We start from the raw sequence: 46,281 nt of genomic DNA on the forward strand, positions 1-46,281 counted from the left end.
GCGGTTCGTACGTCTCCTCGCCGCCGCCCCGCAGCGTGTACGTGTCGGTGGCGCGCGCCGTACGCAGGTTGGCGGTGTAGAGCGAACCGTCCGGGTTCAGCACCTCGGCGTGCCGCAGCGTCACCTTCGTGCCCGCCGGGCCGGTCACCCGCAGCCGCACCGAACCGACCATGTTCTGGCCGAGGTCGAAGACGAACACCCCCGGGGCGACGCGGGTGACCTTCCGGGCGGGCAGCTCCTTCATGATCCGCACCGGGCCGTCTACCTGCGCGACGATCTCCGTCTCGACGCCGTCGACCGCCTCGGCCGGGAGCCAGCCCGCGTCGTCGAACCCCGGCGCCGTCCAGCCCTTCGTCTCCAGCCGGGCGTCGTAGTCCTCGCCCGCCTGCATGTCGGACGACACCAGCGGCCCGGCGGCGGCCCGCCAGTCGTCACCGGACACCACCCGCTCACGCGTCCCGTCCTGGTACGTGACCTCCAACTGGGCCAGCAGCGCGGGCCGTTCGCCGTAGTGGTGCGGCCCGAACATGCCGAGGTTCCCGCCGTACCAGCCGAGCGCGAGATGCGCGCCGAGCACGTTCGCGCCCCGCCGTACCAGCGTGGTGACGTCGTACGTCTGGTACTGCACCCGCTGTCGGTAGTCGGTCCAGCCCGGCGCGAACAGGTCCTTGCCGACCCGCTGTCCGTTGAGATGCGGCTCGTAGTGGCCGAGCGCCGTCGCGTACAGCCGCGCGCTCGCGACGGGCTTGTCGGCCAGCCGGAAGGAGTGCCGCAGCTGGGTGGCGGGGAAGTACGCGGGCGCCACCGCGCCCCACGGACCGGAGCCCCACGCCGGGCCCTTCGTGGCGGCGGGCCAGGCGCTGTCGTCGTAACCGGTCTGCCGCCACTCGGCGCCGGGCTCCTCGTCCGTGCTCTTCCAGGTGCCGTCCGTGTGGACGGCGTCGTCGCCGTCGGCGGAAGTCAGCTCCAGTGCGGCGATGAGCCCGGCCGGGCTCTCGGTGGCGTTGACCGCCGCCACCGCCAGCACGTTGGCGCCCGGGCGCAGTTGGGCCGTGACATCGACGACGGCCGGCCGGCGCCAGTTCTCGGCGGGCCCGTCGGGCTCGGTGCGGCTCACCTCGGTGCCGTTCACATACACGGTGTACGCGTCGTCGGCGCCCACCACGAGCCGGGCGCCCGTGGCACCCGCCGGGGCGTCGAAGGCGCGGCGGAACCAACGGGTCCCGGCGGGCAGATTGCTCGTCGGTTCGCCCTCGGGGAACCAGATCCAGGACGAGCCCCGCAGGGTCGGCGCGCCGCTCAGCGCGGCGGGTGCGGCGATCCACCGCGCGGACCAGGCCGCCGTGCTCATCAGCCCGGTCTCCCACCAGGCGCTCTCGCTCCAGCCGGAGACCTCACCGGCCGCGTTCCAGACGCGGACCGACCAGTGATAGCGCGTCAGGGGCCTCAGGGCGGGGCCGGCGTACGGCACGAGGACCGACCGGTCCGACTCGACCTTGCCGCTGTCCCACACATCGGGCTCGGCCAGCTTGCGGGCACTCGACGCGACCCGGATCTGGTACGCGCTCTGCGTCTGACCGGGCGCGTCGGACAGCAGGGGCCAACTCAGCCTGGGCTCCGGGGAGTCGAGGCCCAGCGGATTGCGTACGTACTCGACCGTCGGGGCGTCGACCCGGAGCGCGGCCCGCCCCGGGCCCGCGGCGCCGGCCCCGGACTGCTCGGCGGCCCCTGCCGACGGCGCGCCGGCCGTGGCGAGGGAGGTGCCCAGCGCGGCTGCGGTGGTGGTGGTGAGCATGCGGCGTCTACTGATCACGTCAACCCCAGAACAATTCGACAGTGAATCGATTCATCGCGTGAAAGTAGGGGCGGGCTCTTGGCGCGTCAAGGTGTCGCGCTCACATTGCCTTACCAGGCAGGCGATTTGGGCTGAGTTGCTGAACCCTTTCAGTCCCACGGCCGGACTCCCGTCGCGATTCTTTGGAAGCCGGTGACCGGACCGCCGGCCGGATCGGGATGCGACGGCCGTCCGTATGTCTGGCCGTGCTCCGGGGCGGGTATTTCCCGTTCAGCGCATCCGCGGCTCCGCCCCGCGCACGGGTGGGGGAGAGCGGACGCGCCGCACGTCGTACATCCGTGCGCCCTTGTCACGAGCGCCGTACGGACGTCACGTTGGCTGGAGCGAGTCGTCGAAGTGGCGTCCTACGGCCCACCGGACCGAAACGGACTCTCCGGGCGCGACCCAGGGGCGGGAACGAGGCAGCGGTGTCCTCTCGGCAACCCAACACACGACTCGCTCGGCTGCTTGAGGAGGCGGGATGGAGTGCGGCCGGACTCGCCTATGCCGTCTCGTCGGTCGCGGCCGAACACGGCCACGACCTCACGGTGAGCCGCTCGACGGTGACCCGCTGGCTCGCTGGCACCCACCCTCGTCCCCCCGCGCCCGCCTACCTTCTGGAGGCGCTCGCCCGGCGCGTGGGCAGACCGCTGGCCGCCGTCGACGCCGGGCTCACCCAAGCCCCCGCGCGAATACCGGACTGGACCTGGGAGGCACATCCCGTGCGCCGACTGGCCAAGCTCACCAACAGCCAACTGGACCCCAACCGGGGCAAGCTCCTGGGCGTGGACGTCTACAGCCTCGCCGCCCTGACGGTCCCGAGCTGGGAGGACCTCCTGGCGCGGGCCACCGCGCGCCGGGCCGGAGCCGTGGTCGGACGCCGTGTCGGACGCGCGGAGGTGGAGGCACTCCAGGGCATGACCGTCTTCTTCGCGTCCTTGACGGGGGCGTTCGGCGGCGGCCACGCCCGTACCGCGCTCACCACGTATCTCGCCGACGACGTCACCCCCTGGCTCCTCGCCGACGCCAGTGAGGAGGTGCACCGGCAACTCCTCACGCAGGCGGCCCAACTCACCGTCCTCCTGGGCAACATGTGCGCCGACGACGGCGCCGACGCGCTGGCCCAGCACTACCACCGCACGGCCGCCCATCTGGCCGCCGAGGCCGACGACCCCCACACGTACACCATCGCCCTCAGGGCTCTCGCCTCCCACGCACTGGAACTGGGGCACGGGCAACCCGCGCTCACCCTGACCGAGCAGGCCGCGACCACCGCCACCCGCCACTCGTCGCCGCTGACCCAGTCCTTCACCCAGTCCCACCTCGCCCTGGCCCACGCGCGGGCGCACGACCGCCCCCGGGCGCTCCTGGCCCTGCACACCGCGGAGGTCCTCCACGACCGCGCGGACCAGGACCCGTCCGACCCCTTCGGCAGCTACCCGGCCGCGGCGCTGTACTACCAGCGGGCCCGGACCCTGACGGCGCTCCGGGACCACCAGGCGGCCGACCGGGCCTTCAACGCCTCGCTGCGCGCCCGCGCCCCGCAGGCACGCAGGGCCAGGGCGCTCACGACGGCCCTTCTGGCCGAATCACAGCTCCTTCAGGGGAATCTCGAACAGTCCGTCACCACCTGGAAGAGATTCCTCGTCGACTACCCGGGTCTCCGCTCGGCCCGTGCCACCGCCTCCCTCACCACCATGCGCCAGTCACTGCGCCCCTACAGCGCCCACCCCGATGTCGCCCTCCTTGCCGAGGAGGCCGCTTCCCTGTGAGCCGCGTCTCTGTGAGCCGCGTCCCAGTGGGAGCGCGGACTCAACGACGCGCGCGCCTGGAGCCTTTGGTGTGCGCCGGCCACCAGGGAGCCCACCCGGCCGGCCACCAACGACGGACGGCGCTTCCCGGCGCCTTCCGTCCTGTCTGTTGTTCTGCGTGCGGAGCCCCTGATTCCCTGGGCCGGTTCACGGGACTGAGAGCGAACGGATCATCCATGACTGGTGTTTAGTCCCGGCCGGGCCGCCCTCCGGCGCACCGGCGACGACAGCGGGATGTGTTCACCCGAAGAATCGTTTTCGGAATCACCCGTATGCGGCCCGCCGTCACGGGCCGAGTCCCTTCGCGGGCGACCCGGAGGTCAGTTTGCGACCGATTCGCGTGTACGGTCCTCGTCTCTGTCAGGATCACCTCCTCGGCGGGCGCGCGGGCCGTGGGGCGGGTGCCCACCGGCCTGCCGAGGGTGATCCGAGAAAATGTTGTCATGCGGTAACTGATCGCTTTAGTCTCAACCCGGACGCACCCGGCGGTCCCACGGGCCGCGGTGCCCGTGGCGAGAGGAGAACAACTGCCATGGGCACCCGCCCGAACACAGCGGTCAAATCCGCCTCAGGCAGACCCGGCACCCCTGTGTCGCCCGCCGCACGGGGACGTGTCCCCGCGAGCCGGGACACGATGCGCGGGGACGAAGCGGCCGAGGCCCTGTGGAGCGGCCGGCCGCCCACGGTGCTGCTGATCGAGGACGACCCCGGCGACGCGCTCCTGGTCGAGGAACTGGTGGCCGACAGCGAGGTCCCGCTGCGGCTGAGCCTCGCCAGGACACTGGCGGAGGCGGTCACCGCGCTGGAGGCGGAGGTGCCGCAGTGCATCCTGCTCGACCTGCATCTGCCGGACGCCCAGGGACTGGAAGCCCTGGAGCGGGTCCTCGTCCACGCCGGTGGAGCGGCCGTGGTCGTACTGACCGGGCTCGCCGAGGAGCAGGCCGGCCTCGCGGCCGTCGCCGCCGGGGCGCAGGACTATCTGATCAAGGGGCGGGTGGAGCCCGACCTGTTCGTCCGCGCGATCCGCTACGCGATCCAGCGCAAGCACACCGAACAGGCGGCGTCCGCCCTCCAGACCAGCCGGCTCCGCGCCCAGGAGAACGCCCGCCTGGAGCGCGGCCTGCTGCCCACCCCGCTGCTTCTGGACTCGACGGTCGCCGTCTGTGCCCGCTACCAGCCCGGCCGCTCCCAGGCGCTGCTCGGCGGTGACTTCTACGACGTCGTCCAGACACCCGACGGCATGACCCACGCGGTCGTGGGCGACGTCTCCGGGCACGGGCCCGACGAGGCGGCGCTCGGCGTGTGCCTGCGGGTGGCATGGCGCTCGTTCGTCCTCGCGGGCGCCCGCGGCCAGCAACTCCTCGCCCTGCTCGAACAGATCCTGGTCGCCGAACGGTCCGGGCCTGAGATCTTCGCCACCCTCACCTGTCTGACCCGGCTGCCGGCCGAGGACCATATGAACGTGCAGCGCGCCGGTCACCCCGGGCTGCTGATCCGGTCGCCCGAGGGCGGCGTACGCCTGGAGGAGGTGCCCGGCGGGCCGGTGCTCGGCCTGCTGCCCGGCCGGGTGTCCTGGCCGGTGACCGCCGTCCCCGTGCACCGGCACGGCGCGGTGATGATGTTCACCGACGGGCTCATCGAGGGACGTACCGGCACCGGCTTCGAACGGCTGGGGGAGCACGGGCTCCTGGAACTCGCCCGGCGCCACGCGCACGAGGCGGCGGAGACGTTCGTCGACACCCTGATCCACTCCGCGCAGACTCTCGCGGCGAGCTTCGGCGGCCTGGCCGACGACGTCGCCGTGCTCCACCTCGAATGGAACGGTGCCCACTGATGTCCGACTCCCCACGACGCCCCGACGGGACGGCGCGCCCGCCGTCCGGCCACCGGGTGCGGATACTCCGGCGGCTCACCGTCCAGGGCTGGTTCCTGCTGGCCGTCTCCGCCCTCTGCGTGATGACCCTGGCCGCCGGGGCGGTGGCCGCGGCCACGCTCGCGCGCACCAGCGAGACCGCCGACCATCTGATCGACGAGGTGTCCCCGGCCCGTACCCAGGCCTTCCGGCTCCAGGCCGCCCTCCTCGACCAGGAGACGGGTGTCCGCGGCTATCAGCTGACCAAGGACGAAAGCCTGCTGGAGCCGTACCGGCGGGGCCTCACCGCCGAGACGGCGGCGCGCGAACGGCTCGGCGAGCTGATCGACGGACTCGACCGGCCGGTCGCCGACCTGCGGGCGGTCGAACGGGCGGCGCGCGAGTGGCGCACCGAGTTCGCCGACCCGGCACTGGCGGGTGCGTCGGGCGCCGACGCCGCATCGGTGACCGAGGCGAAGCGGGCGTTCGACCGGGTCCGCGCGGCGCTCGACGCCCAGCAGGAGCACCTCGGGCAGGAGCAGAGCGACGCGCGGGCCGCGTTCGCCGACGCCCGCGCGGACCGCGACCGGGCACTGGTGGCCGCCCTGGTGGCGTTCCTGCTGACCGGGGTGGCGATCACCGTCCTCGTGCACTTCACGGTGGTACGGCCGCTGGACACGGTGCGCACCGCCTCCCGGCGCGTCGCCGACGGGGACTTCGACCACGCGATCCCCGCGCACGGGCCGGCCGATCTGCGGACCCTCGCGGCGGCCGTGGAGGGCATGCGGCTGCGGGTGGTCAGCGAACTCGCCACCTCGCGGGACAGCGAGGCGGAGCTCGCCCGCCAGGCCGCCGAGCTGGACGCGAGCGGGGTCGAGCTGCGGCGTTCCAACGCCGAGCTGGAACAGTTCGCGTACGTCGCCTCGCACGACCTCCAGGAGCCGCTGCGCAAGGTCGCCTCCTTCTGTCAGCTGCTGGAGAAGCGTTACGGGGACCAGCTCGACGACCGCGCCACGCAGTACATCGGCTTCGCCGTCGACGGCGCCAAGCGCATGCAGGTCCTGATCAACGACCTGCTCACCTTCTCCCGCGTCGGCCGGGTCCAGGACGCGGAAGAACCGGTCGCCCTGGACGCCGCCCTGGACCGCGCCGTACGCAACCTCTCGGCGACGATCGAGGAGAGCGGCGCCGTCATCGAGCGCCCGGCCGAGCTGCCCGAGGTCATCGGTGATCCGACGCTGCTCACGATGCTCTGGCAGAACCTCGTCGGGAACGCGGTCAAGTTCCGCCGCCCCGACCGGGACCCGCGTATCAGTATCGCCGTCGACCGTGTGGAGGGCGCCGACTCCTGGACGTTCACCGTCACCGACAACGGCATCGGCATCGCCGAGGAGTTCGCCGAGAAGGTCTTCGTCATCTTCCAGCGCCTGCACGCGAGGGACGCGTACGCGGGCACCGGCATCGGCCTGTCGCTGTGCAAGAAGGTCGTCGAGCACAGCGGCGGGCACATCTGGATCGACACGGCCCACACCGACGGCGCGCGTATCGCCTTCACCCTCCCCGCCGAACCCCCGGCGTCCGCGGCCGTGGAGCCGTCCTCACCGGCCGACACCGGCGCCACGCCGGTCGCCGATGACACGCCGACCGCCGCCACGCCGAGCACCGATGACACGCCGACCACCGGCACCACACCTGTCACCACCACCGAAGGAAGCACTGTATGAGCACATCTCCCCAGCCGCGGCCCGTCGAAGTCCTGCTCGTCGAGGACGACGCCGGCGACGAACTCATGACCCGCGAGGCGTTCGAGGACAACAAGATCGGCAACAGCCTCCATGTCGTACGGGACGGTCTGGAGGCCCTGGACTTCCTCTACCAGCGCGGGGAGTACACCGAGGCGCCGCGCCCCGATCTCATCCTGCTCGATCTGAATCTGCCCAAGTACGACGGCCGGCAGGTGCTGGAGAAGGTCAAGTCCGATCCGGACCTCAGCCCCATCCCGGTGGTGGTCCTCACCACGTCGGCGGCCGAGGAGGACATCCTCCGGAGCTACAAACTGCACGCCAACGCGTATGTGACCAAACCGGTCGATCTCGAACAGTTCATCAAGGCGGTCCAGCAGATCGACGACTTCTTCGTGACCGTGGTCAAGCTGCCGCGCGCGTTCTGAGACGGGCTCGGCGCGCTGATAAACTTCACAACAGAGACTGTTGCCTTACGTAAACATTCTCGGCGGGCCGACTCCGGACCCGCGTGTCCACCACTCGTACGCTGAAAAGAGGCGCGATGCCGTCAGGCACTGTCCGCCGCGGAACCCCGGTCATCCGTGGGGCGGGCCTGTGCCGCCGCGTCGAGCCGGGCGGACGCCGCCGCGTGGAACGCGGTCAGCCCCTCCGTGAGCGCGGCCACGGCCGCCGCGTCCATGCCGTCCAGTACGGCGCTGACCTCCCGTGCCCGGATCGCCCGGTGCTCGTCCAGCACCTTGCGCCCACGGGGGCTCAGCCGCAGCTCCACCTCACGGCGGCTGGTCGTGCTGGTGCGCCGCTCCACCAGGCCCAGGGCCTCCATCCGGTCGCACAGCCGGCTGACGGACGGGGGGCGGGAGCCGAGCGCCCTGCCGAGCGAACGCAGGTTCGTGCCGTCGTACCTCTCCAGCACGAGAAGAGCCCGGAGCTGCGAGGGGGAGACCGTTCCCGACGGCGCCGCCTCCTGTCCGCGTCCCCACAACACCTCAAGCAGCTCCGAGGCGGCACGAGCGGCCTCGGACATCTTCTCGCGCGGACGCGGCTGACCGGTGAGGGGGGACATCCGTCCACTGTGTCACCCGACGGCGACCTCTGTCAGCTCCGCCCCGCCTCCGAAGCCGCCCACCGGGCGTCCCGCGAGGCCACCCCCGTCCCCCTAGCAAGATTGTCTGAGAGACTGTGACGCAAAGCGACGACGTACTCGGAAGATCGGTGCGGGCAGCCGCGCCGCACGCGCTCGTGGACAGAGTCCGCGACGCGCTCGCCGCCTCGCACGGCGCGACGCGCGTGCAACTGTTCCTCGCCGACTACGGCGCCACGGTCCTCACCCCGTACGACCCGCTGCCGGGCAAGGAACAGCCGCTCTCCCTGTACAACAGCCCCGAGGGCCGGGCGTTCGGCAGCCAGGAACCGCGCGAGCAGCAGATCAGACACGGTGACGCCGTGGACCACCACCTTCCGGTGACTGTCCGGGGCGAGCGGACCGGGATCCTCTCGGTGCGGCTGCCCAACGAGCGGTCCACCCCGGAGGCCGTGGCGGAACTGGCCCATGTGGCCGATCTGCTGGGGCACGAGATCCTGGTGGCGGAACGGGACACCGACGCCTACCAGCGCGCCCGCCGGATCAGCCGCCTCACCCTCGCGGCCGAGATGCAGTGGCAACTGCTGCCCGCGCGCGCCTGCGCCGCGGAGGAGTTCGCCATCGGCGCCCAGCTGGAGCCGGCGTACGCGATTCACGGGGACAACTTCGACTGGGCGGCCGACGCGGAGGAGCTGACCGTCGCCGTCACCAACGGCATGGGCGAGGGCATCCAGGCGTCCCTGCTCAGCAATCTCGCCGTCAACGCCCTGCGCAACGCGCGCCGCTCGGGCCTCGACATCGCCGGCCAGGCGGCCCTCGCCGACCAGGCGCTGTACGAGCAGCACCGGGGTGCGTCGCACGTGGCGACACTGCTGATGCGTTTCGAGCTGGCGACCGGCCGGGTGGAGGTCGTGGACGCGGGCTCACCGCAGCTGTGGCGCAGACGGGGCCGGACGGTCGAGCGCATCCCGCTCGAAGCGCAGCTGCCGCTCGGCATGTTCGAGGAGTCCCACTACGAGGCCCAGGAGTTCCATCTGCTCCCGGGCGACCGGCTGCTCATGGTGAGCGACGGGGTGTACGACGCGCTCTCGCCGGAGGGTGAGGCGTACGGGGAGCGGGCGCTGGCCCGCGCGATCAACTCGACGAGCCTGCTGCCGGCGGCGACGGCGCCGCGCGCACTGCTGCGCGCGCTGGCCGAGTTCCGCAAGGCGGACACGACGGACGACGCACTCGTGCTCTGCCTCGACTGGTCGGGCAGAGCGGACACCGAGCCGTCGGCGCGCGGCTGAGACCGGACTTGAGCGGTACCGGGCCTGGGCGGCTCCGGATCTGAGCGGTACCGGGCCCAGCGGCATCGGAACCCGAACAGAGCCGGACGGGGGTGCGTGCGCCGGACCGGCGTTCGCACCCCCGTTGACCGGGTCCACTGTTCAGGCAGGGCTGTGGCTCACTCCTCGGTGAGCATTCCCGTACGCAAGGTCGTCAGGATCCGGGCGAGCAGCCGGGACACATGCATCTGCGACACGCCCAGCTCGGCGCCGATCTCGGACTGGGTCATCTCACGCCCGAATCGCATCTCGACGATTCCGCGCTCACGCTCGTCGAGCTCCTCCAGCAGCGGAGCCAGCACGTGGAAGTTCTCGACGAGTTCCATGGCGGGATCGCACTCACCGAGCGTGTCGGCGAAGGCGCGGCCCCCGGTGCCGGCGGGTCCGTCGTCCCCGCCGTCGGTCGGCAGGTCGATCGAGCCGGCGGTGTAGCCGTTGGAGGCGATCCGCCCGTCGATGACCTCGGCCTCGGTCAGCTCCAGATGTTCCGCCAGCTCCGCCACAGTGGGTGTGCGGCCGAGCGTGTCGGTCAGGGCGTCCTGGGCCTTCGCCAGTTCCGTACGCAGCTCCTGGAGCCTGCGCGGCACATGGACGGCCCAGGTGGTGTCCCGGAAGAACCGCTTGATCTCACCGTGGATGTACGGCACGGCGAAGGAGCTGAACTCCACCTCGCGCGACAGGTCGAAGCGGTCGATCGCCTTGATCAGACCGATCGTGCCGACCTGGAGGATGTCCTCCAGGTCGCCGCTGCCGAGATTTCGGAAGCGGCGTGCCGCGAATCTGACCAGGGACTGGTTCATCTCGATCAGTGTGTTGCGGGCGTACTGGTACTCGTGTGTGCCTTCTTCCAGGACCTGGAGCCTGTCGAAGAAGAGCTTCGACAGCTTCCGCGCGTCCTGGGGGGAAACCTTCCCCGTGTCCTCGATCCAGGGAAGCTCGCCGGAGGGCGAGTCCGTACGAGTGGTGGCCGCCACGGTGCCCGGATGGGCCGAAGCGGCGGAGGTATGCGTACTCATCGTCACGTCATCGCCTTTGTTGGTGTAGGCACTCTGCTGTGATGCCACTGCCTGAGAACCCGTCCGGTCCTACCGTGGCCTAATAGTTGCTGTCTGGCAAGTGTTGCCCCGAAGTGGCCTGGCGGACGGGATGCGTGGCCGAAGATCGCCTAGCATGTCCGCGGAAGGCTGGTGAGTCGTGGTACTGAAAACATTCGGCTGGGCATTCGGGGTCACCGTGCTCGGTCTCGCGCTGGCGGTGTTCTACGACGGCTGGACCGCGCTCGGTGTCGTGGCGATCCTGACCGTGCTGGAGGTCTCGCTCTCCTTCGACAACGCGGTGATCAACGCCGGGATCCTGAAGAAGATGAGCGCCTTCTGGCAGAAGATCTTCCTCACCATCGGTGTCCTCATCGCCGTGTTCGGCATGAGGCTCGCCTTTCCCGTACTCATCGTCGCGGTCACCGCCAAGCTCAGCCCGGTCAAGGCGGTGCAGCTGGCGGTCAACGACAAGGACCGGTATCAGCAGCTGGTCACCGACGCGCACCCGTCGATCGCGGCCTTCGGCGGCATGTTCCTGCTGATGATCTTCCTCAACTTCATCTTCGAGGACCGCGAGATCAAGTGGCTGGGCTGGATCGAACGCCCGCTGGCCAAGCTCGGACAGGTCGAGATGCTGTCCGTCTGCCTCTCGTTGATCGTGCTGCTGATCGCCTCCATGACGGTCGCCACCCACGCCCACCAGCACGGCGGCGGGCACGCCGACAAGGCGCAGACGGTCCTCACCTCAGGACTCGCCGGGCTCGTCACGTATCTGATCGTCGGCGGACTCTCCAGCTTCTTCGAGAAGAGACTCGCCGACGAGGCGGACGCCCAGGCCGACGAGGAGGTCATCGAGCCGGGTGCGCCGGGTGCGCCGGGTGAGCCGGCCGAGAAGGAGGGGACCGGGGCCGCGTCCGGCCGGAGTGAGAAGAACGACAACGGCGACAAGGGCGGCAGGAGCGGTCCCTCGCTCGTGGCCGTCACCGGCAAGGCCGCGTTCTTCATGTTCCTCTACCTCGAAGTCATCGACGCGTCCTTCTCCTTCGACGGCGTGATCGGCGCCTTCGCCATCACCAACGACATCGTGCTGATGGCGCTCGGCCTCGGTATCGGTGCGATGTACGTCAGGTCGCTCACCGTCTACCTGGTCCGCCAGGGAACACTGGACGACTACGTCTATCTGGAACACGGCGCGCACTACGCCATCGGCGCCCTGGCTGTGATCCTTCTCATCACCATCCAGTACCAGATCAGTGAGATCGTCACCGGTCTCATCGGCGTCGTCCTGATCGGCCTGTCCTTCTGGTCGTCGGTCCTGCGTAACCGGCGGATCGCGGCGGGCCAGGCGCGCCCGTCGGACATGGCGTGAGCCGTACATGACCAGCGGGACCGCCGGGGCCACCGGAACCGCCCCTTCCGGCACCCGGACGGCCCGCCGTCTCACCGACGTGCTCCAGCCCCGCAACACCCTGCTGGCCGGCATGACCGGCATCGGCGCCGCGGCGGCCGGCGACTGGACCGGCGTCCCCTGGGGGCTGTGGGGCGCGGTGTGCGCCGGGCTCGTGCCCGCCGCGTACATCGAGTGGGAGCGCGGGCGCGGCCGTTGGGGCGACCGGCACGTCGTGGACCGCACACAGCGGGCGCCGATCTTCCTGGTGATCCTCGGCTCGATCGGGCTCGGCGCGCTCGCCATGGTCGCCGGAGGGGCGCCCACGGGCATCCTGGTCGCCATGACCGCGCTGTGGGCGATGACCGTCGTCCTTCTGGCCGTCAACACCGTATGGAAGATCAGCGTCGACTCCGCCGTGGCCTCCGCCGTCGTCGCGCTGCTCGCCGCCGTCCACGACCCGTGGTGGCTCGCGGCGTACGTCCTGGTGGTCGCCGTGTGCTGGTCCCGGGTACGCCTCGGCTACCACTCGCTCGCCCAGACGGCCGCGGGCGCCACACTGGGCGCGGCCACGGCGGCGGCGTTCCTGCCGCTCTAGCGCGTGCCCGGCCGGGCGGAACTCCTTTTGCCGGGGGAGGGTGGAGCCGACGCACAACCGGCGACGGAGGGCCTCATGACGAACGGTGACACGGCGGCCGACACGGACGGGGCGCCCGCCTTCCACTGTCTGGTGACCGGTGCCAGCGGCTACATCGGCGGCCGGCTCGTACCGGAGCTGCTGGACGCCGGGCACCGGGTGCGCTGTCTCGCGCGTACGCCCGAGAAGCTGCGCGACCACGCGTGGGCGGGCCGGGCGGAGGTCGTACGCGGCGATGTCACCGACGCCGAGTCGGTCGGCGACGCCATGCGGGGGATCGACGTGGCCTACTACCTCGTCCACTCGCTCGGCACCGGCCCCGGCTTCGAGCGGACCGACGCCGACGCCGCCCGCGTCTTCGCCGAACAGGCGCACGCGGCGGGCGTCCGGCGCATCGTCTACCTCGGCGGCCTCACCCCGGCCGGCGTACCCGAACGGAGCCTCTCGCCCCATCTGCGCTCCCGCGCCGAAGTCGGGCACATCCTGCTGGACTCGCCCGTCCCCACCACCGTGCTGCGCGCCGCCGTCATCATCGGCTCCGGCTCCGCGTCCTTCGAGATGCTGCGCTACCTCACCGAACGGCTGCCGGTGATGGTCACACCGAGCTGGGTCCGGAGCCGGATCCAGCCCATCGCCGTACGCGACGTCCTGCGCTACCTCGTGGGCAGCGCGCGGATGCCCGCCGAGGTCAGCCGCGCCTTCGACATCGGCGGCCCCGACGTCCTGACCTACCTCGACATGATGCACGCGTACGCATCGGTCGCCGGGCTGCGGCGCCGGCTGATCATGCCCGTGCCCGTCCTCACCCCGACCCTGTCCAGCCACTGGATCGGACTGGTCACCCCCGTACCCCGCTCGATCGCCCGCCCGCTCGCCGAGTCCCTGCGGCACGAAGTCGTGTGCCACGAGCACGACATCGCGCGGTACGTCCCCGACGGCCCCGGCCGGCCCATCGGGTTCGAGGACGCGCTGACCCTGGCCCTCAAACGGATCCAGGACGCCCAGGTGACCACGCGCTGGTCCGCCGCCGCCGTCCCGGGCGCGCCGAGCGACCCGCTGCCGACGGACCCCGACTGGGCGGGCGGCAGCCTCTACACCGACCGGCGTGAACTGACCGTCGACGTCGGCCCCGAGGCGCTGTGGCGGGTCGTCGAAGGGATCGGCGGCGACCACGGCTGGTACTCCTTCCCGCTCGCCTGGGCCGTACGGGGCTGGCTGGACCGGCTCGTCGGCGGTGTCGGGCTGCGCCGGGGGCGCCGTGACGCCGCCCGGCTGCGGGTCGGCGACTCCCTGGACTTCTGGCGCGTCGAGGAGATCGAACCGGGCCGACTGCTGCGGCTGCGCGCGGAGATGCGGCTGCCGGGCCTCGCCTGGCTGGAGATGCGCGTCGAGCGGGACGAGCGGGGCCGTACGCGCTACCGGCAGCGCGCCGTGTTCTATCCGCACGGGCTGCTGGGGCACGCGTACTGGTGGAGCATCGCGCCGTTCCACGCCGTCGTCTTCGGCGGGATGGCGCGCAACATCGCGAAGGCGGCGGGCAAGGACGCGGCGGCGCCCCCCGTCCACGCGTAACGCGCCCGATCTCCAACTCGCCCGTCCCGGCGCCGTACGGGGAGGTGGACGCCGCGCGTCCAGGATGCGGCCGGTCATTGACCTCGTTCGGCCGCCGCGGTTACGGTCCCAGACATGCAGCGATCCGCGCACCTGACGACTCGGGGTCATATCGACCTCAAGCGTGTGTGCTCCGCGGCGTGTCACCGGGCCTGACGTCACAGCGCCCACGCGGTTCGGCCGGCCTCCGACGGGATGTTCCCCCGAGGTCCCCACCGCCGCCATCCAGGATCTGGAAGACACCCGTGAAGAAGCCGCCGGTGCCCGTCCGTCGCCGACCCACCCCCGTACGCCGCGCGGACATCGCGCCGCCCGCCGCGCCGCCACGCCGTGCCCCGGGGACCGGGACCGTACTGAACGCCGTCCTCGACCACGGCCCGGTCGCCCGCAGCACCGTCGCACGTCTCACCGGACTGTCCCCGGCGTCCGTCACCGGGCACAGCGCACGGCTGCTCGCCCGGGGGCTGATCCGGGAGAGCCCCGAGACCACGGGGCCACGCGGGCTCGGCCGGCCGCACGTCCCCGTGGACATCGACACCAGCCGCCATCTGGTGGCCGGCGCGCACATCGCGGTCACCAACTCGACGCTGTCCCTGATGGATCTGCGCGGCCGGATCGTCGCCGAGGACCGCCGCCCGCACGACGGGGCCCGCCCGCATCCGCGCCAGGTGCTCGACTCGCTCGCCGCACGGCTGCCCCGGCTCATGTCCGCCCACGCCGACGGCCGTTCGGTGCTGGCGCTGGGCGTCGCCACCGGCCACCGGGTGGACCCCGACGCCGGGGTGGTCGTGCACCATCCCCAACTGGGCTGGCGGAACGTGGCGGTACGCGACCACCTCGCCGCCGCGACCGGGCTGCCGGTCCAGGTGGACAGCCACGCACGGGCGTTGGCGCGGGCCGAGCAACTGTTCGGCGAGGCGTCGACGCGGGGGAGCGCCGTACTGCTCTTCGTCGGCGCGGTGGTGGACGCCGCGTTCACGACGGCCGGAGAGGTGCACCTCGGACCCCGGCACGGCACGGGAAGCATCGCCCATCTGCCGGTCGGTGGCGGCGGCAGCCTCGAATCGGAGGTCTCCGAACAGGCCATGGTGCGGCTCGCGGCCGAACAGGGCCTTCCCGTACCGTCGTTCCCCGCCCTGCTGGAGCGCGCGCTGGCGGGGGAGCCGCGTGCGCTGGAGCTGTTCCGCCGCAGAGCGAGACTGGTCGGCCGGGCGGTGGCGCTGCTGCTGGACATGTTCGACCCCGGGGTCGTGGTGGTCGTCGAGCCGGGCACGGGGCTCCTGCCCCACTGCCTGGCCGATCTGCGGACGGCGGTCGCCGAGCGCTCGCTCGTCTGCGACGACCCCGAACAGGCCGTCGTGGCAAGCAGTTTCACCGGCAGCGTGCTGTCCACGGCGGGCGCGGCCGTGGCGCTCGGCGCGCTGTACGCGGACCCGCTCGCCCCCTGGTCCCCGGTCGATCCCCCGGCCGCCGATTCCCGAGTTAATTCGACGAGTTGCAATGTTGACCGGGCCTGAAGACACGCCGGACAATGAATTCATGACCATTCGGCAGCGGATCTCGCGTTACGTGCCCTGCCCCTGTTGTCGCGCCTGAATTCTCCTCGCGCCACGGTCCATCACTGAATTCGCCGGACCTCGCCACCGGCCCGCCCGCAGTCGCACACCCGGCCACTGCCTGCGCTTTTCCATCTCATCCACCCTTCTTCCTGGGGGAGACGTTGACTGTCACCGTGTCATCGCATCTCGCTGCGGGCATTGCCCCGGAGCGCTTCAAGAATCTCTTCCGCCGATATCCGGCGGGAGTGGTCGTCATCACCGCGGACGCCGGTCACGGCCCGGTCGGATTCACCGCCACCTCGCTCACGTCCCTGTCCCTCTCCCCGCCGCTCGTGTCGTTCGGCATCGCCCTCACCGGATCGTCCTGGCCGACGATCGAGCGCGCGTCGTCGGCCGTCGTCAACTTCATCGGCGCCGAACAGGAGCCGCTGGCACGGACGTTCGCGACCAGCGGCATCGACAGATTCGCCGCGCCCACGGCCTGGCACCGGCTGCCGGACGGGGAGCCCGTACTCGACGGCGTCGCCGGCTGGCTGCGGCTGAGCGTCCAGCAGATCCTCCCCGCCGGGGACCACCGCATCGTCGTGGGCCGTGTCGAGGACGCCGAGCACGACGACAACCGGCGCCCGCTGCTCTTCCACGACGGCCGCTATCTCGCGCTCTGAGCCGTACGCCGCCCACACCCGCCCCGAGGAGAAGACCCATGTCCCGCGACCCGGACCGCAAGCCCCTGCACCTCAACGCCTTCCTGATGACCGTCGGCCACCACGAGGCCGCCTGGCGCCTCCCGCAGAGCCCCACCGACGGCACGGACGTCGAGCACTACAAGAACCTGGCCCGTATCGCCGAGCGCGGCAGACTCGACTCCCTGTTCCTCGCCGACGGCCCCGTCCTGCACGGCGATCCGGGGCGGCGGCCCTCCAGCATCCTGGAACCCACCGTGCTGCTGACCGCCCTCGCCGGCGTCACCAGCAGGATCGGCCTCATCGCCACCGCGTCCACCAGCTACAACGAGCCGTACAACCTCGCCCGCCGGTTCGCCTCCGTCGACCATGTCTCGGGCGGTCGCGCCGGCTGGAACATCGTCACCACGGCGGGCGCCGACGCAGCCCGCAACTTCGGTCTGGACGACACCCCGCTCCACCGCGAGCGCTATCTGCGGGCGGCCGAATTCCTCGACGTGGCAACCAAGTTGTGGGACAGCTGGGCCGACGACGCGGTGGTGAACGACAAGGCGGGCGGTGTCTACGCACGCGCCGAACGCGTCCGCCGGATCGATCACCGCGGTCCCCACTTCCGGGTCGACGGACCCCTGAACGTAAGCCGCTCCCCGCAGGGCCACCCCCTCCTCGTCCAGGCCGGTTCCAGCGAGGACGGCAAGGACTTCGCGGCGCGCTACGCGGAGGCCGTGTTCACCGCGCAGCAGACCCTGGAGGAGGGCGTCGCCTTCTACAAGGACGTCAAGCGGCGCGCGGAGTCCTTCGGGCGCGAGGCGGACGGCATCAAGATCCTGCCGGGGATCGTGCCGGTCATCGGCGCCACGGAGGCCGAGGCGCTGGAACTGGACGCGGAGCTGGAGCGGCACATCGTCCCCGAGTACGGCCGGCGCCAACTGGCCCGTCTCATCGGCGTACCCGAGGAACGGCTCGCGCTGGACCAGGAGTTGCCCGACGACATCCCCACCGAGGACGAGATCGAAGGCGCCAAGAGCCGCTTCACCCTGATCGTGGAGCTGGGCAGGCGTGAGCGCCTGACGGTACGTCAGCTCATCGGCAGGCTCGGCGGTGGCCGCGGGCACCGCACCTTCGCCGGCACGGCCGAGCAGGTCGCCGACACCATCGAGCACTGGTACGACAGCGGCGCGGCCGACGGCTTCAACATCATGCCGGCGCTGCTCCCCTCCGGCCTTGAGGTCTTCGTGGACCAGGTCGTACCGATCCTCCAGGAGCGTGGCCTGTTCCGCACCGAGTACACGGGTACGACGCTGCGCGAGCACTACGGGCTGCCACGCCCCGCCAACCGGTTGTTCGACACGGTGGGGAACGCCGCCGGTACGGGCTGACAGGGGCTGGGGCGCCGTCGTGCGCGATACTGCGCGCATGCGCATTTCAGCCAGAGCGGACTATGCGGTACGTGCCGCGCTGGAGCTCACGACATCCCGCGACGAGGCCCCGCTGAAGGCGGAGGCGATCGCCGCCGCCCAGGACATCCCGCACAAGTTCCTCGAAGGCATCCTCAACGACATGCGCCGGGGCGGCCTCGTCGTGAGCCGGCGCGGCGGCAACGGGGGATACCGGCTGGCCAGGCCCGCGGACACCATCACCGTCGCCGATGTCGTCCGCGCGGTGGACGGACCTCTCGTCTCCGTACGCGGGGTCCGTCCGCCCGAGCTGTCCTACTCCGGCCCCGCCGAGTCGCTGCTGCCGCTGTGGATCGCGCTGCGAGCCAATGTCCGCCAGATTCTCGATGTGGTGACCCTGGCCGACATCGCCACGGCGGGGCTGCCGGACCATGTGTCGGCGCTGGCGGCGGACCCCGAGGCCTGGACGAACCCCTGACCGACGCGCCGTTCGCGGTGCCCTACGCCGCGCCGTCGCCGTGCCGTTCCGCTGACCGGAATCCGAGTCCACCATATGAACACGCTCTTGGGGCGGCGGGAACTCCGTGCCAGTATTCCTACTAATCCAGTGGGAAAACTAGGGATGTTGGAGGTGGCCGGCACCGTGCCGACGAAACCCGTGGTCCGAACCGCCCCCCTGCGCAAGCCCCCGGCGCCCGACGACGCGATGTGGCCGCGCGTCACCCGGGAGGTGGCCGACGATCTCGCCGCCGACGCGATCGCCCGCGACCGGGCCGGCAAGCCGCCGTACGACGAGGTGGCACGGCTGCGCGAAGCCGGTCTGCCCGCGCTGCTGACACCGCCCGCGCTCCTCGGCGGGAACAGCCCGCTCCCGGATCCCTCCGGCCACGTCAGCCACGGCGGCGCCGACTGGCGCACCGCCGCCACCGTGATCCGCGAGATCGCGGCGGCCGACGGCTCCATCGGCGAACTCATCGCCCGGCACTACGTGCTGTCGTGGAGCAGCCGCTTCTTCGCCGCCCAGGACGACACGGCCACCCGGCTCGAACCGTCCGCCGCCGCGCAGGGCTGGCTCCTCGGCGGCGGCACCGACCTCCCGGACCCGGAGACCGGTCCCGGTCTCACCCTCTCCCCGGCCGGGCCGGGCCATCTGCTCAACGGCCGGCGGACCTTCGCGGCCGGTGTCACCGTGGCCGACCGGCTCGTCGTCGGCGCCACCTCCACGCGCACCGGCGAACTGCTGATCGCACTCGTGAACCCGGCCCATCCCGGCGTACTCACCGGCACCGACAACGACCGCCTCGGCCAGCGGCTCACCGGCGCCGGCAGCGTCGACTTCGACAACGTGCCCGTGGCCGCCGAGGACATCCTCGGCGCACTGCCGGGCGACGAGCACGCCGTCTCCGCCTTCACCGCGCTCGCGCCGCTCGCCCTGCGGCTCGTCCTCAGCCATGTCGCCCTCGGCATCGCCGAAGGCGCGCTCGCCGAGGCCCGTGACGTCAGCCGGGCGGTGCGCCCCGCGCCCCGCTCCGACGTGGTCGACGCGTCCGACCCGGCGACCTACGCCGTACGGCCGAGCGGTGACCCGTATCTCCTGCTGGCGTACGGGGAGTTGGCGACCGCCGCCCACACCGCCGCCGCCGTCGTGGAACGCGCGACGGACGCCCTGGAGCAAGGGCTGATGACCGGGCGGGACATCGGTATGGACGAGCGCGCCGAGATCGCCGTCCTGGTCGCCGCGGCCGAGGCCGTCACCAGCAGATCCGCCGTCGACATCACCACCCGCATCCTCGAACTGACCGTGTCCGCCGCGTCGTTCGACGGCCGCGCCGCGCTCGACCGGTTCTGGCGCAACGCCCGCGCGCTCACCGCGCAGAGCTCACCGGCCCACCGGCTCCGCGACATCGGCGACCACTACCTCAACGGCACCCACCCGCCGTTCACCAACCGCGCCTGAGGTCCCTACGCCTGAGGCCTCCGTGCCCCGGCCCGCCTCGGCGGCCTCCAGCGTCGCCACCAGCCGGCCGAGCCCCCGGGTCAGTTCGTCCTCCTCTGCCGCCAGTGGCAGCCGCGCCCAGTCGTCGCGGATCTCCTGGTCCAGCCGGGACCACAACACCCGGCCCGCGTCGGTCAGATACGCCAGGATCCGGCGCCGGTCGAGCGGGTCGACACGGCGGTGCACCAGATTCTGGTCGACCAGCTGATCGACGAGCTTGGTCAGCGTGGGCGGCGGCAGGAACACGCAGTCCGCCACCGCGCTCATCCGGTGCCCCTGCCCGTCCGAGAGCAGCGACAGCACCCGCCAGGCGTCGACGGACGTGCCGGCGGCGTCCAGCACGGCGCGCAGCCGGCGCAGCACCAGCCGCTCGGCGCCGGTCAACAGGCGTACCAGGTCGTGGGGTTGACGCGTGGGGGGAGACGCAGAGGGAGGCATGGGCCGTTCGCTCCTCGGTCCGGTGACCGGCCCATCGTACAAAGCGCGGCCGGGCGGCGCGGAGATCCCCCGTGCCGGATCCCCCGTTCCACTGGGCGGACAGCACGGAAGTCCCACGCCGCGCCGGGCAATTATGGGGCCATGCGCCGGTCCAGCTGGCACGCCGACACCTCGATCGGCGTCGCGCTCGTCCACCCCATGCGGGGGCCCGCCGGGATCTTCGGGCCCGCCTGCGGACTCTGCGCGCAGCTCGCCGCCGACGAGGTCAACCGCAACGGCGGTGTCCTCGGCCGGGAGCTGAGACTGGTCCCCGTGGACGGCGGCGCCCCGCCGCACCAGGTGGCGGCCGAGGTGGAGTCGCTGGTGGCGAGCGGCGCGGTGCGCGGCGTGACCGGCTGGCACATCTCCTCCGTACGGCAGGTCCTCGCGCCCCGTATCGCCCACCGGGTGCCGTACGTCTACACGGCGCTGTACGAGGGCGGCGAGCGCACCGACGGCGTCTATCTGACCAGCGAGACACCGGCCGCCCAACTGCGCCCGGCCATGCGGCTGCTGGCCGACGAGCGCCGGATCAGGCGCTGGTACGTGGTCGGGAACGACTACGTGTGGCCGCGCCGTACCGCCCTGGCCGCGCGCGGCTACGCCCGGGAGAGCGGGGGAGTGGTGTGCGGCGAGACGTATCTCCCGCTGGGCACCGAGGAGTTCGGGCCGGTGCTGCGGGCGGTCGAACGGTCGGGCGCCGACGGTGTCCTCATGCTGCTCGTCGGCAGCGACGCCGTGCGCTTCAACCGTGCCTTCGCCTCGGCGGGACTGCCGGTGCGCGCACCGCGCCTGAGCACCCTCATGGACGAGAACATGCTGCTGGCCAGCGGCGCCGACGCCACCGCCGACCTCTACAGCACCGCCGGCTTCTTCGCCTCGCTCGCCAACCAGGACACGCTCGACTTCCACGGCCTGTACGCCCGCCGGTTCGGTGTCGAGGCGCCGCTGCCCGGCAGCCTCGGTGAGTCCTGCTACGAGGGAGTGCTGCTGCTCGCCGCGCTGGTGGAGCGCGCCCGCACCCTCGATGTGACGGCGATCGGCGCGGGCGCCGACGAGGTCTCGTACGAAGGACCGCGCGGCTTCCTGCGGCTGCGCCGGCGCCATGTCAGCCAGCGCATCTATCTCGCGCGCGCCGACGGGCTCGACTTCGACGTGCTGGCCGAACTGCGCCAAGAGGGACCACACCGGGACAACTGACGCGGTCCGCAGTCGAGTTACTTCCTGTGGGAAGTATTAATTGCCGTGAAACAGCGGGGAAACCAGCCGCCTCGAAGCTCGTTGCCGTCACCGCAACCCGCACTTCACGGCCCCCGTCCGGGGGCGAGGAGGCTTCGATGCCCACTCCCCGCGCCATCCGAACAGCCCTGAGCTGTACGGCACTTGTCACCACCGCGGCACTGGTCCTGACCGGCTGCGGCGCCAAGACGGGTGACACGTCGGCCGAGGGCGAAGGCGTCAAGGCCGACGTGTCGGGCAAGACCGTGAAGGTCGGTCTGCTCAACTCGCTCTCCGGCACCATGGCCATCAGCGAGGTCACCGTGCGCGACGCGCTCAACCTCGCCATCGGCGAGATCAACGCCGACGGCGGCGTGCTGGGCAAGCGCGTCGAGGCGATCAGCGAGGACGGGGCGTCCGACTGGCCCACCTTCGCCGAGAAGTCCGAGAAGCTCATCCGCGAGGACCGCGTCGCGGCGGTGTTCGGCTGCTGGACCTCCGCGAGCCGCAAGGCCGTCAAGCCGGTGTTCGAGAAGAACGACGCGCTGCTGTTCTACCCCGTCCAGTACGAGGGCCTGGAACAGTCGCCCAACATCTTCTACACCGGCGCCACCACCAACCAGCAGATCGTGCCCGCCCTCGACTATCTGAAGAAGCAGGGCAAGAAGTCGATCTATCTGGTCGGCAGCGACTATGTCTTCCCGCGCACCGCCAACAAGATCATCAAGGCGTACGCGAAGGCCAACGGGATGACCGTGGCGGGCGAGGACTACGCGCCGCTCGGCTCCACCGAGTTCAGCAGCATCGCGGGCAAGGTCAAGTCCGCCAAGGCCGACGCCGTCTTCAACACCCTCAACGGCGACAGCAACGTGGCCTTCTTCAAGGAGTACAAGTCCTCCGGCCTCACAGCGGCCGGCATGCCCGTCGTCTCCGTCTCGATCGCCGAGGAGGAGGTCAAGTCGATCGGCGCCGCCTACCTCAAGGACCAGCTCACCTCCTGGAACTACTACCAGACCACCCAGTCCCCGGCGAACACCGCCTTCGTCAAGGCGTACAAGGCCAAGTACGGCCAGGACAAGCCCACGTCGGACCCGATGGAAGCCGCGTACACCTCGGTGCATCTGTGGAAGGCCATGGTCGAGAAGGCCGGCTCCTTCGACGTCGCCAAGGTGCGCGACGCGTCCGACGGCATCACCTTCGACGCCCCCGAGGGCACGGTCACCGTGGACGGCGCCACGCAGCACATCCACAAGACCGCGCGCATCGGGAAGATAGGCGCCGACGGGCTCATCACCGAGGTCTGGAAGTCCGAAGGACCGGTGAAACCGGACCCGTTCCTCAAGGGCTACGACTGGGCCGCGGACCTCTCATGACAGTGATACTCGGCCAGCTCTTCATCGGCGTCAGCATCGGCGCCGTCCTGCTGCTCATCGCGCTCGGGCTCTCCCTGACCTTCGGGCAGATGAACGTCATCAACATGGCCCACGGCGAGTTCATCATGGCCGGCGCCTACACCGCCTATGTCGTCCAGCAGACCGTCAGCAGCGCCGGAACGTCCCTGCTGGTGGCCCTCCCGGCCGCCTTCCTCGTCGCCGGCGCGCTGGGTGTCCTCCTGGAGATCCTGCTCATCAGACGCCTCTACGAGCGCCCCATGGACACACTCCTCGTCACCTGGGGCGTCTCCCTGATCCTCCAGCAGCTCGCCCGCGACATCTTCGGCGCGCCCAACGTCCAGACCCGCGCGCCCGACTGGCTCACCGGTCACACCACGCTGTACGAGTCCGGCGGCGACAGCCTCACCCTCGCCAACAGCCGCCTGTTCATCCTGGCCCTCGCGATCACCGCCGTCGTCGGCATGACACTGCTGCTCAGACTGACGCCGCTGGGCCGCCGTATCCGCGCCGTCGTGCAGAACCGCGATCTGGCGAAGGTGTCCGGCCTCGCGACCGCGCGGGTGGACCGTACGACGTTCTTCATCGGGTCCGGTCTCGCGGGCATCGCCGGTGTCGCGCTGACACTGGTGGGCCCCATCGGCCCGACCATGGGCACCAACATCATCATCGACGCGTTCCTCGTCGTGGTCGTCGGCGGCATCGGCCAGCTCAAGGGCAGTGTCATCGTCGCCTTCGCGCTCGGGATGCTCCAGTCCGTCATGGAGTACTCCACCACCGTCAGCATCGCCAAGGTCGTGGTCCTCGTCGCCATCGTCGCGTTCCTCCAGTGGCGTCCCCAAGGCCTGTTCACCCTGCGCACCCGGAGCCTGGCATGACGACACCGACCACCACGACGGACCCGGCCGGCACGAAGAAGGCCCGGACACCCGGCCCGAGGGACCCGAAACGGCTGCGCGCCGCCGCCGTCCTGGCCCTCGGAGCGCTCGCGCTCTTCGGTCTCGCCCCCGCGCTCCTCAGCGACTTCCGGCTCTCCCTCCTCGCGAAGTACCTGTGCTTCGCGATCGTCGCCGTCGGTATCTGCCTCGCCTGGGGCCGAGGCGGACTCCTCACCCTCGGCCAGGGCGTCTTCTTCGGCCTCGGCGGCTACGCGATGGCCATGCACCTCAAGCTCGCCGACGCCGGGCCCGGCGAACTCCCCGACTTCATGCAGCTCTACGGGCAGGTCGATCAACTGCCCTGGTGGTGGCGGCCGTTCGAGAACCCGGTGATCGCGCTGGCCGCGACCGTACTGCTGCCGATGGCCGTCGCCACGCTGCTCGGCCTCCTCATCTTCCGGCGCCGGGTGCGCGGCGCGTACTTCGCCATCCTCAGCCAGGCACTCGCCGTCGCCATGGTCATCCTGCTCGTCGGCCAGCAGGGCACCACGGGCGGCACCAACGGACTCACCGACATCCAGGGCTTCTTCGGCTACGACCTCGACGACCCGGTCAACCAGCGCACGGTGTACTTCCTCATCGCCGCCGTGCTGCTGATCCTGATGATCCTGGTCCGACAGCTCGTCCACAGCCGCTACGGCGAACTCCTCGTCGCCGTACGGGACTCGGAGGAGCGCGTACGGTTCCTCGGCTACGACCCCGCCAACGTCAAGCTCTTCGCGTACGTCGTGGCCGCGGGCACCGCCGGTCTCGCCGGCGCGCTCTTCGTCCCGGCCGTCGGCATCATCTCGCCCGCGCTCATCGGCATCGTCCCCTCGATCGAGTTCGTCATCGGCGCGGCGCTCGGCGGCCGTGCCTCACTGGTCGGCGCGGTACTCGGCGCCATCGCCGTGGCGTGGGCGAAGACCGCGCTGTCGGAGGAGTTCCCGGCCGCCTGGACCTACGCCCAGGGCCTGCTCTTCGTTCTGGTGGTCGGCTTCCTGCCGGGCGGTCTGGCGTCCCTCGCCGGGGTGCTGAGACGCCGACGCTCCTCCGCCGGCCCGACCGACACGACCGGCCCGACCGACACGGCCCCGCCGCGGACCCCGGCCACGTCACCCTCCGCGCCGGCCGCCCGGACCGTACCCGCCGTCACATCGGAGGTGACCTCATGAGCGGTACGACGACCCGAGACGTCCTGCTCAGGATCCGCGACCTGCGCGTCTCCTTCGACGGATTCACCGCCGTCGACGGCGTCGACCTCGACATCGAGCGGGGCGACATCCGCTTCCTCATCGGGCCGAACGGGGCGGGCAAGACCACCCTCGTGGACGCCGTCACCGGCCTGTCCCCGGCGAGCGGCTCGGTCGAGTTCGACGGCCGGGAACTGCTGGGGCGCAGCGTCCACCGCATCGCCCGCGCCGGCATCGGCCGGACCTTCCAGACCGCCACCGTCTTCGAGCAGCTGACGGTGGAGCAGAACCTCGACATCGCCGCCGGCGCCGGCCGCTCCGCGCTGACCCTGCTGCGCAGGCGCCGCTCCGCACCGGAGAGCGTGGAGCACGCCCTGGAGGAGATCGGGCTCACCGCGCAGCGCGACAGACTCGCCGGGGTCCTCGCGCACGGCCAGAAGCAGTGGCTGGAGATCGGCATGCTGCTGGTGCAGGACGCCCGACTGCTGCTGCTGGACGAGCCGGTGGCGGGGATGAGCCACGAGGAGCGGGAAGCCACCGGGCAGTTGCTGCGGAAGGTGAGCCGCGACAGGACCGTGGTCGTCATCGAGCACGACATGGACTTCATGCGCTCCTTCGCCCGGAGCGTCTCCGTCCTGCACGCCGGGCGCGTGCTGAGCGAGGGCACCGTCGCCCAGGTGCAGTCCGATCCACAGGTCCAGGAGGTCTACCTCGGGCACGCGCCCGACACCGAGACCGCCACCGCCACCGCCACCGATACCGACATCGACACCGTGGTTCCCGCCCGGCTGGAGGCCTGATGCTGGAGATCGACAACGTCCGGGCCGGCTACGACCGCAGCTCGGTCCTGCACGGCGTGTCCCTCACCGTTCCCCTCGATGGCGTGGCGGTCGTCATGGGGCACAACGGCGCGGGCAAGACCACTCTCCTGCGCACCGCGATCGGCCTGCTGCGGCCCCAGGGAGGCGGCGTGCGCCTCGACGGCGAGGACATCACCCGCCTCGCGCCGCACGAGCGGGTCGCCCGGGGCATGGCGTACGTACCGCAGGGCCAGCAGAGCTTCCCGCAGTTGACCGCCGGGGAGAATCTTCAGCTCGTCGCCGACGGCCGACGCGGCGGCAAGGCGTCCCTGGCCGCCGCCCTCGATCTCTTCCCGGCGCTGCGAGGACTTCTCGGGCGCCGGGCCGGGCTGCTCTCGGGCGGCCAGCGGCAGCAACTCGCCATCGCCCGCGCCCTGATCACCGAACCGCGCCTGCTCCTGCTGGACGAACCGACCGAGGGAATCCAGCCGTCGGTCGTCGCCGAGATCGAGGAGGCCGTGCTGCGGCTGAGCGCGGCGGGCGGGCTCTCGGTGCTCCTCGTCGAACAGCACGTCGGCTTCGCCCTGCGCGCCGCCGAGCGGTACTACGTGCTGGAATCGGGGCGGGTCACCTCCACCGGCGCGGGCGGCGAGGCCGCGCAGCGGGACGTACGGGACGCGCTGAGCGTGTGAGAGACGGGGCCCGGTCCGTCCCCCGGGTCCCGTGCGCGGCGCTCCGCGCCCACCGATGGGGCAATCCCACCGGCGGGCGGGCGGATGCGTTCGGATGACGGGCGTCATCGAAAGACGCCCCACCCGGCGTCGCGTCCCCGAGCCCCGCGCCGGGACCGTGCGCGGGGCCGAGCGGGGGCCACACGCCCGGGAGCACCCCTTGAAGCTCAGACATGCCGCCGCCGTACTCGTCGGATCCGCGGTGATCGCCGTCGCGGCGGCGGCGCCCTCGTCCTCGTCGCCTTCCGTTCCCTCCGGCTCCGCCCGCGCCTCGGCGGTCGCCCCCAACTCCGGCCTGGCGAAGTTCGCCGCGGCGTTCACCCGTTCGCAGGCCGCCCCCGAGATGGCGCCGCCCGGTGCCAACGACTGGACGTGCCGGCCGAGCGCCGGGCATCCGCGTCCCGTCGTCCTGATCCACGGCACCTGGGCCAACGCCCACGCCAACTGGTCGGGTCTGTCGCCCGTACTGAAGCAGGCCGGCTACTGCGTCTACGCCCTCAACTACGGCGCCCCCGAAGGCGATGTCTTCAAAGCCAGGGCCCATGTCCCCGAGTCCGCCAAGGAGGTGGCCGCCTTCGTCGACAAGGTGCTGGACGCCACCGGCGCGCGGAAGGCGGACCTGGTCGGGCACTCGCAGGGCGGCGGACTGCTGCCGCGCTGGTATCTGAAGTTCGACGGGGGCGCGGCTAAGACCCACCGGCTGGTGGGCGTCGCGCCGAGCAACCACGGGACGACGGCGTCGGGCATGGCGTCCCTCGCCAAGTCGCTGCGCGTGCTGGACACCACGGCACGGATGGCCGGACAGGCGGCGAAGGACCAGACCGTCGGGTCAGACGTCAACGTGACGCTGGACGCGGGCGGCGACACCGTCCCGGGCGTCCGCTACACGACCGTCGTCACACGCACCGACGAGGTGGTCACCCCTTACCGCCAGCAGTACCTGACCGCCGGCCCCGACGCCCCGGTCGACAATCTCACCCTCCAGGACGCGTGCCCGATCGACATGAGCGCCCATCTGGGCATCGCGTACAGCACAGTCATGTACCGGCTCGTACTCAACGCGCTCGACCCGGTGAACGCCCGTCCGGCGAGCTGCCTCAGCTGAGTCGGTCACCCGGCCCGCGGGGGCCGGCGGAGCGGACGCACGGCCGGAGGCCGCACGCGGCGGCATGGGCGCACGGCGCCGATGGCGCGACCTCCGGCCCGGCTCGGGGCGCGCGTCACGCCGTAGGAGTCCGCGTGGCGCTGGACCGACGCCTCACCTGGTGCCGGCCACATCCTTGAGGCTCTTGGCGTACCGGAGCGCCACCGCCCGCTGAAGCCCGCGTCCGCAGTGCCCCAACGCCCGCGTGTACCAGGCCGCGGACCGGCTGACGGCGACGACGACGAAGTCGGTGGAGTTGTCCGGCCGACGTTCCAGGACGAACGACTCCTCGCCGCACTCGGGATGTCCGGCGAGCGTTCCGTAGGCGAACCCGGTCCGGTCCGTCTCGTCGACCGTCCAGACGACCTCGCACGGTGCCGTGAGCGGTCCTGCCCGCAGCGACACCCGTACACCCGGCGCGGCGCGCGGTGTCCCGACCGGGACACGGATGAACGGTGTGGCCCGGTGCATCCGCCAGGTGAAGAGCGCCTCGGCAGCGCGGTCGTAGGTGCCGAGTCCCAACGATGTGCGCAGTTCCAGCTTGTGGAAGCCCGGGGGCACCGGTCCGCCCTTCGCCGTCATGCCCACGTCGGAGTAGGTGAGATCGCGCATACGCCTCATCATGCCGCCTGCCACGGACCAGGACCTGTAATCGTTCGTACGTTCGAATGTGTGGTTATGCTGGGCGTATGGCAGCACACGCGCAGGCTTCCCTCTTCGACCAGACCGACGAGATCCGGCTCGGTCCGCTCACGGACATGTCCCGGACCGTGCTCGGCGACGGCGCGTGGATCGATCTGCTCCCCGGCTGGCTCGGCGGCGCCGACGCGCTGTACGAGGAACTGGCCGCCGGCGTGCCCTGGCGGGCCGAGCGCCGGCAGATGTACGAACGGGTGGTGGCGGTGCCCCGGCTGCTCGCCTTCTACGGAGAGCGGGCGGACGGTACGCGTGAGGAGCTGCCGCACCCGGTCCTCACCGAGGCGCGCGACGCACTCAGCGCGTACTACGCGGGCGAACTGGGCGAGCCGTTCACGACCGCCGGGCTCTGCCACTACCGCGACGGCCACGACGGCGTCGCCTGGCACGGCGACCGGACGGGCCGGGGCTCCCGTGAGGACACCATGGTCGCGATCCTGTCCGTCGGCGCCCCGCGCGACCTGGTGCTACGGCCCCGCCACCGTCATGGCTCCGTCGTCCGCCGACCGCTCGGGCACGGCGACCTCATCGTGATGGGCGGCTCCTGCCAGCGGACTTGGGAGCACGCGATCCCCAAGACGACGCGCGCGGTGGGCGCGCGCATCAGCGTCCAGTTCCGGCCGCGCGGCGTGAGCTGACCGCACCGGGCCGGTGACCTCCACGACCTTGACGGTCGAGGGCTCGCGATGTGCAATATATTGCATGCCGGTACCGCAGAGCTGAGGGCTCGTCTCCAGATCGCTCCTCCGGGAGAACGCCTACAAGGCCCTCAGGGACGCCATCGTCGACGGCACACTCGCGCCGGGGGAGCGGCTGAGCGACGGTGATCTGGTGGAGTGGCTCGGCATCAGCCGCACCCCCATCCGGGAGGCGCTGGGACGCCTGGAGCAGACCGGCCTCGTACGGACCAAGCCCGGCCGCTACACGATCGTCAGCCCGCTGGACCTCCGGGCCGCCCGGGGCGCGCAGTCCGTGACCGCAGCCCTGCACGAACTGGCCGTACGGGAAGCCCTGCCCAACCTGTCCAGCGCCGAACTCGACGCCATGCGCGCCGCCAACACCCGCTTCGCCGACGCCCTGGCCAGGAACGACGTGGACGCGGCCGTGGCCGCCGACGACGCGTTCCACGATGTGGCCGTCACCGCGAGCGCGAACCAGGCGCTGCGCGCCGTACTCGAACAGTTCACACCGGTGCTGCGCCGCGTCGAGCGGCTGCGCTTCTCCTCGCTGAGCGGCCGGGGCTCGGTCGCTCAGCACGACCGCATCGTCGAGCTGTGCGCCGCCGGTGACGTGGACGGCGCCGCGGCGGCGACCCGGGCCAACTGGGAGACGCTCGCCCCTCTTCTGGACGCCCTCCCGTCCGACGAGGACGAGGACGGGGAGGAGCGCCAAGGCCTGGCCCAGGACGAGCACGAGGACTGACACCCGCCCCGCCGCCCCGACCTCAGGAGCCACGCATGCCCCTCGACGACTTCCCTCGCCACCCTCTCCTCTTCGGCCCCAGCCCCGTCCACCCGCTCGACCGCCTCACCGCCCATCTCGGCGGCGCCCGTATCTGGGCGAAGCGCGAGGACTGCAACAGCGGTCTGGCGTACGGCGGGAACAAGACCCGCAAGCTGGAGTATCTGATCCCCGACGCCCTCGCGCGGGGCGCCGACACCCTAGTCACCATCGGCGGCATCCAGTCCAACCACACACGCCAGGTCGCGGCCGTCGCCGCCCGGCTGGGGCTGAAGGCGGTCCTGGTCCAGGAGAGCTGGGTCGACTGGCCGGACGCCGTCAACGACAAGGTCGGCAACATCCTGCTCTCCCGCGTCATGGGCGCCGAAGTGCGCCTGGTCGAGGCGGGGTTCGGCATCGGCGCCAAGGACAGCTGGCACCAGGCCCTGGCCGACGTCGAGGCCGGCGGCGGTACCCCGTACGCCATCCCGGCCGGCGCCTCGGACCATCCCCTCGGCGGACTCGGCTTCGCCAACTGGGCCTACGAGGTGGAGCGCCAGGAGCGAGAGCTGGGCGTCTTCTTCGACACGATCGTGGTCTGCAGCGTCACCGGCAGCACACAGGCGGGCATGATCGCCGGTTTCGCCGGCCAGGACCGCCCGCGCAGGATCCTCGGTATCGATGCCTCCGCCAAGATCGGCGAGACCCGCGCCCAGGTCGCGAGGATCGCCCGCGCGACCGCCGAACTCATCGGCCTGGGGCGGGAGGTGAGGGACGACGAGACAACCGTCCTGTCGGGCTGGGCGGGGGACCTCTACGGCATCCCGGTGGAGTCCACGCTCGACGCCATCCGGCTCACGGGCAGCCTGGAGGGCATGATCATCGATCCGGTGTACGAGGGGAAGTCGATGGCCGGGCTGATCGATCTCGTACGCGGTGGAGACATCCCGCCGACGTCGAACGTGCTTTACGCGCACCTCGGCGGCCAGCCCGCTCTCAATGCGTACAGCGGTGTATTCCGTTGAGCGGAAGCCGGAACGGAATGTGTCTACAAGGTGAACTCCTGTCGTTCCAGGCGTAGTTCAACCTGTCGAACGCCCTCGCGCACGCACCGCGCGGGGGCGTTTCATCGATCACTGGATGTCGCGAAACGATCGTCAATGGTCACGTTCAGGTTATTTATAGCCAAGGATTATTCAAGAGACGCCCAAGACTTCCTATGTATGAAAGTCCTTTAATGTTACGGAAGTTAACGTCCGTGCGTGAAGATGACCACACATGCTCAGATGCCGGTGGCGACCAGCCGCCGCGCGCTGCTCCGCGCCTCCGTCGCCACCGCGGCGGTCGCCACCGCGGCCGGAAGCGGAATCATCGCCGGTGCGCCGGCGAGCGCCGCCACCCGGACTTCGGCCTCTCGTTCCAAGAGGCCCACCACTCCCGCCGCCGCACTGGCGGAACTCTCCACGGGCAACCGCCGGTGGCGCACCTTCAACCAGCACCACCCGAACGAGTCGCACTCCGTGCGGCAGGCGCTGGTGTCCGGTCAGGACCCCTTCGCGCTGATACTCGGCTGCATCGACTCGCGGGTACCGCCGGAGCTGGTCTTCGACCAGGGGCTCGGCGATCTGATGACCGTCCGTTCCGCCGGTGAGGTCCTGGACGAGGCTGTGCGCGGCAGCATCGCCTACGGCGTCCTGGAGCTGGGTATCCCGCTGATCCTGGTCCTCGGGCACCAGTCGTGCGGCGCCGTCGCCGCCGCCGTGCACGCGGAGGAGACGGGCGAGTCCCTGCCCGCCCACATCCAGTACCTGGCCGACCAGATCGAGCCCGCGATCGACCACTCGCTGGAGGGCGACGCGCGCGTGGACTCCACCGTCAACGCCCAGGTGCGGCTGGTCCGTTCAAGCCTGGCGTCGGACCCCGACCTCGCCGCCAAGGTGGCCGAGGGCAAGCTGGAGATAGTCGGCGCCCGCTACGAACTGAACACCCAGCTGGTCCACCGACTCAGCTGATCGACCGGAGCCCGGCGGGGCTCCCTCACGGCGAACCGAGGGATCGCGGACGAGTGCTTCTCGTCCGCGATCCTTTGCGTTTGCGGCCCCGGAGTTCCTCGTCCTGGGCTTCCCCGCCCCGGAGTTCCCGGCCGTGGACGCGCGCCGCCGCACCCGCCGACGCCGCGTGCAGGGAGCGCAGGGCGAGGAGCAGGACGCCGATGTCGTCGAGATAGACGGGGTCGGGCAGCAGGTCGACGGGGCTCACCGTGTAGATGAGGGCTCCCCAGTAGGCGGCGCGGTTGGACAGCGGCACCCCGGCCTCGCGCAGCAGGGCGCGCGTCCGGAAGACCTTGACGAACAGAACGACCGTCGCGACGAGCATCGCGACGACCGCGAGCGCGACGGCGGCGACGATCAGGATGACCGTGGGGCTGGTGTCCATCGTTTCCGTGGCCTCCTGTGGCGAGAGCCTGAGGACCTGACGGCCTGAGGGTCTGTCCCCGAGCGTCTTCCCGTAACGGGGCACTCCAACGTACGAACTGCGCGAGTTCACCGTGTTGCCCATTCCCGAAGGGCGGATTCCGGACCTCTATGCACTGTGCGTATACCTCGTGTGTATAGTGACTCGCATGTCATGGGACCCCATCTGGCCTGGCGTTTTCCGTCATGCCCGGCTCCATCCGCCCTGCCCCGCGCCCCCTCGCGGTGACGGGAACCGGATGTAAGCACCCGCCCTTCCGAGGGCCCCTTCAGTCACACGGCAACCCCCCGCGCGCGCCGTCGCGAGGCCTCGGGGCGGGTTCCGTCATGCCGGTCGCGCCGCTCACGGCCGTACGCCTTCGTGCCGCTCGTGCGCCGAGCGCCGCCGGAAACACCACACAGAACGCAGAGAGAGCACCGCCATGCCCGAGACCGCCACACCTGGCTCCGCCATGCCCGAAAACAGCTCATTCGCACCCGTGCGCCGCACGGCCGTCGCGGCCCTCGCCGTCGTCGCGGCCCTCGCCCTGACCCTCACCGGCTGCGGCACGCAGACCGTCTCGCCCGCATCGGTCAGAGGGGACGCGGGAGGTGACGGCAAGGGGCGGTACGGCTCCGTCGACTGCGCCGAGGCCAAGTGCATCGCCCTGACCTTCGACGCGGGCCCCGGCAAGGACACGCCCCGGCTGCTGGACATCCTCAAGGACGAGAAGGTCCCGGCCACCTTCTTCCTGCTGGGCAAGAATCACGTACTGGCCCATCCCGAGACCGTGCGTCGCATCGCCGACGAGGGGCACGAGGTCGCCAACCACACCTGGAGCCACGGGATACTCACCGATCTCGACCGGGACGGGATACGCGAGGAACTCGCCCGCACACAGAAGGCCATCGCCGACATCACCGGACGCGAGCCGACGCTGATGCGCCCGCCCCAGGGGCGTACCAACGGCGACGTCACCGACATCTCCCGAGAACTCGGCCTCTCGCAGATCCTGTGGAGCGCCACGGCCAAGGACTACTCCACGACCGACTCCGCCCTCATCGAGCGCCGCATCCTCGACGACGCGTCCGCCGACGGGATCATCCTGCTGCACGACATCTACGACGGGACGGTCCCCGCCGTGCCGGGGATCATCAAGAAGCTGAAGGAGCGCGGCTTCACGTTCGTGACCGTTCCCCAGCTCTTCGCGCCGGCGGTCCCGAAGCCGGGCGAGGTGTACCGCCCATGAGCTGCCGAACAGGTCGGAGTTGAACAGAGTGTTCAACACGATCGGTTGACACCAACATGTGTGCCGAGCATGCTTGCCGTATGCCATCGACTCCTGACCAGCACACCTCCGACCCCTTCACCGCTCCCCACCCGGACCAGGCCCGTGCGCACCGGGTGCACGCGTCGCTGTTCCGTATCGCCGAGCGGCATGCGGCCACCGACGCGCAGCGGCGCAGGCAGACGCATCCGTCCGTCATCGCTCCGCACGAAGCCGTCCGGCTCGTGTCGTTCCTGCTCAGCGGTGCCGCGAAGCGGGAGGCGGACGAGCCGGAGGTGGACCACGCCGACATCACCGCCGCGCTGAGCCTCGTGCCGCGCGCCCGTGGAGACATGGACGAACTGGAAGCGGGACTCCTCCAGATGGCGCGGGGCCGGGGTATGACCTGGCAGGAGGTCGCCTTCGGCCTCGGTCTCGGCACCCCGCAGGCCGCCCGTCAGCGCTACGAACGGCTGGTCGGGCGTACGGCGACCGACGAGCCCGCCGGTGACGAGAGGGAGTAGAGCGGCGCGCCGCGCGGGGCGGGACACCACGAGCGGCGAATCGCGGGGCGGGCAGGCAGAGTGGAGCCATGGTGACCACCTCCACGGGCGACGCCCAGCCGCCCCGCGCCACGCTCGGCAGCTGGCCGACCCCGCTCGAACCGATGCCACGACTGGCCCGCGCGCTCGGCCTCGGCGCCGACGACCTGTGGGTCAAACGCGACGACCTCGTCGGTCTCGGCGGCGGGGGCAACAAGGTACGGAAACTGGAATGGACCTGCGGCGCGGCACTGGCCGAGGGCGCCACGGTCCTCGTGACGACCGGCGCGCCGCAGAGCAACCACGCACGCCTCACGGCGGCGGCCGGTGCCCGGCTGGGCCTCGATGTCGTTCTCGTCCTGGCCGGAGAATCCGGATCGTCCGAGTCCGGAAATCTCACGCTCGACGGGCTGTTCGGCGCGCGCGTGGTGTGGGCCGGTGAAGGCGGCAAGGACGAGATCGCCGCCACCGCGCGGCACGTGGCCGGCACACTGCGGGACCGGGGCGCCGTCCCCGCGCTGATCCCCTTCGGCGGATCCAGCGCACTCGGCGCCCGCGGTTACGTCGAGTGCGGACAGGAACTCCTCAGCCAGGCACCCGATCTGACGTCCGTGGTCGTCGCGCTCGGTTCCGGCGGCACCATGGCCGGACTGGTCGACTCACTGGGACCCGAGCGGGTGCTGGGGGTCCACTGCGGAGCCGTCACCGATCCCGCCCGCGTCGTGTCGGACCTGGTCTCCGGACTCTCCGGTACGCACTGTCCGCCGGAGTCCCTGCGTATCCGGCTCGACCAGGTCGGCGCCGGCTACCCCGTGCTGACCGAACCGGTCATGACCGCCCTCACGCTCGCCGCCCGCACCGAGGGCATGGTGCTCGACCCCATCTACACCGGGCGCGCGATGGCCGGACTGACGGCCGCCGTCCAGGCCGGTGAGATCACCCCGGGCCGGCGCACGGTCTTCCTGCACTCGGGCGGGCTGCCCGGACTCTTCGGCCACCCGCCGACCCTGGCCAGGGCGGCGGCCGAACTGGCCGTCGACGGCGACCCGTTGAGCACCTGACGGGACGACCGGCTGAGCACCCGACCGAGCGACCCGTCGAGCATCCGACGGAGCGTCACCCCGATGTCATGACTCCGGCTCGGTGAGCGCCGCCTGCTGCCGGGCGGTGCGCACCGCCGCCGAGAGATGGCCGATGTCGTACGCCCCGTGGTGACGGCGCCCGTTGATGAAGAACGTCGGCGTCCCCGACACACCGCTCAGATCCGCGGAGTCCACGTCGTCGGCGATCCGCCCCGCGCCCTTGCGCCGCCGCAGCTGCCGCTCGAAGCGCTCCGTGTCCAGACCGAGGTCGGCGGCGAAGCGCAGCGCGTCCGTGAGCTGGAGCGTGCCCTCGCGCGCGAGCAGGAGATCGTGCATCCCCCAGAACGCGCCCTGGTCGTGCGCGGCCTCCGACGCCTCGGCGCCGAGCATCGCGCCCGGGTGCACGTCGGTCAGCGGCATGTGCCGCCACACGTAGCGGACGTCCCCGAAGTCGGCCAGCAGTTCCCGGATGACCGGCTCGGCCTTCCCGCAGTACGGGCAGTCGAAGTCGCCGTACTCCACGACCGTGACCGGCGCCGTCAACGGGCCCCGGATCTTGTCGAGTTCGGGATCGACGGGGACCGCGAGGTCGACGATCGACTCGGCCGTGCCGAGCAGCGCGCGGTTACGGCGCCGCTTCGGCAGCAGCCCGATCACGGCGCTGACGGCCCATGTCACCGTGAACGCTCCGAGCAGCGCGGTGAGGATTCCGATCTTCGCGTTCTCGAGCTGTTCGCCCTCGAAGGCCAGCGTGGCGATCAGCAGCGACACCGTGAAACCGGCACCCGCGATCGTCCCCCCGGCGGCGACGGCGCCCCAGCCCACCGGCGGGCGCAGCCGGCCGTGGCTGAACCGCGCGGACAGCCACGAGGCGGTGAGGACGGCGACCGGCTTGCCCACGACGAACGCGCACACGATGCCGAGCGTCACGGGGGAGGTGAATGCCTGCGACAACTGGTCGCCGGAGATCTGGATCCCGGCGTTGGCCAGCGCGAACACCGGCACGATCACATAGCTGGACCACGGGTGGTACATCCGCAGCAGCCGGTCGTTCGGCGAGATCGCCGACGCCAGCCCGATCCGCGCGGAGCGTTCGAGTTCCGGCGTCGGCTGTTCCCTGAACCGGCGGAAGAGGCCGCTGGCACGTTCGAGATCGTCTCGCGCGGCGGGGTACGCGGACGTGAGCAGCCCCATCACCAGCCCGATGACGACGGGGTCGACACCGGACTCCCACAGGGCGACCCACGCGGCGGCCCCCAGCAGCGCGTACCAGCCGCCGCGGCGCACCCCCTCGTAACGCAGCAGCACGATCACACCGAGAATGCCGAGGGCCACGAGCAGCGCGACGGGCGCGACGCGCTCGCTGTAGGCGAAGGTGATCACCCCCAGAGCCACGAAGTCGTCGACGACGGTCACGGCCAGGATGAACGTACGCAGCCCCGTGGGCAGGCGCTTGCCGAGCAGGGCGAGCATGCCGAGGGCGAAGGCGGTGTCCGTGGACATCGCGGCGCCCCACCCGTGGACGCTGCTGTGCCCGGCGTTGACGAGGAGATAGAGCGCGACGGGCACGAGCATGCCGCTCACCCCGACGAACACCGGCAGCGCGATACGCCGCCCGTCGCGCAGCTCGCCCATGTCCCGCTCGCGGCGCGCCTCAAGACCGACGACGAAGAAGAACACCGACATCAGGCCGCTGTTGACCCAGTCGCGCACTTCGAGAGACAGGCTCCGCGACCCGAACGACAGCCCCACATGTGTCCGCCAGAAGCGGTCGTACGAGGAGAGGTCGGCGTTCGCCCAGGCGAGCGCGGCGATCACGGCGACCAGCAGGACGGCCGCGCTGCCGGTCTCGGTACGCAGGAACACCCGCCATGGTGTCCGCGTCGGCCCGCCGCACTCGGTCTGCGCGGTGTATCCGGCGGCTGATGAGGAATCCGTCATTTCTGGATTCTCTACGCGCCGGGCGGGCGGGACGGGCAGCGGGCAGTGTGTCGCCCGGGGCTCTCGCCGTAACCGCCCCGTTCACCGGCTTACGGCCGCGGGACGGACGGTGACCCAGCCTCGGCGTATGTCCCAGGTGCCACCGTCGGCGGCGGCGCCCCGCAGACCGTGCACCGTCTCAGGCCCGGCGAGCGCGGGCACGCGCGAGTCCAGCAACGACGCGAAGGCGACGGTGCGCGCCGGATCCCACGCGGTGCTGTGCCGCAGCCGGCGCGCCAGTTGCGCGAAACCGAGCGGAGTGGCCGCCATAACCCACGCGTCCGGGTGCCCGGCGGTCAGCCGCCGGGCGGGCCGCAGCCATGACGCGGCGCTCTCGGGCCAGTCGACCACGGCGAGGATCCCCCCGCCGCGCGCCGTCCACGCGTCGCCGAACGCCGCAGCCGCGGCGCGTGACGCCTCGTCACGGCTGTGGCCGACGGCGACGGAGTGGATCCGCGTCTTCGGCGCCGTCAACAGGCCCATCAGCGCGTCGAGTTCGGCGTCGGTGTGCGCGGCGGCAGGCTCCGTGGCGGGCGTGGCGGGACCCGTACCGAAGCCGGCCCCGTACGCGACAAGATCCTCGGCGCTGATCAGGGGTGAGCGGGACATGCCGTGGCGCTCCCTTCCGTGTCGGCTCTCCAGCGGGCGTACGCGCGCGGCAGACACACGGCGCACGGCCGGTACCCCGCCGCGACGGCCGTGGCCTCGTCGGCGAAGAACACCCGGTGCGCGGCATACCGCCCATGGCTCAGGGCGCGCAGTGCGGACGGGCAGTCGAGCCGGCCGTAGAGGCGACCGCGGCGGTGGCCGCCGAGTGTGCCGGGGGTGGCGCTCGGGTACGGTACGCCGTCCGGGCCCAGCAGGACGTACCTCACGTGGCGTCGTGGAAGACGAGGCCGAGGGTGTGCCGGTGGCCGGAGCGCACCGTGCTCACGCCGTGCCGCATCGGCGCGTTCGACCAGCCCCGCGCCGAGCGCACCGGCCGGTCGCGGGTGGTGAAGACCAGCCCGTGGCCCTGCGGGATCGTCGCCGACGAGCCCCGCGACTGGGCGCGCGGGCGCTGCTCGGTCATGATGAACTCGCCGCCCGTGAAGTCCGTGCCGGGCGTGTCCAGGCCGACGACGACCTGGAGCGGGAAGACCATGTCGCCGAACACGTCCCGGTGCAGCGCGTTCCAGTCGCCGGCGCCGTAACGGAGCAGGATCTGGGCGGACTTGGCCTGCCCCGCCTCATGACACAGCGTCAGCCACTCGTCCAGCGTGTCGGGCCAGGGCGCGATCCTGCCCAGCTTCGCGGCCCAGTCGCGTGCGACGGGCAGCAGCCGGGGATAGAGCGCGGCACGCAACTCCCGCACCAGCTCCGGGAGATCGTGTGTGAAGTACCGGTACTGCCCGGACCCGAACCGATGGCGGGCCATGTCGACGGTGTTGCGGAACCGCTCGCCGTCGTCGTACAGCGCGGTGATCGCGCGGCACTCGGCGGGGGAGAGGAGCGGCTGCCCGGTGAGGGCGTTGCCGTACGCGTCCAGATCGCCGGCGATCGTGTCCCAGTCCTGCGCGGCGACACGATCGCCGGTCCGGCCTGCTCGGTTGATGGTCTTCATCGTCTCTCCGCCTCTCCGGTCGCTCTCGTCGCACTGTCGAGAGTGCCGTCCGGAGATCTCCCGTGCTGGCGGTATTCGGACATGGCACTACGGGCGGCGGGCGGGCTGAGCACCCCGTGCCTGAGGCGATGTGTCAGCCCGCGGGCAGGTCCGCCTTCGTGAGGAAGCCGCGGATCAGCCCGGCGACCTCGTCCAGCGCGCTTTCGAGCAGGAAGTGCCCTCCGTCGACGAGGTGCACCCGCGCGTCGGGCACATCGGCCGCGAACGCCTCGGCGCCCGCCGGGCCGAAGATCTCGTCGTTCTTGCCCCACACGGCCAGCAGCGGAGGCCGGCGGTCGCGCAGATACGCGTGCAGACGCGGATAGAGCGGCAGGTTGGTGGCGTAGTCGAGCAGCAGCGTCAACTGGACGCGGTCGTTGCCGGTGCGGGAGACCAGGGCGTGGTCATGGTGCCAGGTGTCGGGGCTGACCAGACTCGGGTCGGGAACTCCGTGCAGATACTGCCACTTGATCATGTCCAGGCTGAATGCCTCACGGATGGCGGCGATCGTCTCGGGGTTCTGTTCGCGCCAGTACGCGCGGGCCGTCCCCCAGAAGGTCTCGACGAGACCCGCCTCGTACCCGTTTCCGTTCTGCGTGATGATCGCCGTGATCGCGTCCGGGTCCTTGAGTGCCAGGCGCCAGCCGACGGGAGCCCCGTAGTCCTGTACGTAGATGGCGTACCGGGTCACGCCGAGTCCGGCCAGCAGCGCCGCCGTCAGATCGGCGAGCGCGTCGAAGCTGTAGTCGAAGTCCCCGACGGGCGGCGCGTCGGACAGGCCGAAGCCGAGGTGGTCGGGGGCGATGACGTGATAGCGGTCGGCCAGCTCCGGGATGAGATGGCGGAACATGAACGAGCTGGTGGGGAAGCCGTGCAGCAGCACGAGCACGGGCGCGCCGGGCGGGCCGGCCTCCCGGTAGAACAGTTCACGGCCCTGGACGGTCGCATACCGGTGGTGGACGTTGACCATGACGCACTCCTTGCCTCAAGGGCCCCGAGTGACTGTTGCCGGTTCACACCCCGCGTGGGGGAAACGCTCCCGCCCGCGCCACCGCGCGTACGCGGAACGCTCACGCCTGCGCCGCCGCGCCGGCGTCACGACGGCGCCGGTAGTGGCGGGCCACCCGGGCGCGGTTTCCGCAGTCCGCGGAGCACCACTCCCGGCGTGGGTGGGAGCGCACGAAATACAGCACGCAGCGCGGACCGTGGCAGGCCCGCAATTCGGCCCGGTCGGGTCCGGCGAAGAGGCGCGCGCCTTCCTCCGCGACGCGCGACAGGATCCGCGCGGGCGGGGTGCCGTTCGCGACCTCCGCGCGCATCGGCACGCCGGCCCCGGTCCACCTCAGCGCGGACCAGGAAGGGGCGTACGCGCAGGCCTCGTTGACGGCGGAGACCGCCGCCGAGAGGGGATCGGCGACCGGGCCGGTGTCCCGCGCGGCCCGTGTGTCGCCGGTGGTGACCGCGGCGAGGTACCGCAGCGCGTCGCGCAGCTGCCGGAACCGCCGGAGTTCGTCCTCCGAGGGGTCCGACAGCTGCGCGAGGGACGGTCCGCCGGCCGGTACGAGGCGCGGCTGGACACCGCGCAGCCAGGCCGCGAGACCTTCGGGACGCGTCAGCTCGTCGTGTACGCCGTCCCGGCCGGCCCAGATGGTGTTCATCAGCTCGACCGGCAGGGGCTCGCCCAGCAGCGGAGCCGCTGTGGGCGGCGGAGACGCGGACGTACCGGGCCGAATGCTCACCATACGGACGACTGTAATGCGAGCCCTAATGGCTGTCGACCGGAGTAAGCGTGTGGATCCGGCATGTGGATCCAGCTGAGGGAGTCAGCGCCGACGCAGCAGCATGATCACGACGATGACGACCAGGATGACGACGACTGTTCCAACACCTATGTACATCTGAGACTCCTTGCTCGTGAATCCGCCGAGTGCGGTTCGGGCCGGCGGGGCCGGCCGTATGCCGGCCTTCCGGGCCTGGGAACCGGGTACCCCGTCGATCGCCGTCCAGCGGTCGACGGGGTGAGACGGACACGACACTCCGGTCCGGCCGGGCGGCGGCGCCGTATCCCGGGCAGTGGCGCCGCGTCCCGGGCAGCGGCGGCACCCCTCCCGGTCAGGGGTGGCGGCGCCGCACCTGGGTCCACTCCGCGAACCACCAGACGAAGGCGACCAGCACCGCCCACGGCAGCGCGTGCGTGACGGCCGTGGACCAGGGCAGCTCCCCGCGGAACCGCTCCACCCCGGCCGTCGCGGCCCAACTCGCCAGCAGGACCAGCAGGATTCGGATACGTCTGTGCTTCAGCATGACAACCCGCTACCCAAGATCACGGGCGGGACTCCCCACGACCGGCCCCGGCTCCTGCCGGCCCTCGTCCCAGAGAGCGGTGCTGTACGCGCCCACGAGTGCCCCGACCCGGTCCAGCAGTTCGCCGGCCGGCAGGCCGTCCACGCGCCGCCCGTCCCGCAGCCGCAGCGCCACCGCGTCCCCCGCGGCCTCCCGCGCCCCGATCACGGCCTGGTACGGCACCAGTCTGGCCGCCCGGACCCGCGCGCCCAGGGTGCCGTGCTCCGGCCCCGACACCTCCGCCCGCAGCCCCCGCTCGGCGCATCGCTCCACGAGCCGTTCCGCCGGCGGCAGTTCCGCGTCGGAGACCGGCAGCACCACGACCTGGGTCGGCGCGAGCCAGCCGGGAAACGCGCCGTCGTGCCGCTCCACGAGATGCGCGACCGCCCGCTCCACACTGCCGATCACACTGCGATGGATCATCACCGGCCGGTGCCTGGCCCCATCGGCGCCGATGTACCGCAGATCGAACCGCTCGGGCTGGTGGAAGTCGACCTGCACGGTGGACAGGGTCGACTCGCGCCCCGCCGCGTCGGCGATCTGGACGTCGATCTTCGGGCCGTAGAACGCCGCCTCGCCCTCCACCGCCTCGTACGCCACACCCGAACTGTCCAGGACCTCGGTCAGCAGCGCCGCCGACCGCTCCCACATGGCCGGATCGGCGACGTACTTCCCGCCGGGCCCCGGCAGCGACAGCCGGAACCGCGCCGGGCGGATGCCGAGCGCGTCGTACGCCCGCCGGATCAGCTCCAGCGCCGCCCGCGCCTCCTCGGCCACCTGGTCCACGGTGCAGAAGATGTGCGCGTCGTTGAGCTGGATCGACCGTACGCGGGTGAGACCGCCCAGCACCCCGGACAGCTCGGAGCGGTACATGCCGCCCAACTCGGCCATCCGGAGCGGAAGTTCACGGTAGCTATGGGCGCGGGACCGGTAGATCAACGCATGGTGCGGACACAGACTCGGCCGCAGCACGAACTCCTCCCCGCCCAGCTCCATCGGCGGGAACATGTCGTCGCTGTAGTGCGACCAGTGCCCGGAGATCTCGTACAGCTCCCGCTTGCCCAGCACCGGCGAGTACACATGCCGGTAGCCCGCGCGCCGCTCCACGGCACGGATGTACTCCTCCAGGGCGTGCCGTACGGTCGCGCCGTCGGGCAGCCAGTACGGCAGGCCGGCGCCGATCAGCGGATCGGTGTCGAACAGGTCCAACTCGCGGCCGAGTCGGCGGTGGTCATGCATGGTCGTCTCCTCGCTGGTACGGAGCGAATGACCACGCGACGAAGCCCCGGGGCACTCGCCCCGGGGCTTCGAACTGGATCAGCAGTCAGCGCGCCGGGACACTCTCCGGCGTCGTCGTCATCGCGGCACGCTTCATGGAATCGACGGTAGAGCGCGACCCGCGCCACGGCAACCGCATTTCTCACGGGCACCACTTACCACCCGCGTCCCGCGAACACCTTCTGTCCTAACCCTGGACACCTGCCGAGCGGTCGTGCTGTCATTCCGCTGCGGACACTTTCCAACGTTGTAATGCCGGGACGAAACCCCTTCCGCCCCCGTCCGCGCGAGGACATCGAGGACTTCCATGAGACGAAAGCCCGCCGCCCGCCCAACGCTGCGCTCCCGCCCCCTGATCCGCTCGCTGCTGCTCGCGGTCGCCCTGCTGCTGCCGACGACCGGATTCGCCCCGGGCGCGACCGCCGCGGACACCGCGCCCGCCGCCGCCCCCGCCGGCGAGGTGCACGGCCTCAAGGGCGAGTACTTCAGCATGTCCGCGCCCGGTGCGCGCGACTTCGCCGACCTCGGGGGAGTGGCCCTCGACCCGCAGATCGAATTCCCGGGCCTGGCCTCGACGTTCGAGTCCCTGACCGGCCGCGCCGAACACACCACCGCCCGCTGGACCGGCCGTGTCGAGGCCCCCGCGAGCGGCGACTACACCTTCTACGCGACCGGCGACAACGGCTTCCGCGTCTGGATCGGCGACAAGGTGGTCATCGACCACTGGGAGCCGGACTGGGACAAGGAGCAGACCAGCGCGCCCGTCACGCTCAAGGCCGGTGAGCCGCAGGACATCCGCGTCGAGATGTTCCAGGACATCGGCGGCGCGAACATGTTCCTGCGCTGGTCGGGCGCGGGGACCGAGAAGCAGATCGTCCCCGAGTCCGCGTTCACCCCGCCCGCCGACTTCGAGATCTACCCGGTCTCGCCGACGGTCGGGAAGGACGGCCGGCGGATCCGCGCGACCTTCGAGGAGAAGGTCGGCGGCACGATCGCCGCGCTGAGGGACCATCTGAAGATCGAGGTCGACACGACCCCGATGCCGGTCTCCTCCGTCGCCCGCACCCCCGGTGACCCGTACTCCCTCACCGTCACGCTGAAGGCGCCGATCCAGCGGGACCAGCGGGTGAGCTTCCGTTACGACGGCAAGGGCGGCCTCCAGGCCGGCGGCGAGACCGTGCCGGAGATCATGCGCACGGCGGCCAACGAGTCCACGCACCGGCTCACCACCGAGTGGGGCGACAAGCTCGACCGGGACAACCCGCTGCCCGAGTACCCGCGTCCGCAGCAGGTGCGCGACAAGTGGCAGAACCTGAACGGGCCTTGGCAGTTCACCGGCGCCGAGAAGGACGAACAGCCCGTCTTCGGCAAGGACCTGGACGAGAAGATCATCGTGCCGTTCCCGGTCGAGTCGCAGCTCTCCGGCCTCGAACGCCACGAGGACCACATGTTCTACCGCAAGCTCGTGACCGTCCCGGCCAACTGGCAGGTCGGCAGCGGCAAGCGGCTGAAGCTCAACTTCGACGCCGTCGACTACGCGACCCGCGTCTGGGTCAACGGCAAACAGGTCACCCAGCACACCGGCGGCTACACGGCGTTCAGCGCCGACATCACCGACGCGCTGAAGAACGGCGGCAGGGGACCGCAGGAGATCGTGGTCGCCGTCACCGACACCAACGGCCCCAACCAGCCGATGGGCAAACAGTCCACCGACCCCGGCGGCATCGTCTACACCCAGTCGTCGGGCATCTGGCAGACCGTCTGGATGGAGCCGGTCGCCACGGCGGCCGTCGACGAACTCGTCACCACACCCGACATCGACAGCCGCACCCTGGCCGTCACCGTCAACTCCGCCAAGGCCTCACCCGACGCCAAGGTCAGGGCGGTCGCACGCGACGCCCGGGGGAGGATCGTGTCGACTGTCACCGGCCGCCCCGGCAGCGAACTGCGTCTGCCGGTCAAGAACCAGCGGCTCTGGACCCCGGACGACCCGTACCTGTACGACCTCGACGTCACCCTCACCGACGGCCGGTCCACCGACCGCGTCGACAGCTACTTCGGTATGCGGTCGGTCGGCATCGAGAAGGTCGGCGGCTACCAGAAGCTCGTACTCAACGGGAAGCCGGTCTTCTCCCTCGCCATGCTGGACCAGGGATTCTGGCCCGACGGCCTCTACACCCAGCCCAGCGACGCGGCACTCGCCTTCGACCTCAAGGCCCAGAAGAACCTCGGCTTCAACGCCGTACGCAAACACATCAAGGTCGAGTCGGCGCGCTTCTACCACCACGCCGACAAGCTCGGTCTGCTCGTCTGGCAGGACTTCGTCTCCAGCGACATCACCAACGAAGCGGGACAGAAGACCTTCGTCGACGAGGGCAAGCAGATGATGCGTCAGCTGCACAACGCACCCTCCGTCATCGGCTGGATCGTCTTCAACGAGGGCTGGGGCGAGTGGAACCGCGAGGAGACCGGCCGGATCGCCGAATCCGTGAAGCAGACCGACCCCTCCCGAATCGTCAACGCCCACAGCGGCGTCAACTGCTGCTCCTCCAAGGGGGATTCGGGCAAGGGCGAGATCATCGACCACCACGACTACGTCAACAACGACGCCCCCTTCCCCGACCACCGCGCGGCGATGGACGGTGAGCACGGCGGCTTCACGCTCCGCACCCCCGGGCACATGTGGCCCGGCCCGCCCGCCGCGATCTACAGCGGGGTGGCCGACAAGGACGCGCTCACCGCGAAGTACGTCCAGAACACCACCGACTTCTATCTGGAAGCGGCCGGCGCGGAACTGTCGGGCTCCGTCTACACCCAGGTCAGCGACCTGGAGAACGAACTCAACGGCTTCTACACCTACGATCGCAGGGAGATCAAGATCGACCCGGCGCGCGTGCGTGACATCAATCTGAAGGTCATCAAGGCCGGCGCGGAAGCGGGCGAACGCGACGAGTTGAGCGGCGGCGGACACTGGGCGCTGGACGAGGGGAAGGGCGCCACGGCCAAGGACAGCGGCCCGAACGCCAAGGCCCTCGGCCTCGTCGGCGGCTCCACCTGGACGACGGGCGTCAGCGGCTCGGCACTCGCCTTCGACGGCAACGGCCAGTACGCGCAGACCGACGGCCCGGTCGTCGACACCACCAAGAGCTACTCGGTTTCCGCCTGGGTCACGCTCGACGCGCTCCCCGGCAACTATGCGACGGCGGTCAGCCAGGACGGCCGGCGTACGGAGAATCCGTTCTATCTCCAGTACGGTCAGGGCGCGTTCGCGTTCAGCACCCCGGGCGGCAACCGCGCGCGCCTGGTGACCGAGCCGGAGACGGACCGCTGGTACCACCTCGTCGGAGTCCGTGACTCGGCGTCGGACGACATCACGCTGTACGTCGACGGCGTACCGGCCGCGACCGTCGCGGCGGGGCCGGTCGATGTGAGCACCGGACCGCTGTCGCTCGGCCGCGCCAAGTACGACGGCGCCAAGGGCGACTTCTGGGACGGATCGATCGACCAAGTGCACGTCTACGACACGGCGCTGACGGACAGTCAGGTCAAGAGCCTGCACGCGGAGGAACAACCGCGGTAGCGCGGGCACACATCGACGTGGTCCCCGGTGAGCCGATCGCTCACCGGGGACCACGTCCGCGTATCCCGGGGGGGGGCCGGGGGGGCCGGGGGGGGCCCCGCGCCCGCAGCCACCCGGCGGACCCCACCCCGTGGGGCGGATCCCGCGC

At 71.2% G+C, this 46,281-nt stretch carries 42 protein-coding genes and 1 pseudogene (1 of these 43 only partly in view); 29 read left to right on the plus strand and 14 right to left on the minus strand.

Annotated features, from left to right (window positions below):
- Positions 1 to 1,813: the 5' portion of an alpha-L-rhamnosidase gene (locus ACFYNU_RS34140; RefSeq protein ID WP_356589055.1), read on the minus strand. 1,403 nt of this gene lie to the left of the window's left edge; only the first 1,813 of its 3,216 coding nucleotides appear in the window; it begins with the start codon at positions 1,811 to 1,813; its stop codon lies off the left edge, out of view.
- 449 nt (positions 1,814 to 2,262) lie between these two features.
- Between ACFYNU_RS34140 and ACFYNU_RS34145 the strand changes: the two genes are divergently transcribed.
- From ACFYNU_RS34145 to ACFYNU_RS34160, 4 genes are all read left to right on the plus strand, one after another.
- On the plus strand, positions 2,263 to 3,606 hold the full coding sequence (locus tag ACFYNU_RS34145; RefSeq protein ID WP_356589057.1) for a helix-turn-helix transcriptional regulator: 1,344 nt from the start codon (positions 2,263 to 2,265) through the stop codon (positions 3,604 to 3,606).
- Positions 3,607 to 4,279: 673 nt separating this feature from the next.
- On the plus strand, positions 4,280 to 5,479 hold the full coding sequence (locus ACFYNU_RS34150; protein WP_356589059.1) for a SpoIIE family protein phosphatase: 1,200 nt from the start codon (positions 4,280 to 4,282) through the stop codon (positions 5,477 to 5,479).
- Positions 5,479 to 7,221 carry an ATP-binding protein gene (locus ACFYNU_RS34155; protein ID WP_356589061.1) on the plus strand — a complete coding sequence of 581 codons (1,743 nt, stop codon included), beginning with the start codon at positions 5,479 to 5,481 and terminating at the stop codon, positions 7,219 to 7,221. Before ACFYNU_RS34150 ends, ACFYNU_RS34155 begins: the two co-directional genes overlap by 1 nt.
- On the plus strand, positions 7,218 to 7,667 hold the full coding sequence (locus ACFYNU_RS34160) for a response regulator (RefSeq protein WP_356589063.1): 450 nt from the start codon (positions 7,218 to 7,220) through the stop codon (positions 7,665 to 7,667). Before ACFYNU_RS34155 ends, ACFYNU_RS34160 begins: the two co-directional genes overlap by 4 nt.
- 122 nt (positions 7,668 to 7,789) lie before the next feature.
- Here ACFYNU_RS34160 and ACFYNU_RS34165 read toward each other — a convergent pair whose 3' ends face one another.
- Positions 7,790 to 8,305 carry a MarR family transcriptional regulator gene (locus tag ACFYNU_RS34165; RefSeq protein WP_356589065.1) on the minus strand — a complete coding sequence of 172 codons (516 nt, stop codon included), beginning with the start codon at positions 8,303 to 8,305 and terminating at the stop codon, positions 7,790 to 7,792.
- 116 nt (positions 8,306 to 8,421) lie between these two features.
- Here ACFYNU_RS34165 and ACFYNU_RS34170 point away from each other — a divergent pair, with 116 nt between their 5' ends.
- On the plus strand, positions 8,422 to 9,612 hold the full coding sequence (locus ACFYNU_RS34170; RefSeq protein ID WP_356589067.1) for a PP2C family protein-serine/threonine phosphatase: 1,191 nt from the start codon (positions 8,422 to 8,424) through the stop codon (positions 9,610 to 9,612).
- 158 nt (positions 9,613 to 9,770) lie between these two features.
- Here ACFYNU_RS34170 and ACFYNU_RS34175 read toward each other — a convergent pair whose 3' ends face one another.
- Positions 9,771 to 10,667 (minus strand): RNA polymerase sigma factor SigF, encoded by an 897-nt coding sequence (locus ACFYNU_RS34175; protein WP_356589069.1) that lies wholly within the window; start codon positions 10,665 to 10,667, stop codon positions 9,771 to 9,773.
- A gap of 178 nt (positions 10,668 to 10,845) precedes the next feature.
- On the opposite strand from ACFYNU_RS34175, the gene ACFYNU_RS34180 reads away from it, so the two are divergent.
- From ACFYNU_RS34180 to ACFYNU_RS34215, 8 genes are all read left to right on the plus strand, one after another.
- On the plus strand, positions 10,846 to 12,057 hold the full coding sequence (locus ACFYNU_RS34180) for a DUF475 domain-containing protein (protein ID WP_356589071.1): 1,212 nt from the start codon (positions 10,846 to 10,848) through the stop codon (positions 12,055 to 12,057).
- 7 nt (positions 12,058 to 12,064) lie between these two features.
- Complete coding sequence (locus ACFYNU_RS34185) at positions 12,065 to 12,673, plus strand: hypothetical protein (RefSeq protein WP_356589073.1); 609 nt, start codon at positions 12,065 to 12,067, stop codon at positions 12,671 to 12,673.
- A gap of 75 nt (positions 12,674 to 12,748) precedes the next feature.
- A complete protein-coding gene (locus tag ACFYNU_RS34190) occupies positions 12,749 to 14,284 on the plus strand; it encodes an SDR family oxidoreductase (protein ID WP_356589075.1) in 1,536 nt (511 codons plus the stop codon).
- A gap of 299 nt (positions 14,285 to 14,583) precedes the next feature.
- Positions 14,584 to 15,840 (plus strand): ROK family protein, encoded by a 1,257-nt coding sequence (locus ACFYNU_RS34195; RefSeq protein ID WP_388768325.1) that lies wholly within the window; start codon positions 14,584 to 14,586, stop codon positions 15,838 to 15,840.
- A gap of 203 nt (positions 15,841 to 16,043) precedes the next feature.
- Positions 16,044 to 16,547, plus strand: a complete 504-nt coding sequence (locus ACFYNU_RS34200) for a flavin reductase family protein (RefSeq protein WP_388768327.1) — start codon at positions 16,044 to 16,046, stop codon at positions 16,545 to 16,547.
- A 38-nt stretch (positions 16,548 to 16,585) separates the two neighbouring features.
- A complete protein-coding gene (locus ACFYNU_RS34205) occupies positions 16,586 to 17,944 on the plus strand; it encodes an LLM class flavin-dependent oxidoreductase (protein ID WP_356589081.1) in 1,359 nt (452 codons plus the stop codon).
- A 37-nt stretch (positions 17,945 to 17,981) separates the two neighbouring features.
- Positions 17,982 to 18,440, plus strand: coding sequence for an Rrf2 family transcriptional regulator (locus tag ACFYNU_RS34210; protein WP_356589083.1), 459 nt, complete (start codon positions 17,982 to 17,984; stop codon positions 18,438 to 18,440).
- Between the two features lie 165 nt (positions 18,441 to 18,605).
- Positions 18,606 to 19,919, plus strand: coding sequence for an acyl-CoA dehydrogenase (locus ACFYNU_RS34215; protein ID WP_356589085.1), 1,314 nt, complete (start codon positions 18,606 to 18,608; stop codon positions 19,917 to 19,919).
- Here ACFYNU_RS34215 and ACFYNU_RS34220 read toward each other — a convergent pair.
- Entirely contained in the window at positions 19,842 to 20,396 is a 555-nt protein-coding gene (locus ACFYNU_RS34220) for a MarR family winged helix-turn-helix transcriptional regulator (protein ID WP_356589087.1), read from the minus strand. The genes ACFYNU_RS34215 and ACFYNU_RS34220 overlap by 78 nt on opposite strands.
- A gap of 141 nt (positions 20,397 to 20,537) precedes the next feature.
- Between ACFYNU_RS34220 and ACFYNU_RS34225 the strand changes: the two genes are divergently transcribed.
- The 7 genes from ACFYNU_RS34225 (at position 20,538) to ACFYNU_RS34255 (ending at position 27,790) form a co-directional block, all read left to right on the plus strand.
- Positions 20,538 to 21,635: a substrate-binding domain-containing protein gene (locus tag ACFYNU_RS34225; protein WP_356589089.1), complete on the plus strand. Its 1,098-nt coding sequence runs from the start codon at positions 20,538 to 20,540 to the stop codon at positions 21,633 to 21,635.
- A 137-nt stretch (positions 21,636 to 21,772) separates the two neighbouring features.
- The gene (gene urtA / locus ACFYNU_RS34230) at positions 21,773 to 23,026 is read left to right on the plus strand and encodes an urea ABC transporter substrate-binding protein (RefSeq protein ID WP_356589091.1); all 1,254 of its coding nucleotides are present in this window, start codon (positions 21,773 to 21,775) and stop codon (positions 23,024 to 23,026) included.
- Entirely contained in the window at positions 23,023 to 23,922 is a 900-nt protein-coding gene (urtB, locus tag ACFYNU_RS34235) for an urea ABC transporter permease subunit UrtB (protein WP_356589093.1), read from the plus strand. Before urtA ends, urtB begins: the two co-directional genes overlap by 4 nt.
- Positions 23,919 to 25,136, plus strand: coding sequence for an urea ABC transporter permease subunit UrtC (urtC, locus tag ACFYNU_RS34240; RefSeq protein ID WP_356589095.1), 1,218 nt, complete (start codon positions 23,919 to 23,921; stop codon positions 25,134 to 25,136). The genes urtB and urtC overlap by 4 nt, the downstream gene beginning before the upstream one ends.
- On the plus strand, positions 25,133 to 25,954 hold the full coding sequence (urtD, locus tag ACFYNU_RS34245) for an urea ABC transporter ATP-binding protein UrtD (protein WP_356589097.1): 822 nt from the start codon (positions 25,133 to 25,135) through the stop codon (positions 25,952 to 25,954). Before urtC ends, urtD begins: the two co-directional genes overlap by 4 nt.
- Positions 25,954 to 26,646, plus strand: a complete 693-nt coding sequence (gene urtE / locus ACFYNU_RS34250) for an urea ABC transporter ATP-binding subunit UrtE (protein WP_356589099.1) — start codon at positions 25,954 to 25,956, stop codon at positions 26,644 to 26,646. The genes urtD and urtE overlap by 1 nt, the downstream gene beginning before the upstream one ends.
- A 199-nt stretch (positions 26,647 to 26,845) precedes the next feature.
- A complete protein-coding gene (locus tag ACFYNU_RS34255; RefSeq protein ID WP_356589101.1) occupies positions 26,846 to 27,790 on the plus strand; it encodes an alpha/beta fold hydrolase in 945 nt (314 codons plus the stop codon).
- A 153-nt stretch (positions 27,791 to 27,943) separates the two neighbouring features.
- Here the strand turns inward: ACFYNU_RS34255 and ACFYNU_RS34260 are convergent, their stop codons facing one another.
- Positions 27,944 to 28,441: a DUF1990 domain-containing protein gene (locus ACFYNU_RS34260; protein ID WP_356589103.1), complete on the minus strand. Its 498-nt coding sequence runs from the start codon at positions 28,439 to 28,441 to the stop codon at positions 27,944 to 27,946.
- A gap of 77 nt (positions 28,442 to 28,518) precedes the next feature.
- On the opposite strand from ACFYNU_RS34260, the gene ACFYNU_RS34265 reads away from it, so the two are divergent.
- From ACFYNU_RS34265 to ACFYNU_RS34285, 5 genes and pseudogenes are all read left to right on the plus strand, one after another.
- Positions 28,519 to 29,163 (plus strand): alpha-ketoglutarate-dependent dioxygenase AlkB, encoded by a 645-nt coding sequence (locus ACFYNU_RS34265; protein WP_356589105.1) that lies wholly within the window; start codon positions 28,519 to 28,521, stop codon positions 29,161 to 29,163.
- Between the two features lie 121 nt (positions 29,164 to 29,284).
- Positions 29,285 to 29,443, plus strand: a pseudogene (locus tag ACFYNU_RS34270) (GntR family transcriptional regulator); the annotation flags it as partial.
- 21 nt (positions 29,444 to 29,464) lie between these two features.
- Complete coding sequence (locus tag ACFYNU_RS34275; protein ID WP_356589354.1) at positions 29,465 to 29,947, plus strand: FCD domain-containing protein; 483 nt, start codon at positions 29,465 to 29,467, stop codon at positions 29,945 to 29,947.
- Between the two features lie 35 nt (positions 29,948 to 29,982).
- Entirely contained in the window at positions 29,983 to 30,990 is a 1,008-nt protein-coding gene (locus ACFYNU_RS34280; protein ID WP_356589107.1) for a 1-aminocyclopropane-1-carboxylate deaminase, read from the plus strand.
- 243 nt (positions 30,991 to 31,233) lie between these two features.
- Complete coding sequence (locus ACFYNU_RS34285) at positions 31,234 to 31,977, plus strand: carbonic anhydrase (protein WP_356589356.1); 744 nt, start codon at positions 31,234 to 31,236, stop codon at positions 31,975 to 31,977.
- 25 nt (positions 31,978 to 32,002) lie between these two features.
- Here the strand turns inward: ACFYNU_RS34285 and ACFYNU_RS34290 are convergent, their stop codons facing one another.
- On the minus strand, positions 32,003 to 32,401 hold the full coding sequence (locus ACFYNU_RS34290; RefSeq protein WP_356589109.1) for a YkvA family protein: 399 nt from the start codon (positions 32,399 to 32,401) through the stop codon (positions 32,003 to 32,005).
- Positions 32,402 to 32,891: 490 nt separating this feature from the next.
- On the opposite strand from ACFYNU_RS34290, the gene ACFYNU_RS34295 reads away from it, so the two are divergent.
- The 3 genes from ACFYNU_RS34295 to ACFYNU_RS34305 all read left to right on the plus strand — a co-directional run bounded on the left by ACFYNU_RS34295 (position 32,892) and on the right by ACFYNU_RS34305 (position 35,289).
- A complete protein-coding gene (locus tag ACFYNU_RS34295) occupies positions 32,892 to 33,668 on the plus strand; it encodes a polysaccharide deacetylase family protein (RefSeq protein ID WP_356589358.1) in 777 nt (258 codons plus the stop codon).
- A gap of 80 nt (positions 33,669 to 33,748) precedes the next feature.
- Complete coding sequence (locus ACFYNU_RS34300) at positions 33,749 to 34,210, plus strand: DNA-binding protein (RefSeq protein ID WP_356589113.1); 462 nt, start codon at positions 33,749 to 33,751, stop codon at positions 34,208 to 34,210.
- 68 nt (positions 34,211 to 34,278) lie between these two features.
- On the plus strand, positions 34,279 to 35,289 hold the full coding sequence (locus ACFYNU_RS34305; RefSeq protein ID WP_356589119.1) for a D-cysteine desulfhydrase family protein: 1,011 nt from the start codon (positions 34,279 to 34,281) through the stop codon (positions 35,287 to 35,289).
- A gap of 66 nt (positions 35,290 to 35,355) precedes the next feature.
- On the opposite strand, the gene nhaA is transcribed toward ACFYNU_RS34305, so the two are convergent.
- The 8 genes from nhaA to thrS all read right to left on the minus strand — a co-directional run bounded on the left by nhaA (position 35,356) and on the right by thrS (position 42,514).
- Entirely contained in the window at positions 35,356 to 37,251 is a 1,896-nt protein-coding gene (nhaA, locus tag ACFYNU_RS34310; protein ID WP_356589121.1) for a Na+/H+ antiporter NhaA, read from the minus strand.
- 81 nt (positions 37,252 to 37,332) lie between these two features.
- Positions 37,333 to 37,899, minus strand: a complete 567-nt coding sequence (locus tag ACFYNU_RS34315) for a hypothetical protein (protein WP_356589123.1) — start codon at positions 37,897 to 37,899, stop codon at positions 37,333 to 37,335.
- The gene (locus ACFYNU_RS34320; RefSeq protein WP_356589125.1) at positions 37,881 to 38,165 is read right to left on the minus strand and encodes an Ada metal-binding domain-containing protein; all 285 of its coding nucleotides are present in this window, start codon (positions 38,163 to 38,165) and stop codon (positions 37,881 to 37,883) included. Before ACFYNU_RS34320 ends, ACFYNU_RS34315 begins: the two co-directional genes overlap by 19 nt.
- Positions 38,162 to 38,893 (minus strand): 2OG-Fe(II) oxygenase, encoded by a 732-nt coding sequence (locus ACFYNU_RS34325; RefSeq protein ID WP_356589127.1) that lies wholly within the window; start codon positions 38,891 to 38,893, stop codon positions 38,162 to 38,164. Before ACFYNU_RS34325 ends, ACFYNU_RS34320 begins: the two co-directional genes overlap by 4 nt.
- Before the next feature lie 133 nt (positions 38,894 to 39,026).
- The gene (locus ACFYNU_RS34330) at positions 39,027 to 39,902 is read right to left on the minus strand and encodes an alpha/beta hydrolase (RefSeq protein ID WP_356589129.1); all 876 of its coding nucleotides are present in this window, start codon (positions 39,900 to 39,902) and stop codon (positions 39,027 to 39,029) included.
- Between the two features lie 100 nt (positions 39,903 to 40,002).
- Entirely contained in the window at positions 40,003 to 40,674 is a 672-nt protein-coding gene (locus ACFYNU_RS34335) for a CGNR zinc finger domain-containing protein (protein WP_356589131.1), read from the minus strand.
- A gap of 370 nt (positions 40,675 to 41,044) precedes the next feature.
- Positions 41,045 to 41,236, minus strand: coding sequence for a hypothetical protein (locus tag ACFYNU_RS34340; protein WP_356589133.1), 192 nt, complete (start codon positions 41,234 to 41,236; stop codon positions 41,045 to 41,047).
- A gap of 9 nt (positions 41,237 to 41,245) precedes the next feature.
- On the minus strand, positions 41,246 to 42,514 hold the full coding sequence (gene thrS, locus ACFYNU_RS34345; protein ID WP_388768336.1) for a threonine--tRNA ligase: 1,269 nt from the start codon (positions 42,512 to 42,514) through the stop codon (positions 41,246 to 41,248).
- Positions 42,515 to 42,860: 346 nt separating this feature from the next.
- Here thrS and ACFYNU_RS34350 point away from each other — a divergent pair, with 346 nt between their 5' ends.
- On the plus strand, positions 42,861 to 46,133 hold the full coding sequence (locus tag ACFYNU_RS34350) for a LamG-like jellyroll fold domain-containing protein (protein WP_356589135.1): 3,273 nt from the start codon (positions 42,861 to 42,863) through the stop codon (positions 46,131 to 46,133).
- Positions 46,134 to 46,281 lie beyond the last annotated feature (148 nt).

Origin of the sequence: Streptomyces sp. NPDC006643, assembly GCF_042870175.1 — a bacterium.
Lineage (GTDB): Bacteria > Actinomycetota > Actinomycetes > Streptomycetales > Streptomycetaceae > Streptomyces.

What these genes read in the sequence shown, in the direction of transcription:
- ACFYNU_RS34300 (WP_356589113.1), top strand. Translation starts at nt 33,749, where the DNA reads ATGCCATCGACTCCTGACCAGCACACCTCCGACCCCTTCACCGCTCCC.
- ACFYNU_RS34290 (WP_356589109.1), bottom strand. Translation starts at nt 32,401, where the DNA reads ATGGACACCAGCCCCACGGTCATCCTGATCGTCGCCGCCGTCGCGCTC.
- ACFYNU_RS34285 (WP_356589356.1), top strand. Translation starts at nt 31,234, where the DNA reads ATGACCACACATGCTCAGATGCCGGTGGCGACCAGCCGCCGCGCGCTG.
- ACFYNU_RS34315 (WP_356589123.1), bottom strand. Translation starts at nt 37,899, where the DNA reads ATGTCCCGCTCACCCCTGATCAGCGCCGAGGATCTTGTCGCGTACGGG.
- ACFYNU_RS34305 (WP_356589119.1), top strand. Translation starts at nt 34,279, where the DNA reads ATGGTGACCACCTCCACGGGCGACGCCCAGCCGCCCCGCGCCACGCTC.
- urtB (WP_356589093.1), top strand. Translation starts at nt 23,023, where the DNA reads ATGACAGTGATACTCGGCCAGCTCTTCATCGGCGTCAGCATCGGCGCC.
- ACFYNU_RS34350 (WP_356589135.1), top strand. Translation starts at nt 42,861, where the DNA reads ATGAGACGAAAGCCCGCCGCCCGCCCAACGCTGCGCTCCCGCCCCCTG.
- ACFYNU_RS34175 (WP_356589069.1), bottom strand. Translation starts at nt 10,667, where the DNA reads ATGAGTACGCATACCTCCGCCGCTTCGGCCCATCCGGGCACCGTGGCG.
- ACFYNU_RS34260 (WP_356589103.1), bottom strand. Translation starts at nt 28,441, where the DNA reads ATGCGCGATCTCACCTACTCCGACGTGGGCATGACGGCGAAGGGCGGA.
- ACFYNU_RS34335 (WP_356589131.1), bottom strand. Translation starts at nt 40,674, where the DNA reads ATGGTGAGCATTCGGCCCGGTACGTCCGCGTCTCCGCCGCCCACAGCG.
- thrS (WP_388768336.1), bottom strand. Translation starts at nt 42,514, where the DNA reads ATGCATGACCACCGCCGACTCGGCCGCGAGTTGGACCTGTTCGACACC.
- ACFYNU_RS34190 (WP_356589075.1), top strand. Translation starts at nt 12,749, where the DNA reads ATGACGAACGGTGACACGGCGGCCGACACGGACGGGGCGCCCGCCTTC.
- ACFYNU_RS34280 (WP_356589107.1), top strand. Translation starts at nt 29,983, where the DNA reads ATGCCCCTCGACGACTTCCCTCGCCACCCTCTCCTCTTCGGCCCCAGC.
- ACFYNU_RS34330 (WP_356589129.1), bottom strand. Translation starts at nt 39,902, where the DNA reads ATGGTCAACGTCCACCACCGGTATGCGACCGTCCAGGGCCGTGAACTG.
- ACFYNU_RS34185 (WP_356589073.1), top strand. Translation starts at nt 12,065, where the DNA reads ATGACCAGCGGGACCGCCGGGGCCACCGGAACCGCCCCTTCCGGCACC.
- ACFYNU_RS34150 (WP_356589059.1), top strand. Translation starts at nt 4,280, where the DNA reads ATGCGCGGGGACGAAGCGGCCGAGGCCCTGTGGAGCGGCCGGCCGCCC.
- ACFYNU_RS34225 (WP_356589089.1), top strand. Translation starts at nt 20,538, where the DNA reads ATGCGCCGGTCCAGCTGGCACGCCGACACCTCGATCGGCGTCGCGCTC.
- nhaA (WP_356589121.1), bottom strand. Translation starts at nt 37,251, where the DNA reads ATGACGGATTCCTCATCAGCCGCCGGATACACCGCGCAGACCGAGTGC.
- ACFYNU_RS34220 (WP_356589087.1), bottom strand. Translation starts at nt 20,396, where the DNA reads ATGCCTCCCTCTGCGTCTCCCCCCACGCGTCAACCCCACGACCTGGTA.
- urtC (WP_356589095.1), top strand. Translation starts at nt 23,919, where the DNA reads ATGACGACACCGACCACCACGACGGACCCGGCCGGCACGAAGAAGGCC.
- ACFYNU_RS34160 (WP_356589063.1), top strand. Translation starts at nt 7,218, where the DNA reads ATGAGCACATCTCCCCAGCCGCGGCCCGTCGAAGTCCTGCTCGTCGAG.
- ACFYNU_RS34155 (WP_356589061.1), top strand. Translation starts at nt 5,479, where the DNA reads ATGTCCGACTCCCCACGACGCCCCGACGGGACGGCGCGCCCGCCGTCC.
- ACFYNU_RS34205 (WP_356589081.1), top strand. Translation starts at nt 16,586, where the DNA reads ATGTCCCGCGACCCGGACCGCAAGCCCCTGCACCTCAACGCCTTCCTG.
- ACFYNU_RS34340 (WP_356589133.1), bottom strand. Translation starts at nt 41,236, where the DNA reads ATGCTGAAGCACAGACGTATCCGAATCCTGCTGGTCCTGCTGGCGAGT.
- urtE (WP_356589099.1), top strand. Translation starts at nt 25,954, where the DNA reads ATGCTGGAGATCGACAACGTCCGGGCCGGCTACGACCGCAGCTCGGTC.
- urtA (WP_356589091.1), top strand. Translation starts at nt 21,773, where the DNA reads ATGCCCACTCCCCGCGCCATCCGAACAGCCCTGAGCTGTACGGCACTT.
- ACFYNU_RS34265 (WP_356589105.1), top strand. Translation starts at nt 28,519, where the DNA reads ATGGCAGCACACGCGCAGGCTTCCCTCTTCGACCAGACCGACGAGATC.
- ACFYNU_RS34210 (WP_356589083.1), top strand. Translation starts at nt 17,982, where the DNA reads ATGCGCATTTCAGCCAGAGCGGACTATGCGGTACGTGCCGCGCTGGAG.
- ACFYNU_RS34295 (WP_356589358.1), top strand. Translation starts at nt 32,892, where the DNA reads ATGCCCGAAAACAGCTCATTCGCACCCGTGCGCCGCACGGCCGTCGCG.
- ACFYNU_RS34325 (WP_356589127.1), bottom strand. Translation starts at nt 38,893, where the DNA reads ATGAAGACCATCAACCGAGCAGGCCGGACCGGCGATCGTGTCGCCGCG.
- ACFYNU_RS34165 (WP_356589065.1), bottom strand. Translation starts at nt 8,305, where the DNA reads ATGTCCCCCCTCACCGGTCAGCCGCGTCCGCGCGAGAAGATGTCCGAG.
- urtD (WP_356589097.1), top strand. Translation starts at nt 25,133, where the DNA reads ATGAGCGGTACGACGACCCGAGACGTCCTGCTCAGGATCCGCGACCTG.